The sequence below is a fragment of the Streptomyces viridiviolaceus genome (genome assembly GCF_014650995.1).
In the GTDB taxonomy this organism is placed as follows: Bacteria; Actinomycetota; Actinomycetes; order Streptomycetales; family Streptomycetaceae; genus Streptomyces; species Streptomyces viridiviolaceus.
Genome location: NZ_BMWA01000017.1, coordinates 1 through 57,191, shown reverse-complemented (window position 1 = coordinate 57,191; position 57,191 = coordinate 1). Strand labels below are relative to the sequence as shown.

The 57,191-nt window shown below is 71.5% G+C and carries 53 protein-coding genes and 1 tRNA gene (1 of these 54 running past the window's edge); 28 read left to right on the top strand and 26 right to left on the bottom strand.

Annotated features, from left to right (window positions below; genetic code table 11):
• On the top strand, window positions 1-570 hold the end of the coding sequence (locus IE260_RS24745; RefSeq protein ID WP_189875503.1) for a class I adenylate-forming enzyme family protein. 1,089 nt of this gene lie to the left of the window's left edge; 570 of the gene's 1,659 nt are visible here — the last part of the coding sequence; the start codon falls outside the window, past its left edge; the stop codon is at window positions 568-570.
• A gap of 28 nt (window positions 571-598) precedes the next feature.
• Window positions 599-1,192, top strand: a complete 594-nt coding sequence (locus IE260_RS24740) for a TetR/AcrR family transcriptional regulator (protein WP_189875501.1) — start codon at window positions 599-601, stop codon at window positions 1,190-1,192.
• Here the strand turns inward: IE260_RS24740 and IE260_RS24735 are convergent.
• The 8 genes from IE260_RS24735 to IE260_RS24700 all read right to left on the bottom strand — a co-directional run bounded on the left by IE260_RS24735 (window position 1,131) and on the right by IE260_RS24700 (window position 7,771).
• Window positions 1,131-2,051 carry a LysR family transcriptional regulator gene (locus tag IE260_RS24735; RefSeq protein WP_189875499.1) on the bottom strand — a complete coding sequence of 307 codons (921 nt, stop codon included), beginning with the start codon at window positions 2,049-2,051 and terminating at the stop codon, window positions 1,131-1,133. The genes IE260_RS24740 and IE260_RS24735 overlap by 62 nt on opposite strands.
• 162 nt (window positions 2,052-2,213) lie before the next feature.
• Window positions 2,214-3,428, bottom strand: coding sequence for an acyl-CoA dehydrogenase (locus tag IE260_RS24730; protein ID WP_189875497.1), 1,215 nt, complete (start codon window positions 3,426-3,428; stop codon window positions 2,214-2,216).
• Between the two features lie 6 nt (window positions 3,429-3,434).
• A complete protein-coding gene (locus IE260_RS24725; protein ID WP_189875495.1) occupies window positions 3,435-4,457 on the bottom strand; it encodes a phosphotransferase family protein in 1,023 nt (340 codons plus the stop codon).
• Window positions 4,458-4,650: 193 nt separating this feature from the next.
• Window positions 4,651-4,947 (bottom strand): hypothetical protein, encoded by a 297-nt coding sequence (locus IE260_RS24720; protein ID WP_189875493.1) that lies wholly within the window; start codon window positions 4,945-4,947, stop codon window positions 4,651-4,653.
• A 104-nt stretch (window positions 4,948-5,051) separates the two neighbouring features.
• Complete coding sequence (locus IE260_RS24715; RefSeq protein ID WP_189875491.1) at window positions 5,052-5,375, bottom strand: DUF202 domain-containing protein; 324 nt, start codon at window positions 5,373-5,375, stop codon at window positions 5,052-5,054.
• Window positions 5,372-5,764, bottom strand: a complete 393-nt coding sequence (locus IE260_RS24710) for a YidH family protein (protein WP_189875489.1) — start codon at window positions 5,762-5,764, stop codon at window positions 5,372-5,374. The genes IE260_RS24715 and IE260_RS24710 overlap by 4 nt, the downstream gene beginning before the upstream one ends.
• Before the next feature lie 584 nt (window positions 5,765-6,348).
• The gene (locus tag IE260_RS24705) at window positions 6,349-6,858 is read right to left on the bottom strand and encodes an NUDIX hydrolase (RefSeq protein ID WP_189875487.1); all 510 of its coding nucleotides are present in this window, start codon (window positions 6,856-6,858) and stop codon (window positions 6,349-6,351) included.
• A 19-nt stretch (window positions 6,859-6,877) separates the two neighbouring features.
• The gene (locus IE260_RS24700) at window positions 6,878-7,771 is read right to left on the bottom strand and encodes a DMT family transporter (RefSeq protein ID WP_189875485.1); all 894 of its coding nucleotides are present in this window, start codon (window positions 7,769-7,771) and stop codon (window positions 6,878-6,880) included.
• Window positions 7,772-8,045: 274 nt separating this feature from the next.
• On the opposite strand from IE260_RS24700, the gene IE260_RS24695 reads away from it, so the two are divergent.
• Together IE260_RS24695 and IE260_RS24690 are read left to right on the top strand one after the other, a co-directional pair.
• Entirely contained in the window at window positions 8,046-8,996 is a 951-nt protein-coding gene (locus IE260_RS24695) for a hypothetical protein (RefSeq protein WP_189875483.1), read from the top strand.
• A gap of 31 nt (window positions 8,997-9,027) precedes the next feature.
• A complete protein-coding gene (locus IE260_RS24690; RefSeq protein ID WP_189875481.1) occupies window positions 9,028-10,566 on the top strand; it encodes an APC family permease in 1,539 nt (512 codons plus the stop codon).
• Between the two features lie 3 nt (window positions 10,567-10,569).
• Here the strand turns inward: IE260_RS24690 and IE260_RS24685 are convergent, their stop codons facing one another.
• The 3 genes from IE260_RS24685 to IE260_RS24675 all read right to left on the bottom strand — a co-directional run bounded on the left by IE260_RS24685 (window position 10,570) and on the right by IE260_RS24675 (window position 13,835).
• A complete protein-coding gene (locus IE260_RS24685; RefSeq protein ID WP_189875478.1) occupies window positions 10,570-11,619 on the bottom strand; it encodes a hypothetical protein in 1,050 nt (349 codons plus the stop codon).
• Between the two features lie 197 nt (window positions 11,620-11,816).
• On the bottom strand, window positions 11,817-13,214 hold the full coding sequence (locus tag IE260_RS24680) for a GntP family permease (protein WP_189875476.1): 1,398 nt from the start codon (window positions 13,212-13,214) through the stop codon (window positions 11,817-11,819).
• A gap of 93 nt (window positions 13,215-13,307) precedes the next feature.
• Entirely contained in the window at window positions 13,308-13,835 is a 528-nt protein-coding gene (locus tag IE260_RS24675) for a gluconokinase (RefSeq protein WP_189875705.1), read from the bottom strand.
• A 137-nt stretch (window positions 13,836-13,972) separates the two neighbouring features.
• On the opposite strand from IE260_RS24675, the gene IE260_RS24670 reads away from it, so the two are divergent.
• Window positions 13,973-14,674, top strand: a complete 702-nt coding sequence (locus tag IE260_RS24670) for a FadR/GntR family transcriptional regulator (RefSeq protein ID WP_189875474.1) — start codon at window positions 13,973-13,975, stop codon at window positions 14,672-14,674.
• Between the two features lie 15 nt (window positions 14,675-14,689).
• On the opposite strand, the gene IE260_RS24665 is transcribed toward IE260_RS24670, so the two are convergent.
• Together IE260_RS24665 and IE260_RS24660 are read right to left on the bottom strand one after the other, a co-directional pair.
• Window positions 14,690-15,064 carry a YchJ family protein gene (locus IE260_RS24665; protein WP_189875472.1) on the bottom strand — a complete coding sequence of 125 codons (375 nt, stop codon included), beginning with the start codon at window positions 15,062-15,064 and terminating at the stop codon, window positions 14,690-14,692.
• A gap of 70 nt (window positions 15,065-15,134) precedes the next feature.
• Window positions 15,135-15,222, bottom strand: a tRNA-Leu gene (locus IE260_RS24660).
• 187 nt (window positions 15,223-15,409) lie between these two features.
• Between IE260_RS24660 and IE260_RS24655 the strand changes: the two genes are divergently transcribed.
• The 3 genes from IE260_RS24655 (at window position 15,410) to IE260_RS42830 (ending at window position 18,030) form a co-directional block, all read left to right on the top strand.
• On the top strand, window positions 15,410-16,735 hold the full coding sequence (locus IE260_RS24655) for a M20/M25/M40 family metallo-hydrolase (RefSeq protein WP_189875470.1): 1,326 nt from the start codon (window positions 15,410-15,412) through the stop codon (window positions 16,733-16,735).
• Between the two features lie 158 nt (window positions 16,736-16,893).
• Entirely contained in the window at window positions 16,894-17,127 is a 234-nt protein-coding gene (chpH, locus tag IE260_RS24650) for a chaplin ChpH (RefSeq protein WP_189875468.1), read from the top strand.
• Between the two features lie 159 nt (window positions 17,128-17,286).
• Entirely contained in the window at window positions 17,287-18,030 is a 744-nt protein-coding gene (locus IE260_RS42830; RefSeq protein WP_189875466.1) for a chaplin, read from the top strand.
• A gap of 83 nt (window positions 18,031-18,113) precedes the next feature.
• Here the strand turns inward: IE260_RS42830 and IE260_RS24640 are convergent, their stop codons facing one another.
• Window positions 18,114-18,302 (bottom strand): DUF5703 family protein, encoded by a 189-nt coding sequence (locus tag IE260_RS24640; protein ID WP_189875464.1) that lies wholly within the window; start codon window positions 18,300-18,302, stop codon window positions 18,114-18,116.
• Window positions 18,303-18,349: 47 nt separating this feature from the next.
• Here IE260_RS24640 and IE260_RS24635 point away from each other — a divergent pair, with 47 nt between their 5' ends.
• Window positions 18,350-19,084 carry a hypothetical protein gene (locus tag IE260_RS24635; protein WP_189875462.1) on the top strand — a complete coding sequence of 245 codons (735 nt, stop codon included), beginning with the start codon at window positions 18,350-18,352 and terminating at the stop codon, window positions 19,082-19,084.
• 89 nt (window positions 19,085-19,173) lie between these two features.
• Here IE260_RS24635 and IE260_RS24630 read toward each other — a convergent pair whose 3' ends face one another.
• Entirely contained in the window at window positions 19,174-21,432 is a 2,259-nt protein-coding gene (locus IE260_RS24630) for a helix-hairpin-helix domain-containing protein (RefSeq protein ID WP_189875460.1), read from the bottom strand.
• A complete protein-coding gene (locus IE260_RS24625) occupies window positions 21,429-22,415 on the bottom strand; it encodes an aldo/keto reductase (RefSeq protein ID WP_189875458.1) in 987 nt (328 codons plus the stop codon). Before IE260_RS24625 ends, IE260_RS24630 begins: the two co-directional genes overlap by 4 nt.
• 113 nt (window positions 22,416-22,528) lie before the next feature.
• Between IE260_RS24625 and IE260_RS24620 the strand changes: the two genes are divergently transcribed.
• Both IE260_RS24620 and IE260_RS24615 read left to right on the top strand, forming a co-directional pair.
• The gene (locus IE260_RS24620; RefSeq protein WP_189875456.1) at window positions 22,529-23,584 is read left to right on the top strand and encodes an LLM class F420-dependent oxidoreductase; all 1,056 of its coding nucleotides are present in this window, start codon (window positions 22,529-22,531) and stop codon (window positions 23,582-23,584) included.
• 207 nt (window positions 23,585-23,791) lie between these two features.
• Window positions 23,792-24,580, top strand: a complete 789-nt coding sequence (locus tag IE260_RS24615; RefSeq protein ID WP_189875454.1) for a ferritin-like domain-containing protein — start codon at window positions 23,792-23,794, stop codon at window positions 24,578-24,580.
• An 8-nt stretch (window positions 24,581-24,588) separates the two neighbouring features.
• Here the strand turns inward: IE260_RS24615 and corA are convergent, their stop codons facing one another.
• Window positions 24,589-25,584 (bottom strand): magnesium/cobalt transporter CorA, encoded by a 996-nt coding sequence (corA, locus tag IE260_RS24610; protein WP_189875452.1) that lies wholly within the window; start codon window positions 25,582-25,584, stop codon window positions 24,589-24,591.
• 61 nt (window positions 25,585-25,645) lie between these two features.
• Here corA and IE260_RS24605 point away from each other — a divergent pair, with 61 nt between their 5' ends.
• From IE260_RS24605 to IE260_RS24585, 5 genes are all read left to right on the top strand, one after another.
• The gene (locus IE260_RS24605) at window positions 25,646-26,332 is read left to right on the top strand and encodes a histidine phosphatase family protein (protein WP_189875450.1); all 687 of its coding nucleotides are present in this window, start codon (window positions 25,646-25,648) and stop codon (window positions 26,330-26,332) included.
• A 67-nt stretch (window positions 26,333-26,399) separates the two neighbouring features.
• Window positions 26,400-26,990, top strand: a complete 591-nt coding sequence (locus IE260_RS24600; protein ID WP_189875448.1) for a DUF3090 domain-containing protein — start codon at window positions 26,400-26,402, stop codon at window positions 26,988-26,990.
• The gene (locus IE260_RS24595) at window positions 26,954-27,784 is read left to right on the top strand and encodes an SCO1664 family protein (RefSeq protein ID WP_189875446.1); all 831 of its coding nucleotides are present in this window, start codon (window positions 26,954-26,956) and stop codon (window positions 27,782-27,784) included. The genes IE260_RS24600 and IE260_RS24595 overlap by 37 nt, the downstream gene beginning before the upstream one ends.
• A 730-nt stretch (window positions 27,785-28,514) precedes the next feature.
• The gene (mshC, locus tag IE260_RS24590; protein ID WP_189875444.1) at window positions 28,515-29,744 is read left to right on the top strand and encodes a cysteine--1-D-myo-inosityl 2-amino-2-deoxy-alpha-D-glucopyranoside ligase; all 1,230 of its coding nucleotides are present in this window, start codon (window positions 28,515-28,517) and stop codon (window positions 29,742-29,744) included.
• Between the two features lie 129 nt (window positions 29,745-29,873).
• Complete coding sequence (locus IE260_RS24585) at window positions 29,874-30,845, top strand: SMP-30/gluconolactonase/LRE family protein (RefSeq protein ID WP_189875442.1); 972 nt, start codon at window positions 29,874-29,876, stop codon at window positions 30,843-30,845.
• Window positions 30,846-30,881: 36 nt separating this feature from the next.
• On the opposite strand, the gene IE260_RS24580 is transcribed toward IE260_RS24585, so the two are convergent.
• From IE260_RS24580 to IE260_RS24555, 6 genes are all read right to left on the bottom strand, one after another.
• Complete coding sequence (locus IE260_RS24580) at window positions 30,882-31,865, bottom strand: PAC2 family protein (RefSeq protein WP_189875441.1); 984 nt, start codon at window positions 31,863-31,865, stop codon at window positions 30,882-30,884.
• 151 nt (window positions 31,866-32,016) lie between these two features.
• Window positions 32,017-32,688 (bottom strand): FadR/GntR family transcriptional regulator, encoded by a 672-nt coding sequence (locus IE260_RS24575; protein ID WP_189875439.1) that lies wholly within the window; start codon window positions 32,686-32,688, stop codon window positions 32,017-32,019.
• Window positions 32,689-32,823: 135 nt separating this feature from the next.
• Window positions 32,824-34,440, bottom strand: a complete 1,617-nt coding sequence (locus tag IE260_RS24570) for a glycerol-3-phosphate dehydrogenase/oxidase (protein WP_189875437.1) — start codon at window positions 34,438-34,440, stop codon at window positions 32,824-32,826.
• An 8-nt stretch (window positions 34,441-34,448) separates the two neighbouring features.
• A complete protein-coding gene (gene glpK, locus IE260_RS24565) occupies window positions 34,449-35,987 on the bottom strand; it encodes a glycerol kinase GlpK (RefSeq protein WP_189875435.1) in 1,539 nt (512 codons plus the stop codon).
• Between the two features lie 96 nt (window positions 35,988-36,083).
• Window positions 36,084-36,878, bottom strand: a complete 795-nt coding sequence (locus IE260_RS24560) for an MIP/aquaporin family protein (protein WP_189875433.1) — start codon at window positions 36,876-36,878, stop codon at window positions 36,084-36,086.
• Window positions 36,879-37,223: 345 nt separating this feature from the next.
• A complete protein-coding gene (locus IE260_RS24555) occupies window positions 37,224-37,988 on the bottom strand; it encodes an IclR family transcriptional regulator (RefSeq protein ID WP_189875431.1) in 765 nt (254 codons plus the stop codon).
• A gap of 343 nt (window positions 37,989-38,331) precedes the next feature.
• Between IE260_RS24555 and metH the strand changes: the two genes are divergently transcribed.
• The 3 genes from metH to IE260_RS24540 all read left to right on the top strand — a co-directional run bounded on the left by metH (window position 38,332) and on the right by IE260_RS24540 (window position 44,755).
• A complete protein-coding gene (gene metH / locus IE260_RS24550) occupies window positions 38,332-41,844 on the top strand; it encodes a methionine synthase (RefSeq protein WP_189875430.1) in 3,513 nt (1,170 codons plus the stop codon).
• A 161-nt stretch (window positions 41,845-42,005) separates the two neighbouring features.
• Window positions 42,006-42,707, top strand: coding sequence for an HAD family hydrolase (locus IE260_RS24545; RefSeq protein ID WP_189875428.1), 702 nt, complete (start codon window positions 42,006-42,008; stop codon window positions 42,705-42,707).
• Window positions 42,708-43,150: 443 nt separating this feature from the next.
• On the top strand, window positions 43,151-44,755 hold the full coding sequence (locus IE260_RS24540) for an ABC transporter substrate-binding protein (protein WP_189875426.1): 1,605 nt from the start codon (window positions 43,151-43,153) through the stop codon (window positions 44,753-44,755).
• Window positions 44,756-44,836: 81 nt separating this feature from the next.
• Here the strand turns inward: IE260_RS24540 and IE260_RS24535 are convergent, their stop codons facing one another.
• Window positions 44,837-45,508, bottom strand: a complete 672-nt coding sequence (locus tag IE260_RS24535; protein ID WP_187823384.1) for a response regulator — start codon at window positions 45,506-45,508, stop codon at window positions 44,837-44,839.
• Between the two features lie 70 nt (window positions 45,509-45,578).
• On the bottom strand, window positions 45,579-46,568 hold the full coding sequence (locus IE260_RS24530; RefSeq protein WP_189875424.1) for a RecB family exonuclease: 990 nt from the start codon (window positions 46,566-46,568) through the stop codon (window positions 45,579-45,581).
• A 173-nt stretch (window positions 46,569-46,741) separates the two neighbouring features.
• Here IE260_RS24530 and IE260_RS24525 point away from each other — a divergent pair, with 173 nt between their 5' ends.
• From IE260_RS24525 to IE260_RS24515, 3 genes are all read left to right on the top strand, one after another.
• Window positions 46,742-48,460 (top strand): site-2 protease family protein, encoded by a 1,719-nt coding sequence (locus tag IE260_RS24525; RefSeq protein WP_189875421.1) that lies wholly within the window; start codon window positions 46,742-46,744, stop codon window positions 48,458-48,460.
• Window positions 48,461-48,507: 47 nt separating this feature from the next.
• The gene (locus tag IE260_RS24520; protein WP_189875419.1) at window positions 48,508-49,410 is read left to right on the top strand and encodes a tRNA (adenine-N1)-methyltransferase; all 903 of its coding nucleotides are present in this window, start codon (window positions 48,508-48,510) and stop codon (window positions 49,408-49,410) included.
• Window positions 49,411-49,624: 214 nt separating this feature from the next.
• Window positions 49,625-50,203, top strand: coding sequence for a hypothetical protein (locus IE260_RS24515; RefSeq protein ID WP_189875418.1), 579 nt, complete (start codon window positions 49,625-49,627; stop codon window positions 50,201-50,203).
• A 73-nt stretch (window positions 50,204-50,276) separates the two neighbouring features.
• On the opposite strand, the gene IE260_RS24510 is transcribed toward IE260_RS24515, so the two are convergent.
• Window positions 50,277-50,582 (bottom strand): ferredoxin, encoded by a 306-nt coding sequence (locus IE260_RS24510; RefSeq protein WP_189875417.1) that lies wholly within the window; start codon window positions 50,580-50,582, stop codon window positions 50,277-50,279.
• Window positions 50,583-50,828: 246 nt separating this feature from the next.
• Between IE260_RS24510 and arc the strand changes: the two genes are divergently transcribed.
• The 6 genes from arc to prcA all read left to right on the top strand — a co-directional run bounded on the left by arc (window position 50,829) and on the right by prcA (window position 56,972).
• Window positions 50,829-52,595: a proteasome ATPase gene (gene arc / locus IE260_RS24505; RefSeq protein ID WP_189875415.1), complete on the top strand. Its 1,767-nt coding sequence runs from the start codon at window positions 50,829-50,831 to the stop codon at window positions 52,593-52,595.
• 235 nt (window positions 52,596-52,830) lie between these two features.
• Window positions 52,831-54,342, top strand: coding sequence for a depupylase/deamidase Dop (gene dop / locus IE260_RS24500; RefSeq protein ID WP_373303399.1), 1,512 nt, complete (start codon window positions 52,831-52,833; stop codon window positions 54,340-54,342).
• 168 nt (window positions 54,343-54,510) lie between these two features.
• Entirely contained in the window at window positions 54,511-54,729 is a 219-nt protein-coding gene (locus tag IE260_RS24495; RefSeq protein WP_030879180.1) for a ubiquitin-like protein Pup, read from the top strand.
• A gap of 59 nt (window positions 54,730-54,788) precedes the next feature.
• Window positions 54,789-55,364 carry an endonuclease VII domain-containing protein gene (locus tag IE260_RS24490; protein WP_189875701.1) on the top strand — a complete coding sequence of 192 codons (576 nt, stop codon included), beginning with the start codon at window positions 54,789-54,791 and terminating at the stop codon, window positions 55,362-55,364.
• Window positions 55,316-56,161, top strand: a complete 846-nt coding sequence (gene prcB, locus IE260_RS24485; RefSeq protein WP_189875413.1) for a proteasome subunit beta — start codon at window positions 55,316-55,318, stop codon at window positions 56,159-56,161. Before IE260_RS24490 ends, prcB begins: the two co-directional genes overlap by 49 nt.
• A 64-nt stretch (window positions 56,162-56,225) precedes the next feature.
• Window positions 56,226-56,972, top strand: a complete 747-nt coding sequence (gene prcA / locus IE260_RS24480; RefSeq protein ID WP_189875410.1) for a proteasome subunit alpha — start codon at window positions 56,226-56,228, stop codon at window positions 56,970-56,972.
• Window positions 56,973-57,191: the final 219 nt, after the last annotated feature.

The following is a 57,191-nucleotide window of genomic DNA, read 5'->3' as shown; positions in this document are numbered from 1 at the left end:
GCGCCGGTGGATCCGGTGTCCGGGACCCTGGCGGTCGGCCTGCCGGGCCCCGAGACCGTCGTACGCGTCGTCGACGACGAGGGGGCGGAGGTGCCCTTCGGGGAGCACGGCGAGATCGTCGTCAGCGGTCCCCAGGTCGTGCCCGGCTACTGGCGGCGCCCGGACGCCACGGCCGAGACCTTCCCCGGGGGCGAGCTGCGCACCGGCGACATCGGTTTCATGGATCCCCAGGGCTGGCTGTACGTCGTCGACCGCAAGAAGGACATGATCAACGCCGCCGGCTTCAAGGTCTGGCCGCGCGAGGTCGAGGACGTGCTCTACACCCACCCGGCGGTGCGCGAGGCCGCCGTCGTCGGGGTGCCCGACGGCTACCGGGGCGAGACCGTCAAGGCGTACATCAGCCTCCGCCCGGGCGCCGAGACGGAACCGGACGCGCTCGCCGCGTACTGCAAGGAGAGACTGGCGGCGTACAAGTATCCGCGGCAGGTGGAGATCCTGCCCGACTTGCCGAAAACGGCGAGTGGGAAGATCCTCCGTCGGGAACTGCGTTCCCGCGCGGACCACGACTAGCAGTGCAACGGAAAGGCAGGTGGCGGCAGTGCCCAGGACTTCGGACGGGGACGGCACTCCGGTGCCGCAGCGGCTCCTGGCCGCCGCCACCCGGCTCTTCGCGGAGCAGGGCTACGACCGCACCTCGGTGCAGGAGATCGTCGAGGCGGCAGGCGTCACCAAGGGGGCTCTGTACCACTACTTCGGCTCCAAGGACGACCTCCTGCACGAGGTGTACGCGCGCGTGCTGCGCCTCCAGCAGGAACGCCTGGACACCTTCGCGGACGCCGACGAACCGGTCGACAAGCGACTGCGCGACGCGGCGGCCGACGTCGTCGTCACGACGATCGAGAACCTCGACGACGCGTCCATCTTCTTCCGCTCGATGCACCACCTGAGCCCGGAGAAGAACAAGCAGGTGCGCGCCGAGCGCCGGCGCTACCACGAACGCTTCCGGGCGCTGATCGAGGAGGGCCAGCAGGCCGGCGTCTTCACCAAGGAGACCCCGGCCGACCTCGTGGTGGACTACCACTTCGGCTCCGTGCACCACCTGTCCACCTGGTACCGCCCCGACGGCCCGCTCAGCCCGCAGGAACTGGCCGACCACCTGGCCGACCTGCTGCTGAGGGCCCTGCGCCCGTGAGGTGATCGGCGAGGGCCGCCGCCGCGGGATTGCGCGGCCGCGCGCCACGCCCCGCCAGGACGACCGTGCGCCCGGGCTCCGGCTGCCGGATCTCCACGCACGGCAGCCCGGCCCGCTCGCCGATCCGCCGCGGCACGAACGCCACGCCGATCCCGGCGCGCACCAGATCGACCAGCAGCCCGATCTGGGTGACGTCACAGGTGATGCGGCGCTCCAGACCGCAGTGGGCGGCCAGGCGCCGCACCGCCGTCTCCAGGCCGGTGCCCGCGCGGAAGTCGACGAACGGCTCCTCGGCGAGGTCCCGGACGAGGGTCCGTCCGGCCTCGGCCAGCGGATGGCCCGGCGCGGTGATCAGCACCAGCTCCTCCTGCCAGGTGGCGTACGGAGTCAGCCCCTCCGGCAACTCCCGCGCGTCCGGCACGAGATACGCCAGGTCCAGCTCCCCCGCCCGCAGGGCCTCGGTCAGCTCACCGACGGGGGCGTCGCGCACGGACACCTGGACGCCCGGGAACCGCCGGTGGAAGGTGGCCAGCTCGGCGGGCAGGTCGATGCAGGTCAGCGTCTGGATCGTGCCGATCGACACCCGGCCGGCGGCCAGGCCGGCCACGGCGGCGACCGCCTGCCGCGCCTCCTCGGCGCCGGCCAGCAGGGCGCGGGCCTGCGGCAGGAGGGCGCGGCCCGCCTCCGTCAGGACGACCCGGCGGCCGGTGCGGTCGAACAGGTCGGCGCCCAGTTCGCGTTCCAGATTGCGGATCGACGTGCTGAGTGCCGACTGCACGATCAGCTCGGCGCGGGCGGCCGCGGTGAAGCCGCCCTCGGTGACGACCGCCATGAAGTGGCGGAGCTGCCGGATCTCCATCCATCTATTTTAAAGATGGCGTCCAGCGAAACCATCTGTTGGACCGGTGGGCGGCCCGCGCCGCACGCTGAGAGGCATGCGGCGCAGACTCGTCCTTCTCGACCGGTTCCTGTCCTTCGTCCGCGCGCTCGCCCGCGCGGACCATCACTACTCGGGGGGCTATTAGAGGTACTTCTTCAGCTCCCGGCGCGCCAGCGAACGCTGGTGCACCTCGTCCGGGCCGTCGGCGAGCATCAGCGTGCGCGCGCCGGCGTACAGCTCGGCCAGCGGGAAGTCCTGGCTGACACCGCCCGCGCCGTGCAACTGGATCGCCCGGTCGAGGATGCCGACCACCGCGCGGGGTGTGGCGATCTTGATGGCCTGGATCTCGGTGTGGGCGCCCCGGTTGCCGACGGTGTCCATCAGCCACGCGGTCTTGAGCACCAGCAGCCGCAGCTGCTCGACGGTGACCCGGGCGTCCGCGATCCAGTTCTGCACGACGCCCTGCTGGGCCAGGGCCTTGCCGAAGGCCGTGCGGGAGGTCGCCCGACGGCACATCAGCTCGATCGCCCGCTCGGCCATGCCGATGAGCCGCATGCAGTGGTGGATGCGGCCGGGGCCGAGGCGGGCCTGGGCGATGGCGAAGCCGCCGCCCTCCTCGCCGACGAGGTTGGACACCGGCACGCGCGCGTGGTCGAAGACCACCTCGGCGTGGCCGCCGTGGTAGTGGTCCTCGTAGCCGAAGACCTGCATGGCGCGCGTGACGGTGACGCCTGGGGTGTCGCGGGGCACCAGCACCATGGACTGCTGGCGGCGGATGTCCTCGCCGTCCGGGTCGGTCTTGCCCATCACGATGAAGATCTGGCAGTCCGGGTTCATCGCCCCGGAGATGTACCACTTGCGTCCGGTGATGACGTACTCGTCGCCGTCCCGCTCGATGTGCGTGGTGATGTTCGTCGCGTCCGAGGAGGCCACCTCCGGCTCGGTCATCGCGAACGCCGAGCGGATCTCACCGGCCAGCAGCGGCTGGAGCCACTGCTTCTTCTGCGCCTCGTCGCCGAACTGCGCCAGCACCTCCATGTTCCCGGTGTCGGGCGCCGCGCAGTTGGTGGCCGTCGGCGCCAGCTGCGGGCTGCGGCCGGTGATCTCGGCGAGCGGCGCGTACTGGAGGTTGGTCAGGCCGGCGCCGTACTCGGCGTCGGGCAGGAAGAGGTTCCACAGCCCCTGTCGGCGTGCCTCGGCCTTCAGGTCCTCCACGACCTGCGGGGTGTCCCAGGGGGAGGCCAGACGGGCGCGCTGCTCGTGGGCGACCTGCTCGGCGGGGTAGACGTGCTCGTCCATGAAGGCGAGCAGTTTGGCGCGGAGTTCCTCGGTGCGTGCGTCGAACGCGAAGTCCATGTCGGGTCAGCCCTTCTGAAGGGTGGTCAGGCCGTGCTCGATGAAGACGGGAACCAGCTCGCCGATGCGGTCGAAGCCGCGGCCGACCGTCTGGCCCAGCGTGTAGCGGTAGTGGATGCCCTCCAGGATCACGGCGAGCTTGAACCAGGCGAACGCCGTGTACCAGGCGACGGCGGAGACGTCGCGCCCCGAGCGCGCGGCGTACCGCTCGATCAGCTCGGACGGGGCGGGGTGTCCGGGGGCCTGTGCCGTGGTGGAGACGGGGGAGTCGGGCATGCCGAGGGGCTGGCTGTACATCACCAGCAGTCCGAGGTCGGTGAGGGGGTCACCGAGTGTGGACATCTCCCAGTCGAGGATCGCCCTGATCTCGTCGTCGCCGCCGATCAGCACGTTGTCGAGGCGGTAGTCGCCGTGCACGACGGTCGCGGCGGGGGAGCGGGGCAGCTCCCGGCCGAGCGTGGCGTGCAGCTCGTCGATGCCGGGCAGGTCGCGGTTGCGGGAGGCGTCGAGCTGCTTCGACCAGCGGCGCAGCTGGCGGTCGAGGAAGCCCTCGGGGCGGCCGAAGTCGCCGAGGCCCACCTCGGCGGGGTCCACCGCGTGCAGCTCGACGAGGGTGTCGACCAGGTTCAGCACCGCGGCGCGGGTGCGCTCGGGGCCGAGCGGGGCGAGCTGGTCGGCCGTGCGGTACGGCGTGCCGTCGACGAACTCCATGACGTAGAACGGCGCCCCGAGGACCTCCTCGTCCTCGCAGAGGAGGACGGGGCGGGGCACCGGCACGTTCGTCGGGTGCAGGGCGCTGATCACGCGGTGCTCGCGCTTCATGTCGTGCGCGGTGGCGAGGACGTGACCGAGCGGGGGGCGTCTGACGACCCACTTCGCGGTGCCGTCCGAGACCGCGTACGTGAGGTTCGACCGTCCGCCCTCGATCAGCCGGCCGGACAGCGGGCCGGTCACCAGGCCGGGTCGCTCGCGGTCGAGCAGGCCGCGCAGCCGGTCGAGATCGAGTCCGGGCGGGTGGTCGGGGCTCATCGTCGCTCCTACGGGAGGTGAACAATACCCGGTCCATCATGCTGACCGGTCGGTATGCCGTCCAGTGGCTGTCACGAACGTGATCGGCGCCACGATGGGCGACAGCTCCCCGCCTGGTTGGCGGGGAGCTGTCCGGGGGACCTTCTGCGGCTTTCGTGGCGCTGGGTGAGCGGGCGGTGGGACGGGGTGGTCGTCAGTGGTCGTCCCAGTGGCCTTCGTGGGCGGCGTGGCGGTGGCCGTCGTGGAGGTAGTCGACGTGGTCGCCGTGCTGCACGCGCGCGTGACCGCAGCCCTCGCTGTGCTGGTGGTCGTGGCTCTCGTGGGTCGTGTGGCCCGACGGCTCGCACTCGTCCCAGTGGCCGCCGTGTTCGCGGTGCAGATGGCCGTCGTGGGCGTAGTCGACGTGGTCGCCGTGGGGCACCTCGGGGTGCCCGCAGCCCGGGCCGTGGGCGTGTGCGTGGGAGGAGTGTTCCTGGTGCATGGTGGTCATGGTGCTCACCTTCGGGGTGCGGGGCGATGACGTCGGACAGGCTGCCACGCATACAGCGCATATCCGGTCATTCTGTGTACGTGCGTCCGGGTACCCCGGAGTGTCTAGAAGACGAGGACCGCTCCGCACACCGCCATCGCCACCGTGCACAGGGCCGCCGCCGTGGCGTACGGAGGGCCGAGGGACGAAGGCCGGTTCGTCGAGGCCAGGTGGCGGATCCGGCGGTGGGCGATGCGCAGGAAGCACAGCCAGAGGACGCAGCACAGGGCGCCGGCGGTGACCGCGGCGGGGGAGGCGCCGCCGTGCAGCGCGGTCTTCGCGGCGAGCACGGCGACGACCGTGCCCGACAGGGTCGTGCGGCGCCAGGCGAGGCGGGTGCGCTCGGGCTGGAGTCCGGGGTCGCGGTCGGCGGCGGGCTCGGGGGTCATCCCTCCCACCCGACGAGGACCACGACGACCATGGCCACGGCGACGACGGCGATGACGAGGCCGAGCAGCGCCGGGAAGCGGGACACGGGCAGGTCCTCGCCGCGGCGCATGGCCCGCTCGCAGCGCACCCAGTGGTTCACGGCGCGCAGGGCGCACAGTACGCCGGCGGCGAGCAGGGCGAGCGCGAGTCCGACGCGCCAGCCCCAGCGCAGGTCGGGGAGGAACTGGTCCACGGCGAAACCGCCGCCGATGAGCGCGAGGGCGGTGCGGAGCCAGGCCAGGAAGGTGCGCTCGTTGGCGAGCGAGAAGCGGTAGTCGGGGGTGCTGCCCTCCCGGCGGACCTCCTCCGGAGCGAACCACAGCCGGGCGTTGCGTGCGAATTCGATCACGCGGGGACCCTATCTGGTGGGTGTGCGGGGGTGATGCCTGCGGATGCCTGCGGATGCCTGCGGCGGCCTGCGCGGGTGGTCGGGGGTGCGCGTAGCGCGTTCAGTTGTGTGGTGGGTCGGGGCCGCGCCGGGGGGTGTCCGTCCTCGGAACGGCGCGGAATCGGTGGGTGACCAACTGACCGGCGTCGACGCGCCAACCGCTGCGGGCGGACACCCCCCGACACGTCCCCTTCTCGCCGTACGCGCCTGCGGGTCCGTCGCGGTGCCCGCGCGGAGCACCGCGTCACTGCGCGGTCGCGCCGCCGCCGTGCCGCGTAACCGCGGGCGGTCGTGCCGCCGCGCCGTCGTAACCGCGGGCAGTCGTGCCTCGCCCAGTGCCTGAACGGCCTGGGAGGTACCCCCAGGGGCGGCACGGGTGGGCGCGGCGGTGCCCCGCAAGCGCCGGGCCGCGCGACCCACCCCCGGCCCGCACCCACGTCGGGCAGCCGCCGAACGCAGTGCAACCGCACCCACGTCGGGCAACCGGCAAACGCCGTTCCGGCGCACCCACGCCGGGCGACGGCGCACGCCCGGTGCAGCCGACGTCACCCCCGCAGCGCCCGCAGCCGCGTGTACGCCGCCAGCCCGTCCGGTACCCACTCCCACTCGCCGAGCCGCCGTGCCACCTCCGCCTCCGTGAGGAACCCGTGCCACGCCACCTCCTCCACCTGCGGTCGTACAGGCGTCTCGCAGCGGACCTCGTACACCGCCGACCACCAGCTCCGCCCGGCCCCGTCGTCGTACAGGAACTTGAAGAGGAAATCCGGGCGCGGGAGCCCGGTCACCCCCAGTTCCTCCGACGCCTCCCGCAGGGCCGCGTCGTCGTAGGACTCACCGGCGCCGACCACCCCGCCGACGAACATGTCGTACAGCGAGGGGAAGACCAGCTTCGTCGGCGTGCGGCGGTGGACGAAGACACGTCCCTCCGCGTCCCGGGCCTGGACGAACACCGCGCGGTGGCGCAGCCCCTCGGCGTAGGCGTCGCCCCGCCGGGCCCGGCCGACCACGTGGTCGTTCTCGTCGACGATGTCGAGGATCTCGTCAGCAGCGCTCATGCGCCCATCCAACCAGCGGTCAGCGCGCCTGGAGATCCCGCGCGCGCCCGCTCCGCGCCGTGCCCCGTGGCATCGCCGGGTGCAGGCCGAGCAGGACGATGCCGGTCACCACCGCCGCGAGCCCGCACGCCTCCCACGTCAGCGCCCCGATGTCGGTGCGCAGCCGGTCGCCGAGGAAGCCGACCCCGCAGGCGATGCCGGCGAGCGGCTGGGCCGCGGTCAGCGCGGGCAGCGACATACGCAGCGGCGCGGTCCCGAACGCGCTCTGGACCAGGACCAGACCGGTGACGCCGAGCGCCACCACGGCGTACGGCTGCCAGCCGGTCAGCAGTTCCGTCGGGCCGCCCGAGGAGAGCAGCCGGCCGCTGACCCGGGTCAGCGCGTCCTGCACCCCGTAGAGCAGCCCGGCGGCCAGCGCCAGCAGCACCGGTCCCCGGCTGAGCCGGGAGCGCCGGGCACACGTGGTGAGCAGCACGGCGAGTCCGAGCATCAGGCCGATGACCAGCCAGTGGCGCAGCGGGTCGGTCACCGCGCTGCCGGCGCGCGGTTCGCCCGCCACGATGAACGCGGTGACCCCGCCCGCCAGCAGGACGAGGCCGGCCCAGCCCTGGCGGCCCAGCGGCTGCCGGGTCTGTCTGCGGGACAGGGCCAGGGCGAAGAGGAGGTTCGTCGCGAGCAGCGGCTCCACCAGGGACACCTCGCCCCTGCCCAGCGCCACCGCGCCCAGCGTCATGCCCGCCACCATCAGCCCCATGCCGGCGAGCCAGCGCGGCACCCGCACGAGGTCGAGCAGGAGCCGGGGGGACAGGAAGTCCCCCAGCGGGGCGCGTCGGGCCGCGTTCTGCTGCAGGACGAAACCGAAGCCGAGGCAGCACGCCGCGCTCACGGCGAGCACCAGAACCAGAACCGACACGCTGCGTACCTCGATCGTCAGGTCGGGCCACGGGGGCGTGAGGCCCGACTCTAGTGCCCCCCGGTGCGGAGTGCCGGGCGAGTGCGGCATACGGGTGGCGAGGCGCGGAGGGCGGACGCCGGTGCGCCAAGTTCCTCTGGAACAGGATGAGTTGACGCGTGTAACGCTCTTTCGGGCCTTGACGCCGAGCGTTGGCTGCCGCTTTGCTGTGCGTGATCAGTTCATGGCAAACCGGCTACCGACGACCGACCGCGTCGCGTGAGGAAGTTCCGCGGTGTCCCCACCTCCGCCTCCCCTCGGCCGCGGCCGCAGACGTGCGGCCCAGACCTTCGACGAGGCTCTCGACGACACCGAACTCATCGCAGCGCGCGCCGCGTTGGCGCAAGGACGGTGGCAGAGCGCCCGCTCCCTGCTCGTCCACACGGGCGACGACTGGGACCGCCGCGGACACCGGGTGACCGTCCTCGCCAAGGAGCCCTACACCGCCGCCTGGGCCCGCGAGTGGCTGCTCGCCGAGCCCGAGTCCGCCGACGCCCTCGTACTGCTCGCCCTGGCCCGCGTCCACCGCGCCCTGCGCGGCAAGGACAAGGCGGTCCCGGCCCGGGAGGCGTGCAGGCAGGCCGCCGTGCGGGCCCCCGCCGACCCCACCCCCTGGCTCGGCCTGCTGATACTGGAGCGCTCGTTCGGCGCCGAGGAGGAGGTGGTGCGGGCCTACGAGGAGGTCCGCGGACGACACGCCGACCACCACCACGCCCACCACCTGATGGTGGCCAGGCTCGCCGAACGCCGGGGCGACACGGGTCCCGACCCGCTGCACGAGGTCTACGACTTCGCCAACTGGGCCGCCGAGCAGGCCCCCGCCGACTCCCCGCTGGCCGTCCTGCCGGTGATCGCCCACGCCGAGCGCTACCGCGTACTGGCCGCCGCCGGACACGAGCCCGCCGACCCGGACGCCTCGGGCCACTGGACCGGCCGGCGCGCCCGGCTGGTGATGAAGGCCGCCTTCGACTGGTGGCTGGAGTGGGAGCAGGACGGCCACCCACGGCGTCTGATCGACCTCAACTTCCTCGCCCACGCCAAGTACTGCGAGGGCCGGGGCGCCGAGGCCGCCGCCCTCTTCCACCGCATCGGCGACCATGCGACACCCGCCCCGTGGTCGTACCCGGACCGCGATCCCCGCTCCGCCTTCCGTGCCGCCCGCGCCGACGCGCTCGGTACGGCCTGATGTTCCCGGATTCGACAGAAGGACGGTCTCGATGACCACGGGCAGTTCGAGCACGATCAGATCCGCGTCAGGCGGAGGCATCAGCACCTTCAAGGGGGAGGAACGGGCCCTGCGCGCCGACCGGCTGGGCACGGGCGGCCTGCTGCTCTCCGTCCTCGCCGCGACCGCCCCGCTCATGGTGGTCGCCGGAGTCATGCCCACCACCTTCGCGGTCATGGGCATCGTGGGCCAGCCGCTGCTCTTCGTGGTGCTGGGTGTGGTGCTGATCCTGTTCAGCGTCGGGTACGCCGAGATGAGCCGGCACGTCCACAACGCGGGTGCCTTCTACGCGTACATCTCCCGCGGGCTCGGCGGCACCGCCGGCGCCGGCGCCGCCCTGGTCGCGCTGGTCGCCTACAACGCCCTCCAGGTCGGCATCTACGGCATCTTCGGCTTCGAGGTCTCCGGGCTCCTGGCCACCTACGCCGACCTCGAGGTCGCCTGGTGGATACCCGCGCTGCTGGCGGTGCTCGCCGTCGGCACGCTGGGCTGGCTGAAGATCGACGTCAACGCGCGCGTCCTCGGCGTCCTGCTGCTCATCGAGGTCGTGCTCGTGGTCGTGTTCGACATCGCGGCCGTCGCCGACCCCGGTGCGCAGGGCCTGTCGCTGCACGCCTTCGACCCGGACACCCTGACCGGGGCCGGGGTCGGGACCGCGTTGTGCTTCTGCATCGCCGCCTTCCTCGGCTTCGAACAGGCGCCCGTGTACGCCGAGGAGACCAGCCGGCCGCACGTCCTGGTGCCGCGCGTGATGTTCCTCGCGGTCGGGGGAGTCGCCGTCTTCTTCGCGCTCAGCAGCTGGGCGCTGACCGTGGCCACCGGACCCGCGCAGATCGTGGGCACCGCCCGGGAGCAGAGCGCCGGACTGCTGTTCTTCCTCACCGAGTCGCGGCTCGGCGGCACCTTCACCGACATCCTGCACGTGCTGTTCGTGACCGGCATGTTCGCCGCCCTGCTCAGCTTCCACAACGTCGTCGCCCGGTACGCCTTCGCGATGGGCCGCGAGGGCCTGCTGCCCGCCGCCTTCGGACGCACCAGCGGCACCAGCGGCGCGCCCGGCACCGGCTCGCTGCTCCAGACCGCCGTGTCCGCGGTCGTCGTCATCGGCTTCGCGATCGCCGACGACAAACCGACGGGGGACCCGACCGAACCCGTTCTGCATCTGTTCACCTGGGGCGGCAACATCGGTGCCCTCGGCGTGATCGTGCTGATGGCCGCGGCCTCGTTCTCGGTGGTCGCCTTCTTCGTCCGGCGCGGCGCCGCCGCTGCCCAGGGCGTGCGCCTGGCGACCTCCGCGGTGGCGGGCGTCGCCCTGCTGGTGATCGCCAGCTACACGGTGAGGGACTTCGACGTCCTCGTCGGCGCCGGCCCCGACTCCTCGCTGAGCTGGGTGCTGCCCGGCATCATCGGCCTCGCCGCCGTCGGCGGCGTGGTACAGGGACTGCTCCTGCGTTCCCGCGCACCCGAGCAACACGCCCGCATCGGCCAGGGCAACGAGGCGTTCCAGCTGGACAAGGCGGCCTCCTCGTGACCCTCACGGCGTGACCGAGGGCGTGACCGGGTCCGGCGCGGCGATCGTGAAGGCGTCCTCCAGGGCCGCCTCCGTGCCGCCGTGCCGGACCCGTACGTCCACCGGCGTCCCCGGGGCCGCCGGCACGGCCGGGACCACGACCGAGAGGACCAGCCGGTCGCCGGTCCCCGCCGGCGCGGTGAGCGGGCCCGCCACGCTCACCCCGCCGACGGACACGCTGCCGTCGCGCAGCAGCTCCGGGGGGTCGAAGTGGACGCCGCGCAACTCGACCGCGATCAGGTCCCCGGGCCGGGCGGCGCCGTCGCCGCCGACGTCCACCGCGGCGATGCCGTAGACGCAGGCCGGGTCGCCGCCCGGCGCGCCCACGAGCCGCACGGTGACACCGGGATGCCGCCGGTGGAACTCCAGCAGACCGCCCAGCACCTCGTACACCGCGCGGCCCTTGCAGCCGGCCGGCCCGCCCGCCGCCTCCGCGTGGGCCCGGGCAGCCGTCTCCCAGCTGCCGCCCCGGCCCTGTACGGCCAGGCAGCCGTGGGCCAGCCCCCGCAGCAGTCGCCGCTCCTCGCTCGGCGGCACCGACGCGAGCACCCGGAGGACCTCCCCGCACCGGTCGGGGGAGCGCAGCAGGTCGTACAGGCTCCGCGGGTCGGCGACGGCGTCCGTGTCGGGGGAGTCGGGGCCCGGCGGGAGCCAGGCGGGGACGGTGAGCGGCCGTGTGCCGCGGTCGCGGCCGGGCGGGGCCGAGCGGGGCGAGTCCGAGGCGGCAGGGGCGGGAGTGCTCGGGACGACGGGCACGTGCGCGGAGCCGACGGGCCCCGGTTCGCCCACCGAACCGCCGCTGCCGTCCGGTCGCCAGGAGGGAGCGGCCGCGGGGGACTTCGCCACGGGGCCGGGAGCACCGTCAGGGCCTCCGTTCGACAGCCCGCCCGCCACACTCACGCCCCCGCCGCCGCTCGGTGGTCCGGCCTCGCCCGCGGCGCAGGAGGCCGCGACCACCGCCACCGCGCCGGCGAGGCACAGCCCCGCGACCCGCATCCCGAGCGAAACCCCCATGACGCCCCCCGACGTGATCACCCCCGGACGCGCGCCGGGGCCTCTCATCATCCGGTCGCACGCCCCGCGGCGGAAGTGGCGCACGCGCGAGCGGCCCGGACGAGGCGGCTGCCGGGACGTCCGTTCGGGACGAACCGGCAGCCGGCCTCGGCCGGGCCGCGCGAGGGCGAGGACGGGGTGACCGTCGTCGCGTACCCCTATATGACCAGTGAGAGGAGGAGCACCAGGGCGCCGGCGACCACCGAGATGATCGTCTCCATGACGGACCAGGTCTTGATCGTCTGGCCGACGTTCAGACCGAAGTACTCCTTCACCAGCCAGAAGCCGGCGTCGTTGACATGGCTGAAGAACAGCGAGCCGGCGCCGATGGCCAGGACCAGCAGGGCCGCGTGCGTGGTCGACATGTCGGCCGCCAGCGGGGCGACCAGACCGGCCGCCGAGACCGTCGCCACCGTCGCCGAACCGGTCGCCAGCCGGATGGCCACCGCGATCAGCCAGGCAAGCAGCAGCGCCGGGATCGACCAGTTCTCGGAGATCTCCAGGACCATCTGGCCCACGCCGGAGTCGATCAGCGTCTGCTTGAAGCCGCCGCCCGCGCCGACGATCAGCAGGATGCCCGCGATCGGCGCGAGCCCCTTCTCGACCAGGCCCGACACACGGCCCTTGCCGAACCCGGCCGGCCGCAGCAGCGTGAAGATGCCCACGATCACGGCGGCGAGCAGGGCGATCAGCGGGTTGCCGATGACGTCGAAGGTGCGCTGCACCAGGTTCTCGGGGTCGTCGATGATGATGTCGACGAGCGCCTTGGCCAGCATCAGCACGACCGGCAGCAGGATCGTGGCCAGGGTGGCGCCGAAGCCGGGACGCTTCTGCAGGTCCTCGGACGCGCGCTGCGGGATCATCCGCTCGGGGGCCGGGACGTCCACCCAGCGGGCCGCGTACTTGGAGAACACCGGACCGGCGATGATCACCGTCGGGATGGCGATCAGGACGCCCAGCGCCAGCGTCACGCCGAGGTTGGCGCCGAGCGCGTCGATCGCGACGAGCGGGCCGGGGTGCGGCGGGACCAGGCCGTGCATCACGGACAGGCCGGCCAGGGCCGGGATGCCGATGCGCATCAGCGAGTAGTTGCCGCGCTTGGCGACCATCAGCACGACCGGGATCAGCAGGACGATGCCGACCTCGAAGAACAGCGGCAGACCGATGACGGAGGCGATCAGCACCATCGTCCACGGCATCGAACGGGCGCTCGCCTTGCCGAGGATGGTGTCCACGATCTGGTCCGCGCCGCCGGAGTCGGCGAGCATCTTGCCGAGGATCGCACCGAGTGCGATCAGCACGCCGACGCCCGCGACGGTGGAGCCGAGCCCGGCGGTGAAGCTGGTGATGACCTTGTCCAGCGGCGCCCCGGCGAACGCGCCGAGTGCCAGCGACCCGATGGTCAGCGCCAGAAAGGCGTGCAGCTTGAACTTGGTGATGAGCAGGACGATGACGGCGATGCCCAACAGCACGGCGATGCCCAGCTGGGCATGACCGGCCGAGGTGATCGGCGCGACGGTGTCCGCTGCCAGCATCTCGACGCTGAGTCTGGTCACGGTGATTCCCTTGCGGTGATGGGGATTCGGGGGGGCAGGGCCGTGGGCACCCGCAGGTGCGCACGGCCCCGGGGGGAGGGGTGTGGGGAGTGGTTACTGGACCGGCTCGGGGAGCGCCTTCAGGGCGTTCATCGCCCGCTCGGTGATCTCCTCGGGACTGCCGGCGACATCCACCGCGACTCCCGCCTCGTCCGGCTCGAGCGGCTGGAGCGTGGCGAACTGGGAGTCGAGCAGGGCCGTCGGCATGAAGTGCCCCTGCCGGTGCGACATACGGTCCTCGATCAGCTCACGGCTGCCCGTGAGATGGACGAAGACGACACCGGGAGCGGCGGCGCGCAGCCGGTCGCGGTACGACCGCTTCAGTGCCGAGCTGCTCACCACCCCACCGAGCCCCGCCCGCCCGTGCGCCCAGCCGCCGATGGCGTCCAGCCAGGGCCAGCGGTCCTCGTCGGTGAGCGGGGTGCCGGCCGTCATCTTGGCGATGTTGGCCGCCGGGTGGAAGTCGTCGCCCTCGGCGTACGGAACGCCGAGCCGGGCCGCGAGCAGGGGGCCGATCGTGGTCTTTCCGGTGCCCGCTACGCCCATGACCACGACGACATGGGGGGTGTGCAGTTGCTGCATCGTGCTCTCGCTGTCTGCTGTCTTCGTCGACACGTGATGTCGACGTAACTGAAACCCATTAGGTACGACGAATTCAAGAGCTTGTGACAAATAAATCTGACTTTTTGTTCCCGTGACACGCCACGTACTCTGAGTGCATGAGCACACGGGGCCGGGGGCTGCACGGCCATGTACTGGACACCCTCGGCCCCGAGATCACCGCGGGCGGGTACCCTCCGGGCAGCGTCCTCCGCACCGACGAACTGGCCCAGCGTTTCGAGGTGTCACGCTCCGTGATGCGGGAGGCCGTCCGGGTGCTGGAGTCCATGCACCTCGTCGAGTCGCGCCGCCGCGTGGGCGTGACCGTCCTGCCCGAGTGCGAGTGGAACGTCTACGACCCACAGGTCATCCGCTGGCGGCTGGCCGGCGCCGACCGGCCGCGCCAGCTGCGCTCGCTCACCGTGCTGCGCTCGGCGGTCGAGCCGGTGGCGGCGGGACTGGCGGCGACGCACGCCACGTCGGAGCAGTGCGCCGAACTGACCGAGTGCGCGCTCGGCATGGTCGCCAACTCACGCGGTCACAAGCTGGAGGGCTACCTCTTCCACGACGTGGCGTTCCACCGGGTGATCCTGGCCGCCTCGGGCAACGAGATGTTCGCCCGCCTCGGCGACGTCGTCGCCGAGGTCCTGGCCGGCCGTACGCACCACGACGTGATGTTCGAGGACCCCGACCCGGCCGCCGTCACCCTGCACGTCCAGGTCGCCGAGGCGGTCCGGGAACGCGACGCCGAGCGCGCCGAGCGGCTCACCCGGGAGATCACGGTGGGGGCGCTGCAGGAGCTGGACATCCTGGCGCCGTAGCGTGGCCGGACAGCCCTAGTCCAGGAACTCCCCGTCGACGTACACCCACGCGCCGTCCACCCGTTCGAACCGGCTCCGCTCGTGCAGCGAGCCGCCGTGGTAGGACGCCCGGAACGTCACGGTGCCGGTGGTGTGGAAGGCGCTCCCGTCGGCCGTGTCCAGGATCTCCAGCCCGGTCCACCGCATCCGTGGGTCGAGGTCCAGGCGCTCCGGCCGCGTCCTCGGGTGCCACGTCCGCAGCAGGTAGCCCGCGTCACCCCGCACGAAGGCGCTGTAGCGCGAGCGCATGAGGGCCTCGGCGGTCGGCGCGGAGGCCGCACCCGTGTGGAATCGGCCGCAGCACTTCTCGTACGGCTCGGGCAGCCCGCACGGGCAGGAACGCGTGGTCATGGCCGCCATTGTGCCCCGTCGCGGGCCTGGCCGGAAAAGCAGAAGACCCCTGCTGGGCAGGGGTCTCATCTGGTGTCCGAGGGGGGACTTGAACCCCCACGCCCGATAAAGGGCACTAGCACCTCAAGCTAGCGCGTCTGCCATTCCGCCACCCGGACAAGGTGTCTGTCGTCCGGGGCGCTGCCCCGCGGCGACGACGTAAACATTACCAGGCTTTCCGGGGTGGCCGATCACCCCCCGCCTCGGCGTGAACGGCGTGTGACGGGCCGGGACCGGTCTTGGGTCCGCGGCGGCGGAGGGGGAGGATGAGAGGGACCCACCAGCAGTGACAGCGGGAGGAAGCACGTGAGCGAGACGGGCACGGCCAGGAGCGTCACCGGCGAGGACGAGGTCGTGGACCTCTGCCGCGAGCTGATCCGGATCGACACCAGCAACTACGGCGACCACTCGGGTCCGGGCGAGCGCAAGGCGGCCGAGTACGTCGCCGAGAAGCTCGCCGAGGTGGGACTCGAGCCGAAGATCTTCGAGTCCCACCCGGGGCGCGCCTCCACGGTGGCCCGGATCGAGGGCGAGGACCCGTCCCGGCCCGCGCTGTTGATCCACGGCCACACCGACGTCGTCCCGGCCAACGCGGACGACTGGACCCACCACCCGTTCTCCGGAGAGATCGCGGACGGGTGCGTGTGGGGGCGCGGCGCGGTCGACATGAAGGACATGGACGCGATGACCCTCGCGGTCGTCCGGGACCGGCTGCGCAGCGGACGCAGGCCGCCCCGGGACATCGTGCTGGCGTTCCTCGCGGACGAGGAGGCCGGCGGGACCTACGGCGCCCGCTACCTGGTCGACAACCACCCGGACCTCTTCGAGGGCGTGACCGAGGCGATCAGCGAGGTGGGCGGCTTCTCCTTCACCGTCAGCGAGCAGCGCCGGCTCTACCTGATCCAGACGGCCGAGAAGGGCATGCACTGGATGAAGCTGACCGTGGCCGGCACCGCCGGGCACGGCTCGATGATCCACCGCGACAACGCCATCACCGAGCTGTCGGAGGCCGTCGCGCGCCTCGGTCGGCACACCTTCCCCGTCCGTGTCACCAAGACCACCCGGGCCTTCCTCGACGAACTGGGCGACGCCCTGGGCACCGAGCTCGACCCGGAGAACATGGAGGGGACGCTCGCCAAGCTCGGCGGTATCGCCAAGCTCATCGGCGCGACCCTGAGCAACACCGCCAACCCCACGCAGCTGGGAGCGGGCTACAAGGTCAACGTCATCCCGGGCGAGGCGACCGCGCACGTCGACGGACGGTTCCTGCCCGGACACGAGGAGGAGTTCCTCGCCGACCTCGACCGGATCCTCGGGCCGAAGGTGCGGCGCGAGGACGTGCACTCCGACAAGGCCGTCGAGACCACCTTCGACGGAGCCCTCGTGGACGCCATGCAGTCCGCGCTGGTGGCGGAGGACCCGGCCGCGAAGGCGATCCCGTACATGCTCTCCGGCGGGACGGACGCCAAGTCCTTCGACGACCTCGGCATCCGGGGCTTCGGCTTCGCGCCGCTGAAGCTGCCGCCGGAGCTGGACTTCGCGGGCATGTTCCACGGGGTCGACGAGCGAGTGCCGGTGGAGGGACTGCAGTTCGGCGTGCGGGTGCTCGACCGGTTCATCGACGCGTCCTGATTTCGCCCGCAGAAACGCGACTTCAGGATTCGTCCGCGCGTGCGGTGATCGACCGGGAAGGGTGAATGCGCTCATAGGCTCGTAGCCTCATTACTCCCTCCTCGTTACAGGTGATGCGATCAGCAAGCTGGGATCGCGTTTGTCAACTAGGAGGAATAATGCTCAAGAAGGTCGTCGCCGCCGCGGCTGCCACTGGTGGTCTGGTTCTCGCGGGCGCGGGCATGGCCGTCGCCGACTCCGGTGCCCAGGGTGCCGCCGTGCACTCGCCGGGCGTCCTTTCCGGCAACGTCGTCCAGGCGCCCATCCACGTCCCGGTGAACGTCTGCGGCAACACGATCTCCGTGATCGGCCTGCTGAACCCCACCTTCGGCAACGTCTGCATCAACAAGTGACGTTGTGTTTCGCCCCATGAGGGGCTGAGTCCGTCGGCCCCGGCGCGCGTTCTGCGCTCCGGGGCCGACCGGTCTTCTGATGAACGCCGGAGACGCCGGAAACGACGTCGACGGTGGCAGGACGGAATTCGGGACAAGGGCAAGGCAGGGATTCATCACATGCGACAGGTCACACGCAAGGGCCTGATGACGATGGCGGCCGCCACCGGCGTGATCGCCGCCGTGGGCGGCTCCGCCCACGCCGACTCCGGCGCGCACGGATCGGCCACGGGTTCGCCCGGCGTGCTGTCCGGCAACACGGTGCAGGTACCGGTGCACGCGCCGGTCAACGTCTGCGGCAACACGGTCGACGTCGTCGGCATCCTCAACCCGGCGACGGGCAACACGTGCGCCAACCAGGGCGGCGGTTCCTCCGGGGGGCACGGCGACGGTTACGGCGACTCGGGCGAACAGGGTGGTCAGGGCGGTTCGCACGCCGGTGGCGGGTCCGCCGACTCACCCGGCGTCGGCTCCGGCAATCACGTCCAGGCGCCGGTCCACGTGCCGGTGAACGTGTGCGGCAACAGCGTCGACGTCGTCGGCGTGCTCAACCCGGCGAGGGGCAACGACTGCGCCAACGAGGACGGCGGGGACCACTCGACCCCGCCGGGCGGCGGCCAGGAGACGCCCGGGGTGCCGGGCGAGCCCGGCACCCCGGAGACCCCTGACGGCCCGGGCGGCGAGACGCCCGGCGGCTCCACGGGCCCCAACGAGCCCGGCACCCGGACCGTCACCCAGCCCCAGGCCCCCGCACAGCTCGCGGAGACCGGCAGCGAGCTGCCGCTCGGCCTCGCCCTGCCGGTCGGCGCGGGAGCGCTGCTGGCGGGCACGGTGCTCTACCGCAAGGCGCGCGCCTCGGCGTGACGCGCGGCACGGCACGACGGAGCGGGCCCCGCACCCGCGGGGCCCGCTCCGTCTTCCGGTTCTCCCGCGCCCGGTCCCGGCTCTCACCAGGTGACGCGCACCTGGCGGATGATCCGCCGGCGCAGCCGCACCCTGCGGCTGCCGTCGCGCAGCAGGCTCAGGCGGTACAACTCCCAGTGTCCGTACTCGGCATGGTCCGTCAGCAGACGTGTGGTCTCCTTGCGGGAGACCCCGCGAGGCAGGTACACGTCGACAAATTCGTATTCCGGCATCGCATCTATTGTGCGGGCTGGGGCCCGGTACGGATAGCGTCTGCACTATGTCTGATGCTGCGCAGCCCACCGCTGCCGAGGTACGCGCCGCCGCCGAGGCGGTCAAGACGGCGCTCGATCGCCACCTGGCCGCGGTCGAACGCCGGTCGGGGGAGGACGACCCGGCCGTCTACGAGGCGTTCAACCAGCTGGCCGCGGCCGCGGAGACGTACGACGAACTGCTCTACGACCGCTACGACGAGGTCACTCCCTTCGAGATCCCCGGCGCGGACGAGACGCTGCCGCCGTACACGGGCCCCGAGGAACCGAACGCGCTGAGCGTGCTGATCCGCCGCGACTACGCCGTGGTGGAGCCGCAGCGCCTGATGGCGCAGGCCCGGCGCGTCGAGGCGGCGGACGACGAGGTGAGCGCGGACGCGGACGTCTCGGGCACGGTGCACGGGGCGCTCCGCATCCTCTTCGGCGAGTTCGAACCGGACGAGATCGCCTCACGGCACAAGGAGTTCGGCCTGGAGGAGGGCGACTCCACACTCTGGGTGACGGCCGCGGACGAACCCGCCGAGCCCGGCGAGTGGCTGGAGGCACCCTTCGAGCAGGTCGAGCCACAGCGCGTGGTCTGCCGTTTCGACGTCAGCGCGGTGTTCGACGACGAACTCGAGGACGACGAGGACGACGAGGACGACGAGGAGGTGGAGGATCTGGAAGACGATCTCGACGCGGATCCGGACGAGGTCGAGGTCGTGGACGAGGATCTGGAGCCGCTGGACGTGGAACGTCGCTGAGCGGCGCGCGGCACGGCCGGCAGGCACGACGGCGGCGGTCACGGGGTCTGCCCGGTGACCGCCGCCGTCCTCGCCGGGGCGGGACGGGCTCAGCCGGCCGCCGGAACCTGCGGGGCGAGGAGCACCGGCAGCCGGGTCGTACGCGGCTTGGCCGGGATCTCGGCCACGGCCCGGGGCAGCGCCTGTTCCACGCCGTGCACCACGGACAGATGGCGGTCGGCCCGCCCGAACGCCGTGTACACCCAGGGCCGGCTGAGGGCCTGCGCGGCGTCGCCGGGGAGGACGACGACCACCGCGGGCCACCGGCCGCCCACCGCCTGGTGCGCGGTCAGCGCCCACCCGTGCCGCACGGACTGCTCCACCCGCTCCTTCGGCACGACGACGGCCTCACCTGCACACGACAGGTGCAGACCGTCGGCGTCGGCCTTCACCACACGGCCCGGCAGCGTACGGCCCGGTACCGGGGAGTAGGCGACGCGGTCGCCGGGGTCGAAGCCGCCGAACCGGCCGGGGCCCGGGTTCAGCCGCTCCTTCAGCGCCGCGTTCAGCGCCCGCGTGCCCGCCGCGCCGCCGTGGCCCGGCGTGATCACCTGGGTCTCCTCGGCGGGCACGCCGATCGCACGCGGCACCGAGTCCGCGACGAGCTGCACGGTCCGGTGCACGGCCTCGCCGGCGTCCCGCACCGGCACGATCACGACCTCCTTGCCGGGCGCCTCGACCTGGCCGAGCTCACCGACGCCGATGCCGGAGACCAGCTCGCCGAGGGGCCCGGGGTCCGGCCGCCGCGAGGCGACCTGGGGGCAGATCCGCGCCGCCAGCAGGTCGGCGAAGACCCGCCCGGGCCCCACGGACCACAGCACCGCCGGGTCCCCGGCCAGCACCAGCCGCGCCCCGTCCGGCAGGGACTCCGCCAGCAGGGCCGCGGTCTCGACGTCCAGCTGCGGTGCGTCGAGCACGACCAGCAGGTCGAGATCCAGCGCACCGTCGGCGTCCCGGCCGGGTCCTTCGGTTCCCGCCAGCAGCCCCGCCACCGTGGCGACGGGCGGACCGTCCGGGCCGTCCGGCGCCGGGGAGTCCGGGGAAGCGCCGGACGACGGCCCTCCCAGCAGCCGTGCGAAGCGGTTGCGGCCGAGGGGGCCGTGCGCGGCGGCCCAGGCGCGCAGACCGAGACCGTGCGCCGCCTGCAGCAGTGCGGCCGGTTCGGCCAGGGACGACTCCCCGCCGGTGTGCAGGACCAGTCCGTGACCCGCGACCGCGCGGATCAGCTCGGCGGCGGAACCCTGAGCCGAGGCGGCGGCCCGCTCCCAGTCCTCCGCGGCACCGTCCTGCTTCGGCACCGAGTTCACCAGCCGGGCCAGAGCGTCCGCCAGGCTCTCCTCCGCGAGCGCGTACCGCTCCAGTCCGACCAGGACCCGGACCGGACGCTGCTCGTCGTCCTCCTCCGCCTCCTCGCCGTGCTCCTCGCCCTCGCGTACCGCGCCCTCGCGCCGCCTCGGTGCGCCGGGCTCCTCCAGGGCGTCCTGGAAGGCGAGGGCCTCGCCCTCGGCCAGCGTGCTCTGCACGGCGGCATCGGGATCCGGCACACCCCGCTGGGTCAGCGCGGCCGTGAGCCGGGGCAGCTCCAGGGCCGTGTGCCCGCTCAGGGCCGCCTGTTCCAGGAGCCAGACGGTGACCGCACGTCCGCGCCGCTCGTCGTCCGGGCCGCACTCCGCGCCGAGGAGCGCCCGTGCGAATCCGTCGGCCTGTTCGGGCCGCACCCCGGTGACCCGCAGCAACTGCCAGGGATCCGCGCGCAGCGCCTCGTCGGCCCCCTCGCCGAGCAGCGCGGCGGCCTGTGGCGCGAGAGTCTCGGGGGCGCCGCCCTCGGCCAGCACGCGCCGCACCGCCTGCACGGTCTCCGGCGCCGGGCCGGCGGGCGCACCGGCCGGCTGGGCGGGCACCGGCTGCGGCCGTCGTACCGGCTCCGGGGCCGGGCGGCGCGGTGCGGGGCCGGACTCGCCGAAGACCGCGGCCACCGGCTTCTCGCCGCTCTCCACGGCCCGGACGGCGGCGAGCAGGTCGGCCGCCGTGCCGCTCAGCTTCGCCCCGCTGGCGATCGGTCCCTGCTTCTCGGCCTTCCGCCGCTCGATCCGCTCCCGCTCGACGCGCTGTGCGGCCAGCTCGGCCTCGGCCTCCGACACCTGTCCGCCCGTGTCCTCGCCGCCGGGCTCGTCGGTCTCCCCGGCAGGCGTGGCCGCGCCGGCGTCGTCCGCCTCGGCCTCCTGTGCCCGAGCCGTGGCGCCCGGCGTCCCCGGCTCGGCGTCCACGGCGTCCGCGGTGTCCTCACGGGGTTCGGGCTCCGTGCTCACAGCGTGCTCCAGTCGTGATCGGGATAGCGGTGCACGGGCGCCGACACGTCGTCGAGAGCCCGGCAGATCTCGTCAGGAAGACTAAGGGTCTCCACTGACAACGCCGCCGTGAGCTGCTGCGCGTTGCGCGCGCCGACGACCGGCGCGACCACGCCGGGCCGGTCGCGGACCCAGGCGAGGGCCACCTGGAGCGGGGTCACCGCCAGCCCGTCCGCCGCCGTCGCGACGGCGTCCACGATGTGCCCGGCCGTGTCGTCGAGGTACGGCGCCACGAACGGGGCCAGGTGCTCCGAGGCGCCCCGCGAGTCCGGCGGCGTCGCGTCCTTGCGGTACTTGCCCGTCAGCACCCCGCGGCCGAGCGGCGACGAGGGCAGCAGCCCGATGCCCAGGTCCAGGGCGGCGGGCAGCACCTCGCGCTCGACGCCGCGCTGGAGCAGCGAATACTCCATCTGCGTACTGGCCAGCCGGCTCCGGGCGCCCGGAGCCGCCAGCTGCCACGTCGCCGCCTTGGCCAGCTGCCAGCCGCAGAAGTTGGACACCCCGGCGTAACGCGCGCGGCCGCTGCTGACCGCCAGGTCCAGGGCGTGGAGCGTCTCCTCCAGCGGCGTGTACGGGTCGAAGGCGTGCAGGTGCCAGACGTCGACGTGGTCCGTGCCGAGGCGTGCCAGGGAGGCGTCCAGCGCGGAGAGCAGATGCCCGCGCGAGCCGTCGAAGCGGCGGTCCGGGTCCGGGATGCTGCCCGCCTTGGTCGAGATCACCAGGTCCCGGCGCGGCACCAGGCCCTCCATGAGCCTTCCGAGCAGATACTCGGCCTCACCGTCGCCGTACACGTCCGCGGTGTCGACGAGGCTGCCGCCCGCTTCCCAGAACGTCTTCAAGAGGTCCGCGGCGTCGTGCTCGTCGGTGTCCCGGCCCCAGGTCAGGGTGCCGAGACCGATGCGGGACACGCGCAGGCCGGTGCGGCCGAGATGCCTCTGCTCCATGAACGCCGACATTACTGGCCACGGCTTGCGCTGTGGGGGCCTGTGGACAACCGAATCCCGCACGCTAAGGTCTGGGCACAACGGACGTTACTGATCGGTAAGGGGAATCGGCCATGCAGCTCGGGATCAACCTCGGCTACTGGGGTGCCGGAATGGACGCGGACAACCTGGCCGTCGCCCAGGAGGCCGACCGGCTCGGCTACGCCGTCTGCTGGGCCGCCGAGGCCTACGGCTCCGACGCGGCCACCGTGCTCACCTGGGTCGCGGCGCAGACCGAGCGCATCGACGTCGGCTCGGCCATCTTCCAAATCCCGGCCCGTCAGCCCGCGATGACCGCGATGACCGCCGCCACCCTCGACTCCCTCTCCGGCGGCCGCTTCCGCCTCGGCCTCGGAGTCTCGGGCCCGCAGGTCTCCGAGGGCTGGTACGGAGTGAAGTTCGACAAGCCGCTCGCCCGCACCCGCGAGTACGTCGAGATCGTCCGGAAGGCGATGACGCGCGAGCGGCTGTCGTACGAGGGCGAGCACTGGACGCTGCCGCTGCCCGGCGGCCCGGGCAAGCCCATCAAGCTGACCGTGCACCCCCAGCGCGAGCACATCCCGCTCTACATCGCCGCGATCGGCCCGAAGAACCTGGAGCAGACCGGCGAGATCGCCGACGGCGCCCTGCTCATCTTCCCCTCCGCCGACCACCTGGAGGAGACCGCGATCCGGCACCTGCGCGCCGGGCGGGAGAAGGCCGGCAAGACCCTCGACGGCTTCGACGTCTGCCCGACCCTGCCGCTCGCCCTCGGCGACGACAAGGACGTCGCCGCGCTCGCCGACACCTTCCGGCCCTACACCGCGCTGTACGTCGGCGGCATGGGCAGCCGCAAGCAGAACTTCTACAACCAGCTCGCCCAGCGCATGGGGTACGAGCGGGAGGCCGCCGAGATCCAGGACAAGTACCTGTCGGGCGACAAGCAGGGCGCCGCGGCCGCCGTACCGCACGACCTGATCGACAAGACCACGCTGCTGGGCTCCGTCGACCGGATCGCGGACCGGATGAAGGCCTACGCCGCGGCCGGGGTCACCACCCTGACCCTCGCTCCCGCGGGCTTCACCCTGGACGAGCGGATCGCCGCGCTGCGCGCCGGCACCGAGGCGCTGGAGCGCTCCGGGCTCGCCTAGGTTTCTGCGGCCGTGGTGGGGGCTCGGGGGTCTTCCCCGCCACGGCCGTCACGGGGAACAACGCGGTCGCGCCCCCGCGGTTACGCCCTCTCACGGCCTTCGTCGTCCTTCTTTTGGCGGAGTTGTCCGGCAGAGGTGTTGCCGTGCCCGTCCGCCGGCACTTGACTCGTTCTTTGCGGAACCCTGCAGCGGCAGAGAGGTGCACCGATGCTTTCGGCCAAGAGTCTGTTCCAGGAGATCCTCGACCACGACGAGTCATTCCGTCTCTTCTGCTCCATCGCGGCCAGCGGCGAGTCGCAGGGCGGGTGGGAGAACGCGCGCATCGCGGCGCTGGTCCCCAGGAGCGAGCTGGCCCTCGCCCCCAAGATCACCCGGCACGGGGCGGACGAGGACAAGCACGGGCGGATCTTCAACGCCCTGATGAAGAAGCGCGGCCTGGAACCCGTCGAGGTGCCGCCCGAGACCGACTACACGATGCTCCTGGAGCGGCACGGCATCGGCCTCGCCCACGAGAAGCTCAAGGCGGAGCAGCCGCTGACGGTGCCGGACATCATCACCTACCTCGCGCACAGCAGGGTCACCGAACAGCGCGCGGCCGAGCAGATGCAGATGCTCCGGAAGTACTTCGCGGATCATCCCGACGTCGGCAGGGCCGTCCGCATGATCTCGAGCGACGAGGACAACCACCTCGCCTACGCCCACGAGGAGCTGCTTCGCTTCGCCCGCGCCGGGCACGGCCGGCTGATCCAGCGGACGCTGCGCGAGTGCGCGCTCGCCGAGATCCGCGTCTACCGGGACGTCAGCCTCGCCGTCATGGCCCACATGGGGCGCGTCCTCGGCTGGTCGCGGGCCAAGTCCGCGGCACTCGCGGCGGGCATCCACGCGGTGTACCTCTACGAGCGGCTGGGCGGCTGGCGCCGCATGGTCGGCCTCAGGATGCCCGAGCGGCGCGACGCGCTCGGCGGACCGGCGTCCGCGGCCCCCGAGTTCGCCTGAGGGGACCGCTACAGCCAGCCCCTGTGCTTGAACAGCCGGAACAGCAGTACCTCCAAGGCGGCCATCAGGGCGATCACCGAGGGATAGGACCACACCCAGCGCAGCTCCGGCATGTGGTCGAAGTTCATGCCGTAGACCCCCGCGATCATCGTGGGGACCGCGGCCATGGCCGCCCATGCGGAGATCTTCCGCATGTCGTCGTTCTGGCGGACGCTCATCTGCGCCAGATGCGCCGCCAGGATGTCCGAGACCAGCCGGTCCAGGTTCTCCACCGACTCGTTCACGCGCGTGAGGTGATCGCTGACGTCCCGGAAGAACGGCCGTGCCTTGTCGTTCACGAACGGGACTCCGGGGCCGAACGCCCCGTTCCCGGTCAGGCGGGCCAGCGGCGGCGCCAGTGGACCCGTCGCCCGGCGGAACTCCAGGATCTGCCGTTTGAAGTTGTAGATCCGCGACGCGGTGTGCCGCGAGCCGCCGCGGTCCGGTGAGAAGACCTCGGCCTCCAGCTCCTCCAGGTCGTTCTGCAGCTCGACCGCCACGTCCAGATAGTGGTCGACGATGGCGTCGGCTATCGCGTACAGCACCGAGGTGGGGCCCTTGCCGAGCAGCTCGGGTTCCTGCTCCAGACGCCGGCGCACGGTCTTCAGCGGGGATCCGTCGCCGTGCCGGACGACCACCACGAACGCGTCCCCGAGGAAGATCATGACCTCGCCGGTGGAGACGGCGTCGCTCTCCGGCTCGTACGCCACCGGCTTGAGGACGGCGAAGAGCGAGTCCTCGTACACCTCCAGCTTGGGCCGCTGGTGCGCCTTCAGGGCGTCCTCCACGGCCAGCGGGTGCAGTCCGAACTCCTGGCTGACCAGGTCGAACTCGTGCTCCGTCGGCTCATGCAGACCGATCCAGACGAAGCCGCCCGCGGCCCGTGCATCGCCCAGCGCGTCGGAGAAGTCCTCGGGACCGTCCGTGCGGTGCCCGTCCCGGTAGATGGCACAGTCGACGATCACCGAACGCATTCTCCTCTCACCCCGGCGCCGTGGCGCCGTGTCTACGCCTACTCTGGGCCGCATGCCCACGCTGATCCTGGTTAGGCACGGACGTTCCACCGCCAACACCGAGGGGGTACTGGCCGGCTGGACGCCCGGTGTCGCCCTCGACGAGCGCGGCGCCGCGCAGGCCGCCGCCCTGCCCGGGCGGCTCGCCGCGCTGCCGCTCTCCGAGATCGTCACCAGCCCGCTGCAGCGCTGCCGGGAGACGATCCGGCCGCTGCTCGACGCCCGCCCCGGGCTGCGGGCCCACACCGACGAGCGGATCGGCGAGTGCCACTACGGCGACTGGTCGGGCCGCAAGCTCGCCGAACTCAAGGACGAACCCCTGATGGAGGTGGTGCAGTCGCACCCCTCGGCGGCGGCGTTCCCGGGCGGCGAGTCGATGCGGGCGATGCAGACCCGCGCCGCCGAGGCGGTGCGCGAGTGGAACGCGCGCGTGGAGCGCGACCACGGCGCCGACGCCGTCTACCTCATGTGCTCCCACGGTGACATCATCAAGTCCCTCGTCGCGGACGCGCTCGGCCTGCATCTCGACCTCTTCCAGCGGGTATCGGTCGAACCGTGCTCCGTCACGGCGATCCGTTACACCCGTCTGCGGCCGTATCTCGTCCGCCTCGGCGACACCGGTGACTTCGCCTCCCTGGCACCGCGCGAGGAGCCGCCGGGCGACGACGCCCCGGTCGGTGGCGGTGCGGGCGCACCGTGATCGTCGGCCGCAGTAGGGTGAAGCGGTCGCAGCAGTGCCTTCCCCCGACTTCCCATGGAGACAGGACGTGTCCCGTCAGGTGTTCCTCTACGACCAACCGGAACGTTTCGTGGCCGGCACGGTCGGACTGCCCGGGCGCCGTACGTTCTTCCTCCAGGCCTCCGCCGGCTCCCGCGTGACCAGCGTGGCCCTGGAGAAGACCCAGGTCGCCGCGCTCGCCGAACGCATGGACGAGCTCCTCGACGAGGTCGTACGGCGCAGCGGCGGCAGCACCCCCGTTCCCGCCGTGGCCCCCACCGAGAACGCCGACACGGCTCCGCTGGACACCCCGGTGGAGGAGGAGTTCCGGGTCGGCACCATGGCGCTGGCCTGGGACGGCGAGGACCAGCGCATGATCGTCGAGGCGCAGGCCCTCGTGGAGATCGACGCCGAATCCGAGGAGGACCTGGCGGAGGCGGAGGAGCGGTTGCTCCAGGACGAGGAGAACGGCCCGCCCATGCTCCGGGTCCGCCTCACCGGCGCGCAGGCCAGGGCCTTCGCCAAGCGCGCCCTCGACGTCGTCAACGCCGGGCGGCCGCCGTGCCCGCTGTGCAGCCTCCCGCTCGACCCGGAAGGACACGTATGTCCGCGCCAGAACGGATACCGCCGCGGAGCGTGACCACGGACGCGGCGGCCGCCGAGTTGCTCGCGCTGGGCGAGCTGACGGTGCGCGGACGCATCCGTGACGCGTCCAACGCGGCGCTGTACTGCACGGTGACGTACCAAGGACGCGAGGCGGCCTGCATCTACAAGCCGGTGGCCGGGGAGCGGCCGCTGTGGGACTTCCCCGACGGCACGCTCGCCCAGCGCGAGGTCGCCGCCTACGAGGTCTCCGAGGCGACCGGCTGGGGGCTCGTGCCGCCCACGGTGCTGCGGGACGGGCCGTACGGCGAGGGCATGTGCCAGCTGTGGATAGAGGCGGTGCCGGACGGGGAGCTGCTCGCCCTGGTGGAGGACGAGGAGGCCGGCCCCGGCTGGAAGCCGATCGCGTTCGCCGAGGTCGACGAGGGGCGTACCGCGCTGCTCGTGCACGCCGACGACGAGCGGCTGCGGCGGCTCGCCGTGCTGGACGCCGTGATCAACAACGCCGACCGCAAGGGCGGGCACCTGCTGCCCGCCGAGGGGGAACGGCTGTACGGGATCGACCACGGGGTGACCTTCCACGCCGAGAACAAGCTCCGCACGCTGCTGTGGGGCTGGGCCGGGGACCCGCTGACCGGTGAGGCCCTGGCGGTGCTCGACGCCCTGGCGGAGGCGCTGAAGGACGGCGGCACCCTGGCGACCCGGCTCGCCGAGCTGATCACCCCGGCGGAACTCGAAGCCACGCGCGCGCGTGTCGGCGCGCTGCTGGCCTCGGGCAGGCACCCGGAGCCGAACGGGCAGTGGCCGGCGATCCCCTGGCCACCGGTGTAGCCCGGCCGGCGGTACACCGAGCGACGACCTCAGGGCCCCGCCCGCGGGCGGTCGGCCCGTGGCGCCCCGAGCCGACCGGCCGCCGTGACCGCCGCCCGCCGACGGAGGCGTTCACGGCCGGCCCCGATACAGGCCGCGAAGCCACCCGACACCGCGGGGCGGGTCGCCGGTGTTGTCGGCCCGGCGTTCTGCCCGGTTCCGGGCTCGGGTGTCGGGTGCGGTGCCGGCTGGTTCTTGTTGCCGGGTGGCCGGGGGAGGGCGTCCGCCGTCGAGGCGCGGGGCGCCTGCGTTGTCGGCCCGGCGTTCCGGCCCGCCCCGGGACTCCGGGTGTCGTGGCCGCCCTGCCGCTGCCGGGTGCGGAGGGACGCGCTACTGCGAGGGTCGCCGAGCCGACGCCCCGCCGCGCCGCGGGCACCGTCCCGGACCATCGTCCCGCCGTCCCGCCGGCCCGCCTCGCTGTCGTGGTGGCCGGGCGCCCCGCCCGCCCCGCCCAGCCCGCCGCCCCGCCTCGCTGTCGTGGTGGCCGTGCGTCCCGCCGTCCGGGCGCCCCGCCTGCCCCGCCCGGTCCGCCGCGCGGACGTCGCTGCCGGCGTTCACCCGCCGCCTTCCTGGGGAGGCCGATCCGCGCCCACTCGCAGCACAGCGGGCCGTCCCGGCGCAAGAGGGCCTCGTCGGCCAACCGGCTCGGTCCGGTTCGTGTGCGCAACAGCCGTCCGGTTAGGCTCATGACATGCATGCCTGGCCCGCTTCCGAGGTCCCCGCCCTGCCTGGTCAGGGCCGCGACCTGAGGATCCACGACACCGCGACCGGCGGTCTGGTCACCCTCGACCCCGGTCCTGTCGCCCGTATCTACGTCTGCGGCATCACGCCGTACGACGCGACCCACATGGGTCACGCGGCGACCTACAACGCGTTCGACCTCGTTCAGCGCGTGTGGCTCGACACCAAGCGGCAGGTTCACTACGTCCAGAACGTCACCGACGTCGACGACCCGCTGCTGGAGCGGGCCGAGCGGGACGGCGTCGACTGGACCGCCCTCGCCGAGAAGGAGACCGCGCTCTTCCGCGAGGACATGACGGCGCTGCGGATGCTCCCGCCGCAGCACTACATAGGCGCCGTGGAGGCCATACCCGGGATCGTCCCGCTCGTGGAGCGGCTGCGCGACGCCGGCGCCGCCTACGAGCTCGAAGGGGACATCTACTTCTCCGTCGAGTCCGACCCCCACTTCGGCCAGGTCTCCCACCTCGACGCCGCCGCGATGCGGCTGCTGTCCGCGGAGCGGGGCGGCGACCCCGACCGGCCCGGCAAGAAGAACCCGCTCGACCCGATGCTGTGGATGGCGGCCCGCGAGGGCGAGCCCAGCTGGGACGGCGCCACGCTCGGCCGGGGACGGCCCGGCTGGCACATCGAGTGCGTGGCCATCGCGCTGGACCACCTCGGCATGGGCTTCGACGTCCAGGGCGGCGGCTCCGACCTCGTCTTCCCGCACCACGAGATGGGCGCCTCGCACGCCCAGGTGCTCACCGGCGAGTTCCCCATGGCCAAGGCGTACGTCCACGCCGGCATGGTCGCCCTCGACGGCGAGAAGATGTCCAAGTCCAAGGGCAACCTGGTCTTCGTGTCGCGGCTGCGCCGTGACGGCGTCGACCCCGCGGCCATCCGGCTCACACTCCTCGCGCACCACTACCGCTCCGACTGGGAGTGGACCGACCAGGTGCTGCGGGACGCCGTCGCGCGGCTCGGCCGCTGGCGTGCCGCCGTGTCCCGGCCCGACGGCCCGTCCGCCGAGGTGCTCGTCGAGGAGATCCGCGAGGCCCTCGCGAACGACCTGGACTCCCCGGCCGCGCTCGCCGCGGTCGACCGCTGGGTGGAGCGCCAGCGAGCCGACGGCGGTACGGACACGGGCGCGCCCGGTGTCGTCTCCCGCGCCGTGGACGCGCTGCTGGGCGTGGCCCTGTAGGCCCGGAAAGAGGTAAGGGGGCTTCCGCTGCCAACGCCTGCGGAGGCTCCTGCTCCTGTGGTGGGGTGTTCACCGTCTGTTGACCGATCGGCCGGCCCCGAGGGCCGGCCCTTTGCGGAAGGACGCACCGTGGCACCCACCGACCGTTCCTTCGCACGACTCGCACGACGAGGTTTCCTCACCGGCACCGCCGCCCTGACCGGAGCGGCGCTGCTCGGCGGCACCGCCCGCGCGACAGGGCAGGACCCCGCCCACGCCGCGTGGCCCAGGCGGTTCTCCCTCCCCGACGGCTTCCGGCCCGAGGGCATCACCATCGGCAAGGCCCCGTTCGCGTACTTCGGCTCCCTCGCGAACGGCGACATCTACCGGGCCGCCCTGGCCACCGGACGCGGTGCGGTCGTCGCCGAGGGCCTCGGCGCCGGCCACCCCGCCGTGGGCCTGCGGATCGACCGGGGCGGCAGACTCTTCGTCAGCGGCGGGGACAGCGGTGAGATCCGCACCGTCGACGCCCGAACGGGCGGGACCGAGAAGGTGTACGACGTCGAGGGCACGTTCGTGAACGACGTGATCCTCACCCCGGGCGCGGCCTGGTTCACCGACTCCTTCAGGCCGGTGCTCTACAAGCTGGTCCTCGACCGGCACGGCCGGCCCGGGGCCGTGGAGACCGTACCCCTGAGCGGTGACTGGGAGCAGGGCCCGGACTTCACCGCCAACGGCATCGAGCGCACCCCCGACGGCAGCGCGCTGCTCGTCGTCAACGCCTTCGCGAACGGCGGCGGCCTCATGCGGGTCGACCCGCGCACCGGGACCGCCCGCGCCGTCGACCTCGGTCCGGCCCGGCTCCCCAACGGGGACGGCCTGCTGCTGCTCGGCCGTACCCTCTACGCCGTCCAGCAATGGCAGAACGCGATCGACGTGTTCCGGCTGGACGCGGCCGGTACCAAGGGCACCGTGATCGCCCGCATCACCGACCCGCGCTTCCGCATCCCGACGACGGTCGCGGCGTGGGGCGACCGCCTGTATCTGCCCAACGCCCGCTTCGACGTCGATCCGCCGCAGCCCGACACCGAGTTCGACGCGGTGGCGGTGGACCGGCTCTGAGCCCGGAAGGGGTGGGGCACACACGCCCCACCCCTTTCACTCCTCCGACGATTCCTCGTCGTCCCCGCCGGTCTTCGGCGGCTTCGGCGGGCGGGGACGGCCGCCGGGACTGTCCCGGAAATACGGAGTTCCCGACGGGCCGTCGCCGCCGTCCGCCGTGGCGTGGCCGCCCGGGCCGGCCCCGTCCCGGCGCCGCAGATAGCGCTCGAACTCGCGGGCGATCGCCTCGCCCGACGCCTCCGGCAGCTCCGCGGTGTCCCGGGCCTCCTCCAGCGTCTGGACGTACTCGGCGACCTCGCTGTCCTCCGCGGCCAGCTGGTCCACGCCCACCTGCCAGGCGCGCGCGTCCTCGGGCAGTTCGCCCAGCGGGATGCGCACGTCGATCAGGTCCTCCAGCCGGTTCAGGAGCGCCAGCGTGGCCTTCGGGTTCGGCGGCTGCGACACGTAGTGCGGCACCGCGGCCCACAGCGACACGGCCGGCACGCCGGCGTGCGTGCAGGCTTCCTGGAGGATGCCGACGATGCCCGTGGGCCCCTCGTACTTGGTCTCCTCCAGGTCCATGCGGCGGGCCAGGTCGGCGTCCGACGTGGTCCCGCTGATCGGAACCGGGCGGGTGTGCGGGGTGTCACCGAGCAGGGCGCCCAGGATGACGACCAGCTCGACGCCCAGCTCGTGGGCGAAGCCGAGCAGTTCGTTGCAGAACGAGCGCCACCGCATGGACGGCTCGATGCCCCGGACGAGTACGAGGTCTCGCGGCTTGTCACCACCGACCCGGACCACCGACAGCCGTGTCGTCGGCCACGTGATCTTGCGGACGCCGGCCTCCATGAACACCGTGGGCCGGTTCACCTGGAAGTCGTAGTAGTCCTCGGCGTCCAGCGCCGCGAACACCTCGCCCTTCCACTCCCTGTCCAGATGCGCGACCGCGGTGGAAGCGGCGTCGCCGGCATCGTTCCAGCCCTCGAACGCGGCCACCATGACCGGGTCGATCAGCTCGGGAACCCCCTCGAGCTCGATCACCCAGCGCCTCCTTCCGACGTGCCCTCGCGTACGCACCAACCTTACGGCGTGCGGCGGGGGAGCCCGCAGCCCCCTTGCACGGGGGAGTGAACGGATCACTGCCCCGTTCGCCGCGGCCGGACACCCGCGGGGGCCGCGGGAGGCGGAGGCTTCAGAGGGCGGAGCGCAGCCACTGCTCCACGGACGCGATGTGCACCGTCGCCCAGGAGCGGGCCGCCTCCGCGTCCCGGTCGCGCAGCGCGCCGAGGATCGCGCGGTGCTCGTGCAGGGTGCGGCTGACCGCGTCCTGCTGAGTCAGCCCGCGCCACACACGGGCCCTGGTGGTGGGCCCGGACAGGCCGTCGAGCAGGGAGCAGAGCACCGAGTTGCCGGAGCTCTGCACGATCCCCCGGTGGAACTCCAGGTCCGAGGCGACCAGCTCCTCCACCGACGGCTCGTCGCCGAGCGCGTCCAACCGGGCGCTCAGCGCGTCCAGTTGCCGCTCGGTGATGACCGAGGCCGCCATCGCGGTCGCGGCCGGCTCCAGGATGCGGCGTACGGCCAGGAACTCCAGCACCGTGTCGTCCCGGTGGAAGTCGACGACGAAGCTGAGCGCCTCCAGCAGGAGTTGCGGGTCCAGACTGGTGACGTACGTGCCGTCGCCCTGTCGCACGTCCAGGATCCGCATCAGTGAAAGGGCGCGCACGGCCTCCCGCAGGGAGTTGCGTGACAGTCCCAGGTCGGCGGCGAGTTCGCTCTCCTTGGGCAGCCGGTCGCCGGGCCGCAGCGCGCCGGAGACGATCATGCCCTTGATCTTCTCGATCGCCTCGTCGGTGACTGCCACGGCCGGCCTCCCTGTGTAGCACTGATGTCGCCCAGACATCCGATGTCTCAGGCCATTATGGGGTGCCGGACGGTACCCGGACGTGGCAGGTGGCGGCCCCGTCGGCGCGGGGCCGCCACCTGCCGGTACCCGGGCCTACTTCTTGTCGAGCAGGTCCTGGACCTTGGCGCGGACCTCGTCCGTGGCCAGGCCGCGGATCGTCAGCGTGGTCCGGCGGCGCAGCACGTCGTCCGGCGTCTCGGCCCACTCGTGGTCGCGGGCCCACACGACCTGCGCCCAGATCTCCGGAGCGTCGGGGTGGACGCGCTCGGCGAGCTCCGGGCTCTCGTTGGCGAGGCGGGCGATGTCGAAGGCCAGCGAACCGTAGTGCGTGGCCAGGTGCCGGGCGGTGTCGGCGGCCATGCGCGGGCCGGGCGCCGGGCGGTCCACCAGGAGCCGGTGGGCGACCGCGCGCGGGTTGGCGACGCCGGGCAGCGGCAGCTTCTTCGGCAGCGAGCTGATCGGCTCGAAGTCGTCGCCCAGCGGGTGGCCCGGCAGCGCCTCCAGCTTCTTCATGACCGTACGGCCTATGTGGCGGAAGGTGGTCCACTTGCCGCCCGCGACGGACAGCATGCCGCCACGGCCCTCGGTGACGACCGTCTCGCGCTTGGCCTTCGCCGTGTCCCCGGGGCCGCCCGGCAGTACGCGCAGACCCGCGAAGGAGTACGTGATCAGATCCCGGTCGAGCTGCTGGTCGCGGATGGAGAAGGCGGCCTCGTCGAGGATCTGGGTTATGTCCTTGTCGTTGACCGCGACGTCCGCCGGGTCGCCCTCGTACTCCTCGTCGGTCGTGCCGAGCAGCAGCATGTCCTCCCAGGGGAGGGCGAAGGTGATGCGGTACTTGTCGATGGGGGTGGCCAGCGCGGCCTTCCAGGGGGCGGTGCGCTTGAGGACCAGGTGCGCGCCCTTGGACAGGCGGATGGACGGGGCCGCGCCCGGGTCCTCCATCCGGCGCAGGTGGTCGACCCACGGACCGGTGGCGTTGAGCACCAGGCGGGCGTTCACGCCGAACTCGTCGCCGGTCAGCCGGTCCTTCAGCTCGGCGCCCGTCACCCGGCCCTTGGTGAAGCGCAGACCGGTGACCTCGGCGTGATTGAGGACGACCGCGCCGGACTCGACGGCGGCACGCACGGTCATCAGGGCCATGCGGGCGTCGTTCATCTGGTCGTCGCCGTACACGGCCACGGCCTTCAGGTTGTCGGTGCGCAGCTCCGGCACGTCCTGCGCGGCCTTCGCCGGGGAGAGCAGGTGGCCGACGCCGTCGCCGAAGGCCGACAGCGCCGAGTACGCGAAGACACCGGCTCCCAGCTTCGCCGCGCCGTGCGGCCCGCCCTTGTACACGGGGAGGTAGAACGTGAGCGGGTTCGCCAGGTGGGGGGCCACCTGGCGGGAGACCGCACGGCGCTCGAAGTGGTTCTCCGCGACCAGCTTCACCGCGCCGGTCTGCAGGTAGCGCAGTCCGCCGTGGAGCAGCTTGGAGGAGGCGGAGGAGGTGGCGCCGGCGAAGTCGCCGGCGTCGACCACGGCCACCCTGAGGCCGGACTGCGCGGCGTGCCAGGCGGTGGAGATGCCCAGGATGCCGCCGCCGATCACGAGAAGGTCGTACGACGCCTTGGAGAGCTGCTCCCGGGTCTCGGCCCGGCTCGGGTTCGAGCCGGAGGCCGGGTGCGTCCCCAGGGCAGGCACGGACTGCAGGGTGGACTGAGTGGTCATTGCGGTTCTTACTCCTCGTCCTCGAGCCAGCCCATGGTCCGCTCGACGGCCTTGAGCCAGCTCTTGTACTCACGGTCGCGGGTCTCCGCGTCCATGCGGGGGGTCCACTCGGCGGCCCGGCGCCAGTTGGCGCGCAGGTCGTCGGTGCTGTTCCAGAAGCCGACGGCGAGACCGGCGGCGTAGGCGGCGCCGAGGCAGGTGGTCTCGGCGACCATCGGGCGCACCACCGGAGCGTCCAGGAAGTCGGCGAGGGTCTGCATCAGCAGGTTGTTGGAGGTCATGCCGCCGTCGACCTTGAGGGCGGCCAGCTCCACGCCGGAGTCCTTCGTCATGGCGTCGGCGATCTCCCGCGTCTGCCAGGCCGTGGCCTCCAGGACGGCGCGCGCGAGGTGCGCCTTGGTCACGTACCGGGTCAGGCCGGCGATCACACCGCGGGCGTCGGAGCGCCAGTACGGGGCGAACAGGCCGGAGAAGGCCGGGACGAAGTAGGCGCCGCCGTTGTCCTCGACCGACAGGGCGAGGGTCTCGATCTCGGCGGCGGTCGAGATCAGGCCCATCTGGTCGCGCATCCACTGCACCAGCGAACCGGTGACGGCGATCGAGCCCTCCAGGGCGTAGACCGGCTTCTGGTCGCCGATCCGGTAGCCGACGGTGGTCAGCAGGCCGCTGTAGGAGTTGATGATCTTGTCGCCGGTGTTCATCACCATGAAGGTGCCGGTGCCGTACGTCGACTTGGTCTCGCCCTCGGCGAAACACGTCTGGCCGAACAGGGCGGCCTGCTGGTCGCCGAGGGCGGAGGCGACCGGGATGCCGCCGAGCAGCTCGCCCAGCTTGCCGCCCTTGATCTCGCCGTAGACCTCGGCGGAGGAGCGGATCTCGGGCAGCATCTGCATCGGCACGCCGATCGACTCGCAGATGCGCTCGTCCCACTCCATGGTGTGCAGGTTCATCAGCAGCGTGCGGGAGGCGTTGGTGACGTCGGTGACGTGCTTGCCGCCGTCCGTGCCGCCGGTCAGGTTCCAGATGACCCAGGTGTCCATGGTGCCGAACAGCAGGTCGCCGGCCTCGGCGCGCTCACGCAGGCCGTCCACGTTGTCGAGCAGCCAGCGGGCCTTGGGACCGGCGAAGTAGGAGGCGAGGGGAAGGCCGGTCTCGCGGCGGAAGCGGTCCTGGCCGACGTTGCGGCCGAGCTCCCGGCACAGGGCGTCGGTGCGGGTGTCCTGCCAGACGATGGCGTTGTGGACGGGCTCACCGGTGTTCCTGTCCCAGACGAGGGTGGTCTCGCGCTGGTTGGTGATGCCGATGGCCTTGATGTCGTCGCGGGTGATGCCGGCCTTCTCGACGGCTCCGGCGACGACCTCCTGGACGTTGGTCCAGATCTCCGTGGCGTTGTGCTCGACCCAGCCCGGCTTGGGGAAGATCTGCTCGTGCTCCTTCTGGTCGACGGAGACGATGCGGCCGTCGCGGTCGAAGACGATGCAGCGGGAAGAGGTCGTGCCCTGGTCGATGGCGGCGATGAAGGGTCCGGCGGTGTGGGCGTCGGTCACTGTGTGCTCCTGGGGTTCCGTGTGGTGGGGGCCGGGGCGTACGGCGCGTGCTGTGCGGCTCGGGGCTCCGTGCTTCGGTGGGTGAGGCGTGAGCTCCTAGGCGAAGGCGACGTTGTAGACGCCGGCGGCGAGCGCACCGCCGATCAGCGGACCGACGATCGGGACCCAGGCGTAGCTCCAGTCGGAGCCGCCCTTGTTGGGCAGGGGCAGGAGGGCGTGCACGATGCGCGGGCCGAGGTCACGGGCCGGGTTGATCGCGTAGCCGGTCGGGCCGCCGAGGGACAGGCCGATCGAGACCACCACGAAGGAGGTGATCAGGGCGCCCAGGACGCCGAGGCCGTTGCCCTCGTCGTTCAGACCCTGGGTGAGGATGGCGAGCAGCAGGACGAAGGTGCCGATGATCTCCGTGGCGACGTTCTGGACCGCGTTCCGGATCTCCGGGCCGGTGGAGAAGATGCCGAGGACGGGGCCCGCACCCTTCTCCTGCGCCTCGACGGACTTGGCCGCCGTGTCCTGTGCGCCCGGACCGCCGACGATCTCCCGGTCGGTGAGGTGGGCCTGGAACTGCCCGTAGTAGGTGACCCAGACCAGGGCCGCGCCGATCATGGCGCCGAGGATCTGGCCGGCGAAGTAGGTCGGGACGTTGCTCCAGTCCCCGTCCTTGATCGCGATGCCGACGGTGACGGCCGGGTTGAGGTGCGCGCCGGAGAGCGGAGCCGAGATGTACGCGGCCGTCATGACGGCGAAGCCCCACCCGAAGGCGATGGCGACCCAGCCGGCGTTGCGGGCCTTGGAGGCCTTCAGGGTCACGGCGGCGCAGACACCGCCGCCGAGCAGGATGAGTATGGCGGTACCGATGGTCTCGCCGATGAAGATGTCGGAGCTGGACACCCGCGACTCCTTTGTCCTTCGTCCAGGGGAAGCCGAACTCCCGGGTCCCTCCGGGTGTTCCGGCGCCCTCGGTGTGAGAGCGATGGCGGCCCTTGGCGTTGTCACACTCTAACGCGTATTGCCGGTAGGTGTTCGACAATGCCGACCGATGGACGGGAGTCTTGCTCTGGCGTCACACGTGCGTCAAGAGCTCTGTTATCGAAAGCACGATCGTTATTGATCGTCGCGGGTTATCGATCTTCGGGGGCGGTTCGCCGAAGCTTTCGTGGTGTTATGTCCGCTTCAGGGTATGCCGAGGGCCGGAACGACGTCCGTCGTCCCGGCCCTCGTCCGTCTGTCCGCGCCTCAGAACCGCCCGGCGCCCAGGTCCCGCGACACCGCGCGGGCGCAGTCCCGTACCGCCGCGACCAGTTCGGGACGCAGCTCGCCCTCCCGGCGCAGCCGTTCCACCGCGCCGGTGATGCCGACCGCGCCGACCGGCATGCGGCGCCGGTCGTGGATGGGGGCGGCGATGGACGCGACGCCCTCCCAGGTCTCCTCGACGTCCGCCGCGTACCCCCGCGCGCGCGTGATGTCGAGGAGGTGCTCGAAAGCGTCCAGCTCGCAGACCGTGCGGTCCGTGAACGCCTTGCGGTCGGCCTCCAGCGCCTCGCTCCGGGCCACCGGGTCGTAGGCCGACAGCACCTTGCCCAGCGCCGTGGAGTGCAGTGGCTGCATGGCCCCGATCTCCAGCACCTGCCGGCTGTCGTCGGGCCGGAAGACGTGGTGCACGATCAGTACGCCCTGCTGGTGGAGCACGCCGAGGTACACGCTCTCGCCGCTGGAGCGGGCCAGGTCGTCCGTCCAGACCAGGGCGCGGGCGCGCAGTTCGTGGACGTCGAGGTACGTCGTGCCCAGGCGCAGCAGCTCGGCGCCCAGCTGGTAGCGCCCGGAGGCGTCGTCCTGCTCGACGAAGCCCTCCTGCTGGAGGGTGCGCAGGATGCCGTGGGCGGTGCCCTTGGCGAGGCCCAGCGACGAGGCGATGTCCGACAGGCCGAGCCGCCGCTCGCCGCCCGCGAGCAGGCGCAGCATCGCGGCCGCCCGTTCGAGCGACTGGATGTTCCGTGCCATCGCCGTACTGCCTCCGTCCCCTTCGACTGCCGACTCCCGACGCGTTGCAACGTCGTTCGGCAATGTCGAACACTACCGGTCGATCCCGACCTCCCGCTAATGGTCGGTGGGCAACTGTTGCACTCGCACTGTCTTTCGGGCGGGCCGGGCCGCCTCGGCACCCGAATGCGGAGCCTGCCCGAGGGTCGTCCGGCCCGTCGTCCTCGTCCGCCCCGTGGACGCCCTGACCATCCGATGCCGGTCCCGGCTACCCTGGCGGCGTGCGTCCTCCCCGGGGACGTTCCGTGCGAACGTTCCGGGGCAGCGCAAAGCCGACAGCCGTCGCATCCAAGGGAGCCCCTTCATGGCCTCGTCGCCGTCCACCCCGTCCGCCGACACCCGGACCCGTGTGTCCGCCCTTCGCGAGGCACTCGCCACCCGTGTGGTGGTCGCCGACGGGGCGATGGGCACGATGCTTCAGGCCCAGAACCCCTCGCTGGACGACTTCCAGCAGCTGGAGGGGTGCAACGAGGTCCTGAACCTGACCCGGCCCGACATCGTCCGCTCGGTGCACGAGGCGTACTTCGCCGTCGGCGTCGACTGCGTGGAGACCAACACCTTCGGCGCCAACCACTCCGCCCTCGGCGAGTACGACATCCCCGAGCGCGTCCACGAGCTGTCCGAGGCCGGCGCCCGGGTGGCCCGCGAGGTGGCCGACGAGTTCGCCGCCAAGGACGGCCGGCAGCGCTGGGTCCTGGGATCCATGGGCCCCGGCACGAAGCTGCCCACCCTCGGCCACGCCCCGTACACCACCCTGCGCGACGCCTATCAGCGCAACGCCGAGGGCCTGGTCGCGGGCGGCGCCGACGCGCTGCTGGTGGAGACCACCCAGGACCTGCTGCAGACCAAGGCGGCCGTGCTCGGCGCCCGGCGCGGCCTGGAGGCCCTGGGCCTCGACCTGCCGGTGATCGTGTCGGTGACGGTCGAGACGACCGGCACCATGCTGCTCGGCTCGGAGATCGGCGCGGCGCTGACCGCCCTGGAGCCGCTCGGCATCGACATGATCGGCCTGAACTGCGCCACAGGCCCGGCCGAGATGAGCGAGCACCTGCGCTACCTGGCCCGCCACTCCCGCGTCCCGCTGTCCTGCATGCCCAACGCCGGCCTGCCCGTCCTCGGCAAGGACGGCGCCCACTACCCGCTGACGGCGCCGGAGCTGGCGGACGCGCAGGAGACCTTCGTCCGCGAGTACGGCCTGTCCCTGGTGGGCGGCTGCTGCGGCACCACCCCCGAGCACCTGCGCCAGGTCGTGGAGCGGGTCCGGGACACCACCCCGACCGAGCGGGACCCGCGGCCGGAGCCGGGCGCCGCCTCGCTGTACCAGACCGTGCCGTTCCGCCAGGACACCTCGTACCTCGCGATCGGCGAGCGCACCAACGCCAACGGGTCCAAGAAGTTCCGCGAGGCCATGCTGGCCGGCCGCTGGGACGACTGCGTGGAGATGGCCCGGGACCAGATCCGCGAGGGCGCGCACATGCTCGACCTGTGCGTCGACTACGTCGGCCGCGACGGCGTCGCCGACATGGAGGAGCTGGCCGGCCGCTTCGCCACCGCCTCCACCCTGCCGATCGTGCTGGACTCCACCGAGGTCGACGTCATCCGGGCCGGGCTGGAGAAGCTCGGCGGCCGGGCGGTCATCAACTCGGTGAACTACGAGGACGGCGACGGCCCCGAGTCGAGGTTCGCGAAGGTCACGAAGCTGGCGCGGGAGCACGGCGCCGCGCTGATCGCCCTGACCATCGACGAGGAGGGGCAGGCCCGCACCGCCGAGAAGAAGGTGGAGATCGCCGAGCGGCTGATCGACGACCTCACCGGCAACTGGGGCATCCACGAGGAGGACATCCTCATCGACTGCCTGACCTTCACCATCTGCACCGGGCAGGAGGAGTCCCGCAAGGACGGCATCGCCACCATCGAGGGCATCCGCGAGCTGAAGAAGCGGCACCCGAAGGTCCAGACCACGCTGGGTCTGTCGAACATCTCCTTCGGCCTCAACCCGGCCGCCCGGATCCTGCTCAACTCCGTCTTCCTGGACGAGTGCGTCAAGGCCGGCCTGGACTCGGCGATCGTGCACGCCTCGAAGATCCTGCCGATCGCCCGCTTCGACGAGGAGCAGGTGCAGACCGCCCTCGACCTCATCCACGACCGCCGCCGCGAGGGCTACGACCCCCTCCAGAAGCTGATGGCGCTGTTCGAGGGCGCCACCGCCAAGTCGCTGCGGGCGTCCAAGGCCGAGGAACTGGCGGCGCTCCCGCTGGACGAGCGCCTCAAGCGCCGCATCATCGACGGCGAGCGCAACGGCCTGGAAGCCGACCTGGACGAGGCCCTCACGCAGCGCCCCGCCCTGGAGATCGTCAACGAGACCCTCCTGGACGGCATGAAGGTGGTCGGCGAGCTGTTCGGCTCGGGCCAGATGCAGCTGCCGTTCGTGCTCCAGTCCGCCGAGGTCATGAAGGCGGCCGTGGCCTACCTGGAGCCGCACATGGAGAAGACGGACGAGGCCGGAAAGGGCACGATCGTGCTGGCCACCGTCCGCGGCGACGTGCACGACATCGGCAAGAACCTCGTCGACATCATCCTGTCCAACAACGGCTACAACGTCGTCAACCTCGGCATCAAGCAGCCCGTCTCCGCGATCCTGGAGGCCGCCGAGGAGCACCGGGCCGACGTCATCGGCATGTCCGGGCTCCTGGTGAAGTCCACGGTGATCATGAAGGAGAACCTGGAGGAGCTCAACCAGCGCGGCCTGGCGGCGAACTACCCCGTCATCCTCGGCGGCGCCGCGCTCACCCGCGCCTACGTCGAGCAGGACCTGCACGAGATCTACGAGGGCGAGGTCCGCTACGCCCGGGACGCCTTCGAGGGTCTGCGCCTGATGGACGCCCTGATCGGCATCAAGCGGGGCGTGCCCGGCGTCCAGCTGCCCGAGCTGCGGCAGCGCCGGGTGCGGGCGGCCACCGTGGAGATCGAGGAACGGCCGGAGGAGGGGCACGTCCGCTCCGACGTCGCCACCGACAACCCGGTCCCGGAGCCCCCCTTCTGGGGCACCCGCGTCGTCAAGGGCATCCAGCTCAAGGAGTACGCGTCCTGGCTCGACGAGGGCGCCCTGTTCAAGGGCCAGTGGGGCCTGAAGCAGGCCCGCACCGGCGAAGGACCCACCTACGAGGAACTGGTCGAGACCGAGGGCCGGCCGCGGCTGCGCGGCCTGCTGGACCGGCTCCAGACGGAGAACCTGCTGGAGGCGGCCGTCGTCTACGGCTACTTCCCGTGCGTCTCCAAGGACGACGACCTGATCCTCCTGGACGAACAGGGCAACGAGCGCACCCGCTTCACCTTCCCGCGCCAGCGGCGCGGCCGGCGCCTGTGCCTGGCGGACTTCTTCCGCCCGGAGGAGTCCGGCGAGCGGGACGTCGTCGGCCTCCAGGTCGTCACCGTCGGCTCCCGCATCGGCGAGGAAACCGCCAGGATGTTCGAGGCCAACGCCTACCGCGACTACCTCGAACTGCATGGCCTGTCCGTGCAGCTGGCCGAGGCCCTCGCCGAGTACTGGCACGCGCGCGTGCGCTCCGAACTGGGCTTCGCCGGGGAGGACCCGGCCGCGATGGAGGACATGTTCGCCCTGAAGTACCGGGGCGCCCGCTTCTCCCTCGGTTACGGCGCCTGCCCCGACCTGGAGGACCGCGCCAAGATCGCCGACCTGCTCCGGCCCGAGCGCATCGGGGTCCACCTGTCCGAGGAGTTCCAGCTGCACCCCGAGCAGTCCACGGACGCCATCGTGATCCACCACCCGGAGGCGAAGTACTTCAACGCGCGCTGACCCACCCGTCGGCCCGCATCCCACCGGTTCGACCGGTGTGCCCCGGGGCACACCGGTCGAATCAGGCGCTTCGGCCCCGCACGTCGTACACTGGTCGATCCACCGCAGGCCGGTTCCCCTCGTGGGAACCGGCCTGATCGTCCCTTCAAGGAGGTACGTGGATGACCAGTACGGTCCCCGCGCTCGGAACCCGTACGGCCGAGGGCTCCGCCCTGCAGGCCGTGCTCCTGGACATGGACGGCACCCTGGTGGACACCGAGGGCTTCTGGTGGGACGTCGAGGTCGAGGTCTTCGCCGGCCTCGGCCACACCCTCGACGAGTCCTGGCGGCAGGTCGTCGTCGGCGGGCCGATGAGCCGCAGCGGTCGCTTCCTGATCGAGGCCACCGGCGCCGACATCGCGCTGGCCGAGCTCACCGTGCTGCTCAACGACGGGTTCGAGCGCCGTATCGGCCGCGCCCTGCCGCTGATGCCGGGAGCCGGCCGTCTGCTGGCGGAACTCACCGCGCACGAGATCCCCACGGCCCTGGTCTCCGCCTCGCACCGGCGCATCATCGACCTCGTGCTCAGCTCCTTGGGCCCCCAGCACTTCTCCCTGTCCGTGGCCGGTGACGAGGTACCGCGCACCAAGCCCCACCCCGAGCCCTACCTGGCCGCCGCCGCCGGACTCGGTGTGGATCCGGCCAGGTGCGCCGTCATCGAGGACACCGCGACCGGAGTCGCCTCCGCCGAGGCCGCGGGCTGCCACGTCGTGGCGGTGCCCTCCGTCGCCCCCATCACTCCCGCCGCCCGGCGCACCGTCGTGTCCTCCCTGGAAGAGGTCGACCTGACATTTCTGCGCGGCCTGATGACGCAAATGCGCTAGGCGTTCACCCAGCGTGCAGCCCCGATAGCGCGGGAATTCCGGGAAGTGGTGCGCCACAAGGCGAGAACGCCCGCGGAGTAATTCCCGGCGCTTCGGATGGCTGAATAGCGGCAGTCACGAGGACACCATCAACATGTGACGTTCACCACGTCGCACGGGGTCGACAGTGAGGCGCAGGTGTGCTGCGCCCCTCACTGCGAACGTTGTCGGCGCGCCCATGTGTCCCGATTGGTGGAACGCTGCACTAATCCTTCCGCTGTCGGGTTTTCGGTGTGTCCACGCCCGGTTTCGCTGCGTGATGAGAACTCAACTCCGGTGGCTGCGAACCCCCGTGCGTGCGCGGACTAATCTCGTCGCGAGAACCTCAGCCCTTACCCCCGTGTTCCGCCGCGACACCCCTGCATGCCGGATACACGGACCGACAGCTCTGGAGAAACTCGAGCATGAACCGCAAGACTTTGGTGCTGCCGGCCGTCGTCGGCCTGCTCGCGCCGGTGCTCGCCGCCTGTGGCGGGTCCGACGGTGGCAGCGGCGGATCGGACGCGATCGTCGTCGGCACCACGGACCGGTTCAGCGTCTCGGAGGACGCGCCCGCGCCTCTCGACCCGGCATATGCCTACGACGTGGGCCTGTGGAACGTGCTGCGTCAGACCACGCAGACCCTCATGGTGCAGCCTCGCGGTGACGGCGAACCCGTGCCCGAGGCCGCCGAGAAGTGCGGGTTCACCGACACCGGCAACGAGCGGTACGCGTGCACCCTGCGGGACGGTCTGACGTTCGCCAACGGCGACCCGATCACCGCGGAGGACGTGAAGTACTCCATCGAGCGCGCGCTGTCCATCAAGGACGAGAACGGTGTGTTCGCGCTGCTGTCGACCGTGGACACCATCGAGACGCAGGGCGACCGCGAGGTCATCTTCCACCTCAAGACGGCTGACGCCACCTTCCCGTTCAAGCTGTCCACGCCGGTCGCGGGCATCGTCAACCCGGACCAGTACCCCAAGGACAAACTGCGCGAAGGCTTCGAACTGGACGGCTCCGGCCCGTACACCATGAAGGCCGAGGTCAAGGACAACGAGCTCACCAAGGCCGTGTTCACCAAGAACCCCAACTACAAGGGGAGTCTGAAGGTGAACAACGACAAGGTCGAGATGGTCTTCTTCGACGATGCCGAGGCCATGGGCAAGGCGCTCGAAAAGGGCGACATCGACCTGATGACCCGTGCCATGACGCCGGAGCAGATCAAGAACCTCACCAACGCCACGGACGGCGACGTCGAGCTGGTCGAGGTGGCCGGCCTCGAGATCCGTTACCTCGGCTTCAACACCGACGCGCCGACCGTGAAGAACAAGGCCGTCCGCCAGGCGATGGCCCAGCTCATCAACCGCAGCGAGCTGGTGTCCGAGGTCTACGGCTCCCAGGCGGAGCCGCTGTACTCGATGGTCCCGGCCAGCATCACCGGCCACTCCAACTCGTTCTTCAACAAGTACGGCGACCCGAGCGTGAGCAAGGCCAAGTCGCTGCTGGAGGACGCGGGGGTCTCCACCCCGGTGAAGCTGACGCTGCACTACACCACCGACCACTACGGTGCCGCCACCAAGACGGAGTTCGAGCAGCTGCAGAAGCAGCTCAACGACAGCGGTCTCTTCGACGTCGACATCGACGGCAAGCCCTGGGACAAGTTCCGCCCCGCGGAACTGAAGGGCGAGTACGACGTCTTCGGCATGGGATGGTTCCCCGACTTCCCGGACGCCGACAGCTTCCTGGCGCCGTTCCTCGACAAGGACAACACCCTCAACTCGCCGTACGCCAACAGCGAGGTCATCAACACCCTGATCCCGGAGTCCCGGCGCGAGGCAGACCGGCTGTCCGCCGCCGACAGCCTGACCAGGATCCAGGACGTCATCGCGTCCGACGTGCCACTGCTGCCGCTGTGGCAGGGCAAGCAGTACGTCGCCGCCCGCGACGACATCACGGGCACCGCCTACGCCCTCAACTCCTCCTCCACGCTGCAGGTGTGGGAGCTGAGCCGTGGCGTGAGCGACTGACGCCCCGACAGCGCCGAACGAAAGGGCGCCCTCTCCTTCACGAAGGAGAGGGCGCCCTTTCGCGCCGAGATGCGACGACCGCTACTGCGCGCCGGGACGCACCAGCCCGCTCTCGTACGCGTACACCGCGGCCTGCACCCGGTCGCGCAGTCCCAGTTTGGTCAGCACATGACCCACATGCGTCTTCACGGTGGTCTCGCTGACGAACAGGTCGGCCGCGATCTCCGCGTTGGACAGACCGCGCGCCACCAGCTTCAGCACCTCCACCTCACGTTCGGTGAGGGTGTGCAGGGTGTCCGGCACCGGCTCGTCACCGGAGGGCAGATGCGTGGCGTACTTGTCGAGCAGCCGCCTGGTGATGCTCGGCGCGAGCATCGCCTCACCCGCGGCCACCACCCGGATCGCCTGCACCAGTTCGTTGGCCGGGGCGTCCTTCAGCAGGAAGCCGCTGGCGCCCGCCTTGAGCGCCTCCACCACGTACTCGTCGAGATCGAACGTGGTCAGCACCAGCACCTTCGCCGGGCCGTCCCGCTCGGGACCGGTGATCTGCCGGGTCGCCTCCACCCCGTCCATCCGCGGCATGCGGATGTCCATCAGCACCACATCGGGCTGCAGCGCCCGCACCTGGTCGAGGGCCTGGAGGCCGTCCCCGGCCTCGCCGACGACCGCGATGTCCTGCTCCGCCTCCAGAATCATCCGGAAGCCCGTACGCAGCAGCGGCTGGTCGTCGACCAGTAGGACGCGGATGGCCACGTAAGTCTCCTTCGCTAGACCGGCCCCAATTCTGCCCTGCGCCGGTGCCGCCGCCCGCCTCCGGGGCGCCTCAGCCGGAGGCGGCAGGCCGCACCGGCAGCGGATAGGGCGGGGGAGTGCCGCCGAACTCCGGGCAGTGCGCCCGGTGGTCGCACCAGCCGCACAGCTTGGTGGGGCGCGGCCGCCAGTCACCCGTCTCGGTCGCCAGCCGGATGGCGTCCCACAGAGCCAGCAGCTTGCGCTCGACGCGCTCCAGATCGGCGACGACCGGGTCGTACGTCAGCACGTCACCGCTGCCGAGATAGACGAGCTGCAGCCGCCGCGGGACGACCTGCTTCAGCCGCCACACCACCAGGGCGTAGAACTTCATCTGGAACAGCGCACCCTCGGCGTACTCCGGCCGGGGCGCCTTGCCCGTCTTGTAGTCGACGATCCGCACCTCGCCCGTGGGCGCCACGTCGACCCGGTCGATGATGCCGCGCAGCCGCAGTCCGGACTCCAGCTCGGCCTCGACGAACAGCTCCCGCTCGGCCGGCTCCAGCCGGCTCGGGTCCTCCAGGGTGAACCAGCGCTCGACGAGCCGCTCGGCGTCGCCGAGCCAGCCCGCCAGCCGCTCGCCGTCCGGGTCGTCCGCGAACAGCTCCCCGACCTCCGGGCGGGTCTCCTTCAGCCGGTCCCACTGGCCCGGGATCAGCGCCTTCGCCCGAGGCGCCGTGCGCTCGGCCGCGGGGGCGTCGAAGAGGCGCTCGAGCACCGCGTGCACCAGGGTGCCCCTGGTCGCCGCCTCGCTCGGCTTCTCCGGAAGCCGGTCGATGACACGGAACCGGTACAGCAGCGGGCACTGCATGAAGTCGCCGGCCCGTGAGGGCGAGAGGGAGGCGGGCACCTGGGCGACGGGCACGGGCGGCTCGGCCGGGTCCCCCGCACCTGCCGGGTCCCCCGCACCTGCCGGGTCCGCCACCGTCGCCGGTCCGGCCGCGGCCGGCGACTCGACCGGCGGCTCGGCCGGCGGCGCGCCGCCGCCCGTGTCCCGCGCGACATCCTCGATGCTCGTCTCCATGCCCACAGACCTTACGGCCCGCCACTGACAGTGACCCAGCCGCGCTCGTGACGGGTGTGACGGAGGGTAAGCAGAGGGGTGCCGGGGCGGAAGGGCGCACGACGGCCGCATACCATCGAGTCGAGACCCTTCCGCCCGGCAGGCGCGGGAGACGCTTCGAACGAGGGGACACCGTGGACGTGAGCGGCGGGAGCGGGCAGCCGCGGTCCGGCAACGACGAGACGGCCGAGCACCACGCAGGGCCTGTGGCCCCGGCCGCCGGCTCCGCACACCCGGAACCCACGGCTTCCCGCACCTCCGGGGAGCCGCCCGCGGACGAGAACGCGCAGGACGGCCCCGCACACCCCTCCCCGGCTTCCGGAAGCCCGGCCGCCGATGGCCCGGCACGACAGCCGGAGTCCCGGGGCGACGGTACGGCGGGTCCGTCTCCGGCTCCCGAGGGCGGGCGGCCGGCTCACCCGTCGCCGGTTTCCGGTGGTGCGTCGCGTCAGCCGGCGTCCCGGGGCGACGGTACGGCGGGTCCGTCTCCGGCTCCCGAGGGCGGGCGGCCGGCTCACCCGTCGCCGGTTTCCGGTGGTGCGTCGCGTCAGCCGGAGTCCCGGGGCGACGGCACGGCAGGTCCCTCACCGGCCCTGGATGGTGACCGGCCCGCCGCCCACCCCGCGCCCGGCACCGACGGTCCCCCAGGTGACCGTGCCCGCGCCGGGAGCGGTCCCGGGCGCCCGCCGCAGCGCCCCCCGGAGCCCGGTGGCGGCCTGCTGATGGGGCGGCCGTTCGGTGTGCCGGTGTACGTCGCGCCCAGCTGGTTCCTGGTCGCCGCCCTGATCACCTGGGTGTTCGGCGGACAGCTCGACCGCGTGCTGCCCGAGCTCGGCGCCGCCCGCTACCTCGTCTCCCTCTTCTTTGCGGTCGCCTTCTACGCCTCCGTCCTCGTCCACGAACTGGCCCACACCGTCGCCGCCCTCCGCTTCAAGCTCCCGGTCCGCCGGATCCAGCTGCAGTTCTTCGGCGGGGTCTCCGAGATCGAGAAGGAGGCCGAGACCCCCGGCCGCGAGTTCGTCCTGGCCTTCGTCGGCCCGCTGCTCTCCCTCGTCCTCGCCGCCGTCTTCTACGTCGCCCTGCTCCCCGTCGAGCCCGGCAGCGTCCCCGGTGTCCTGCTGGCCGGCCTGATGATCTCCAACCTCATCGTGGCCGTCTTCAACCTGCTGCCCGGCCTGCCCCTCGACGGCGGCCGGATGCTGCGCGCCGTCGTCTGGAAAATCACCGGCAAGCCGATGAGCGGCACGATCGCCGCCGCCTGGGTCGGCCGGGCCCTCGCCGTCTCCGTCCTGATCGGCCTGCCGCTGCTCACCCAGTCCGGAGCCCTCGGCTCCGCCGCCGAGGACAGCATCGGCATGGACACCGTCATGGACGCCCTGCTCGCCGCCATCCTCGCCGCGATCATCTGGACCGGCGCCGGGAACAGCCTGCGCATGGCCCGCCTGCGCGAACACCTCCCGGAACTGCGCGCCCGCACCCTCACCCGGCGCGCGGTCCCCGTCCCCGCCGACACCCCGCTCTCCGAGGCCCTGCGCCGCGCCAACGCCTCCGGGGCCCGCGCCCTGGTCGTCGTCGACGGCGAGGGCACCCCCGTCTCCCTCGTCCGCGAGGCGGCCATCGTCGGCGTCCCCGAGCACCGCCGCCCCTGGGTCCCGGTCAGCGGCCTCGCCCAGGACCTCACCGAGGGCATGCGCGTCTCGGCCGAGCTGTCGGGGGAGGAACTCCTGGACGCCCTGCGCGCGACCCCGGCGACCGAGTACCTGGTGGTCGAGGAGACCGGCGAGATCTACGGCGTGCTCTCCGCGGCCGACGTCGAGCGCGCCTTCGTCAAGGCCATGGCCCGGCCCTCCTGACCGCCCACGTGGTCGGCGGCCCCGTCCGGGACCGGTAGGCTGGTCACATGTCCGAACCGACCGGTGCCGCCCGCAGGCGCGGGCCCTTCAAGGTCGGGGACCAGGTACAGCTGACCGACCCCAAGGGCCGCCACTACACGTTCACGCTCGAGGCCGGGAAGAACTTCCACACCCACAAGGGTTCCTTCCCGCACGACGAACTGATCGGTGCTCCCGAGGGCAGCGTTGTCCGCACCACCGGTAACGTCGCCTACCTCGCGCTGCGCCCCCTGCTCCCCGACTACGTCCTGTCCATGCCCCGCGGGGCAGCCGTCGTCTACCCCAAGGACGCGGGGCAGATCCTCGCCTTCGCCGACATCTTCCCCGGCGCACGCGTCGTCGAGGCCGGCGTCGGCTCCGGCTCGCTCAGCAGCTTCCTGCTGCGCGCCATCGGCGACCAGGGCATGCTGCACTCCTACGAGCGACGCGAGGACTTCGCCGAGATCGCGCAGGCGAACGTCGAGCGCTACTTCGGCGGCCCGCACCCCGCCTGGCAGCTCACCGTCGGCGACCTCCAGGACAACCTGTCCGACACCGACGTCGACCGGGTCATCCTCGACATGCTCGCCCCCTGGGAGTGCCTGGAGGCCGTCTCCAAGGCGCTCGTGCCCGGCGGCATCCTGTGCTGCTACGTCGCCACCACCACCCAGCTCGCCCGGACCGTCGAGTCCATCCGCGAGATCGGCTGCTTCAACGAGCCGACCGCCTGGGAGACGATGATCCGCAACTGGCACATCGAGGGCCTGGCCGTCCGCCCGGACCACCGCATGATCGGCCACACCGGCTTCCTGCTCACCGCCCGCCGCCTGGCCGACGGCGTCGAGCCCCCCATGCGCCGCCGCCGCCCCGCCAAGGGCGCCTACGGCGAGGACTACGCCGGCCCCAACGCCGACGGAGGCTCCGGCCGCTGAGGCGGCCGCAGTGCCGCAGCCAACGCACAGCCGCCGTGGCCGAGTTCCCGAGGACGTTCGGGAACTCGGCCACGGCGCCGTCGTATTGGCACGGCACCGCGGCGGCGGACGTCACGGCGCGGCCGAGTACCCACCCCACCGTTCCCCCGCACTGTGACGTGTGGCACGATGCTGGGCACCCCCACCGGCACAGCCCTCACAGGAGACACTCCTCGTGCAGCACCCCGCCGTTCCGGACCTGTCGCACACGCACACCCGACCGATCCACTGGGTCGCCACCGCCACGGCTCTCGCCGGTGTCGTGGCCCTGTCCTCGGTCCTGCAGCCCGATGCCGCGACGGCCGCGCAGACCGCCGCTCCCGAGACGCAGAGCGCCCCGGCGCTCATGGCGCCGCCCGACCCCTCGGCCGTCGTCTTCCCGCTGGAGTGCGGCCCGGTCAAGGCGCTGGTGCAGAAGAAGGCTTCCGGCGACCTCGACGGCGACGGCCGTCCCGAGACGGTGGCCGTCGTGCACTGCGACGCCCCCATGGGCACCCCGCCCGACGGGGTGTACGTCCTCACCCGGGACGCCGACGGCGGCAAGCCCCGTGTGGTGGCCACCCTGGTGGATCCCGGGGAGCGGCGGACGGTCACGGAGCTCTCGGTGAGCGGCGGCGTGGTCAACGCCACGCTCCTCGGCTACTCGTCGGCCGAGGTGCCCAGTTGCTGCCCCGACGTCACGGACGACGTGAAATGGCGGTGGAAGAACGGCGCGTTCGTCCGTGACACGCCGTCCCAGGCCCGGGCCGTCTGAGCGAGGACCCGGTGCCCGGAGTGTGACACGTCAGACAGCGGTCACACTGCGTGCGCGACGAGTCACAGTTGAGTCACTCTGCGTCCGGCCCGTACACCTCGGCCTTGTCCGAAACCCGACGCACGTGGATGCACTCGCCGGGACACTCCTTCGCGGAGTCGACCACGTCCGCGAGAAGCGGCAACGGCACGGGCGTTGTCGCCCCCTTGTCCTGCAGGAGCTCGTCGTCCGTGCCCTTGACGTAGGCCAGACCGTCGATGTCCAGCTCGAACACCTCGGGCGCGTACTGGGCGCAGATGCCGTCGCCGGTACACAGGTCCTGGTCGATCCAGACCTCCAGCGCCTCGCCGTCGACTCCGGCCTCCTGCTGCACGGTCATCTCTCCTGCCGTTTCCTGCGTCGAACCTGGTCGGGAATCCGGCCAGCTCTGACGGGTGTTGAACACTTCGACCCTACCTCCGCCTGGGTTCCACTCACGTTCCGTGGGTATTCCCCTGGCGTGAGGGAGAGCGCAAGGGTGAAGATCGGACACACCCCGACAGTCTTTGTGATCTAGGGGTTTCAATCGACACCCACCCAGGTAGGGTCTGGAAGCGTCCAGCTCCCCTTGGAGGAGGTGAGGACCGTGGCAGCCCACGACGACGACATGAACCGCGGCATCCGCCCGGGACGCGGGTCCGAAGACCCGGCCGGGCAGGTGGCCTACCTTGAGCAGGAGATCGCCGTCCTGCGACGCAAGCTCGCCGACTCTCCGCGGCACACGAGAATTCTCGAAGAGCGGATCGTCGAGCTGCAGACCAACCTGGCCGGCGTGTCCGCCCAGAACGAGCGACTCGCCAACACGCTCCGTGAGGCCCGCGACCAGATCGTGGCCCTCAAGGAAGAGGTCGACCGGCTGGCCCAGCCGCCGGCGGGCTTCGGCGTCTTCCTGCAGGCGAACGAGGACGGAACGGCCGACATCTTCACCGGCGGCCGCAAGCTCCGGGTGAACGTCAGCCCGAGCGTCGAGCTCGACGAGCTCAGGCGCGGCCAGGAAGTGATGCTCAACGAAGCGCTCAACGTGGTCGAGGCCATGCGGTTCGAGAGCGTCGGCGACATCGTCACCCTCAAGGAGATCCTGGAGGACGGCGAGCGCGCCCTGGTGCTGGGGCACACCGACGAGGAACGGGTGGTACGGCTCGCCGAGCCGCTGCTGGACGTGACCATCCGCCCCGGCGACGCCCTGCTGCTCGAACCCCGCTCCGGCTACGTCTACGAGGTCGTCCCCAAGAGCGAGGTCGAGGAACTCGTCCTCGAAGAGGTCCCGGACATCGGATACGAGCAGATCGGCGGCCTGGGCAACCAGATCGAGATGATCCGCGACGCGGTCGAGCTGCCCTATCTCTACCCGGACCTGTTCAAGGAGCACGAGCTGCGTCCGCCGAAGGGCGTCCTGCTCTACGGGCCCCCCGGCTGCGGCAAGACGCTGATCGCCAAGGCGGTCGCCAATTCGCTCGCCAAGAAGGTCGCCGAGGTGACGGGCCAGGCGGCCGGCAAGAGCTTCTTCCTGAACATCAAGGGCCCTGAGCTGCTCAACAAGTACGTCGGTGAGACCGAGCGGCAGATCCGCCTGGTCTTCCAGCGGGCCCGGGAGAAGGCCAGCGAGGGCACCCCCGTCATCGTCTTCTTCGACGAGATGGAGTCCCTCTTCCGCACCCGAGGCTCCGGCGTCAGCTCGGACGTGGAGAACACCATCGTCCCGCAGCTCCTCGCCGAGATCGACGGTGTGGAGGGCCTGCAGAACGTGGTCGTGATCGGCGCCTCCAACCGCGAGGACATGATCGACCCCGCCATCCTGCGGCCCGGCCGGCTCGACGTGAAGATCAAGATCGAGCGTCCGGACGCCGAGGCGGCCAAGGACATCTTCGGCAAGTACCTCACCGAGCGCCTGCCGCTGCACGTGGACGACCTCGCGGAGCACGACAAGGACAAGGCCGCCACCGTCCAGAGCATGATCCAGACGGCGGTCGAGCAGATGTACGCCGAATCCGAGGAGAACCGCTTCCTGGAAGTCACCTACGCCAATGGCGACAAGGAAGTCCTCTACTTCAAGGACTTCAATTCCGGCGCCATGATCGAGAACATCGTGGGCCGCGCCAAGAAAATGGCGATCAAGGACTTCCTCGAAAAGAATCAGAAGGGCCTTCGCGTCTCCCACCTCCTCCAGGCCTGTGTGGACGAGTTCAAGGAGAACGAGGACCTGCCCAACACCACCAACCCGGACGACTGGGCCCGGATCTCCGGCAAGAAGGGCGAGCGGATCGTGTACATCCGTACGCTCGTCACCGGAAAGCAGGGCGCGGACACCGGACGCTCCATCGACACGGTGGCAAACACCGGTCAGTACCTGTAAAAGGCGGGGCGGCTGCGGGTGCCCTCAGCGGGTACCCGCAGCCGACTGTTTTCCGGAGCCCCGGCTGGAGCAAGGCAATGACGCAAATGATCTCCCCACCAGCGCAAAGGCGTTCTAGGCTCTTCGGTACCGCCGAGTCGCGCAGTGCGGGGACGGGCACCGCACACGCACGGGAGCGCCAGCGGTACTTGAGCGGCGCCCACGACCGAGGGCGCCGCCGGGCAAGGAGGGCCGCATGACCGTACGGCGAGTAATGGGCATCGAGACGGAGTACGGGATCTCCGTCCCCGGTCACCCCAACGCCAATGCCATGCTCACCTCGTCCCAGATCGTCAACGCCTACGCGGCGGCGATGCACCGGGCCCGCCGGGCCCGCTGGGACTTCGAGGAGGAGAACCCGCTGCGCGACGCGCGAGGCTTCGACCTCGCCCGTGAGGCCGCCGACGCCAGCCAGCTCACCGACGAGGACATCGGCCTGGCCAACGTGATCCTCACCAACGGCGCACGGCTCTACGTCGACCACGCGCACCCCGAGTACAGCGCTCCGGAGGTCACCAACCCGCGGGACGCCGTGCTGTGGGACAAGGCCGGCGAACGCATCATGGCGGAGGCCGCCGAGCGGGCCGCCCAGCTGCCCGGTGCCCAGCCGATCCACCTCTACAAGAACAACACCGACAACAAGGGCGCCTCCTACGGCACGCACGAGAACTACCTGATGAAGCGGGAGACCGCCTTCTCGGACATCGTGCGCCACCTGACCCCGTTCTTCGTCTCCCGCCAGGTCTTCGCGGGCGCGGGCCGCGTCGGCATCGGCCAGGACGGGCACGAACACGGGTTCCAGCTCAGCCAGCGTGCGGACTACTTCGAGGTCGAGGTGGGTCTGGAGACGACGCTGAAGCGCCCCATCATCAACACGCGCGACGAACCCCACGCGGACGCGGAGAAGTACCGGCGACTGCACGTGATCATCGGCGACGCGAACCTCTCGGAGATCTCGACCTACCTGAAACTGGGCACGACGGCCCTGGTCCTGTCGATGATCGAGGACGGCTTCATCGCCGTGGACCTGGCGGTCGACCAGCCCGTACGGACACTGCACCAGGTCTCGCACGATCCGACCTTGCAGCGCCTGGTCACCCTGCGCAGCGGACGCACGCTGACCGCGGTGCAGCTCCAGATGGAGTACTACGAGCTCTCCCGCAAGTACGTGGAGGAACGCTACGGCGCGGACGCCGACGAGCAGACCAAGGACGTCCTCTCCCGCTGGGAGGACACCCTCAACCGCCTGGAGAACGACCCGATGAGCCTGGCCGGCGAGCTGGACTGGGTCGCCAAGCGGGAGCTCATGGAGGGCTACCGGCGCAGGGACGGCGTCGACTGGGACGCGGCCCGCCTGCACCTGGTGGACCTCCAGTACGCCGACGTACGGCCCGACAAGGGCCTGTACAACCGTCTCGCGGCCCGCGGGCGCATCAAGCGGCTGCTGGACGAGACGGAGGTCGAGAGGGCCCGTACGAAGCCGCCTGAGGACACCAGGGCGTACTTCCGCGGGCGCTGCCTGGAGCAGTACGCGGACGACGTCGCGGCGGCCTCCTGGGACTCGGTGATCTTCGATCTCCCGGGCCGGGACTCCCTGCAGCGCGTCCCAACCCTGGAACCGCTTCGCGGAACGCGTAATCACGTGAAGGAGCTCCTGGACCGCTGTCGTACGGCCGAGGACCTGGTCAAGGTCCTGTCCGGCGGCTGAGCGGCGTCCAGGAGAAGTCGGCCGGACAGGGTGGAAAACCCAGGGTCCGGGAATCATCGAGGTGGTCCCCGTACGTTGGAGCAACTGCGGGGCCATTGTCAGACCCGGCGAGTAGGGTCTGATCTTGACCGAGCAACTGTGTCGGGCGAACCGAGCGGGGTGAGGGTTATGGCGACCAAGGACACCGGCGGCGGGCAGCAGAAGGCCACGCGTTCCACCGAGGAGGTCGAGGAGCAGGCGCAGGACGCGCAGGCCGCGGAGGACCTCAAGGAGCGCCAGGAGAAGCTGAGCGACGACGTGGACTCCGTGCTGGACGAGATCGACGACGTACTCGAAGAGAACGCCGAGGATTTCGTGAGGTCCTTCGTTCAAAAGGGTGGAGAGTGATTTCTCCTTCGATTTGAAGGTGATGTCGGGGGATCTCCGGGGTGATCGAAGAGTCTGGGATGAGGCGCTGTTCACGGTGCAAGCAACACCTGCCCCGGACGGCCTTCGCCAGCCATAGGTCCGTGCCCGACGGCCTCCAGGCGTACTGTCGGCAGTGCTCCGCCGAGTACTACCGGCAGCGCCAGGAGGCCAAGGGGAAGAAGGTGCGGGAGAAAGTTGCCGTTCCCCCAGGGCATAAGCGGTGCCCGCAGTGCGGGAACGTGAAGCCGCACTCCGAGTGGGAGCGGAACAAGTCGTCCTCTGACGGGTGGGCCAGCTACTGCCGTGGGTGCCGTGCGGAGCGGAACAGGGCCAGCTACTTCAAGCGCAAGTACGGCCTCACCGAAGCGGAGCGCGACGAGTTGATCGCTGCGCAGCACGGTGTCTGCTGTATATGTCTGTCGGCTCCACCGGAGCATGTGGATCACTGCCATGAGACGGGTAGGGTCCGTGGCGTACTGTGCTTCAGCTGCAACGCAGCCCTGGGGCAGTTCAAGGATCGGCCCGATGCCATAAGGCGGGCTGCCGCTTACGTGGAGGGAATCGCGTGGAAGCCAACACTCGTAGCACCGGGCGTCTACCAGCTGCCTTCCTGACGCCTGGGTCCTCTTCGTTCATGGACTTCCTCGGTGAGCACCAGCCGGAGCTGCTCCCGGGCAACCGGCAGCTGCCGCCGGTGCAGGGCGTGATCGAGGCGCCGCACGGCACGACCATCGTGGCCGTGACCTTCCCCGGCGGTGTCGTGCTGGCCGGTGACCGCCGGGCGACCATGGGCAACGTCATCGCGCAGCGGGACATCGAGAAGGTCTTCCCGGCCGACGAGTACTCGGCCGTCGGCATCGCCGGTACGGCGGGGCTGGCCGTGGAGATGGTGAAGCTGTTCCAGCTGGAGCTGGAGCACTTCGAGAAGGTCGAGGGCGCGCAGCTGTCGTTGGAGGGCAAGGCGAACCGGCTGTCCACGATGATCCGGTCGAACCTCGGCATGGCGATGCAGGGTCTGGCCGTGGTGCCGCTGTTCGCCGGATACGACCTGGACCGTGGTGACGGCCGGATCTTCTCCTACGACGTGACGGGCGGGCGGTCGGAGGAGCAGGGCTACGCGGCCACGGGCTCCGGGTCGATCTTCGCGCGCGGTGCGATGAAGAAGCTCTTCCGGAAGGACCTGACGGAGGCCGAGGCCACGACGCTGGTGGTGCAGGCCCTGTACGACGCGGCTGACGACGACTCGGCGACCGGTGGTCCCGATGTCGCCCGCCGGATCTACCCGATCATCACCGTGATCACCGAGGACGGCTTCCGCCGGCTGACCGAGGACGAGTGCTCGGAGCTCGCGCGCGCTGTGCTGGAGCGGCGTCTGGAGCAGCCGGACGGGCCGCGGGCCGCGCTGCTGTAGCGGGCGGCGGTTGCTTGTGTTGTCAGGTGGTCCAGTGACTTCGACAGAAAGGGACGGATAACCGGTGTCGACGCCGTTCTATGTCTCACCCCAGCAGGCCATGGCCGACCGGGCCGAGTACGCCCGCAAGGGCATCGCCCGTGGCCGCAGCCTGGTCGTGCTGCAGTACGCCGACGGCATCGTGTTCGTCGGTGAGAACCCGTCCCGTGCGCTGCACAAGTTCAGCGAGATCTACGACCGGATCGGTTTCGCGGCCGCCGGCAAGTACAACGAGTACGAGAACCTGCGGATCGGCGGGGTGCGCTACGCCGACCTGCGCGGGTACACCTACGACCGTGACGACGTGACGGCCCGGGGTCTGGCGAACGTGTACGCCCAGACGCTGGGCACGATCTTCTCCAGTGCGGCCGAGAAGCCGTACGAGGTGGAGCTGGTCGTCGCCGAGGTCGGCGAGACGCCCGAGGGCGACCAGATCTACCGGCTGCCGCACGACGGCTCGATCGTGGACGAGCACGGCTCGGTCGCGGTCGGGGGCAATGCCGAGCAGATCAGCAGCTACCTGGACCAGCGGCACCGGGACGGTATGACGCTGGCCGAGGCGCTGAAGCTGGCGGTGCAGGCGCTGTCCCGGGACACCAACGGCAGTGAGCGGGAGATTCCCGCGGAGCGGCTCGAGGTCGCGGTGCTGGACCGTACGCGGCCGCAGAAGCGGAAGTTCAAGCGCATCGTGGGCGGCCAGTTGTCGCGGCTGCTGGGTGCGGGGGCGGCGGGCTCGGGTGCGGCGGAGGCTGCGCCGGAGGGCGAGGAGTAGGTTCGGAGAGCGCGGCGGCGGCCTGCGGGGGCCTGCGGCGCTCGGGCGGGTGCCGGTGGGTGTCTGTGGGTGGCTGTTGGTGCCTGCGGGTGCCTGCGGCGCTTGGGCCGGGGTGCCTGCGGCGGCCTGTGCGGGTGCGGGGGGTGCCTGCGGCGGCCTGTGCGGGTGGTCGGGGGTGCGGGTAGCGCTTTCGGTTGTGTGGTGGGTCGGGGCCGTGCC

Coding starts and splice junctions, on each gene's coding strand:
- IE260_RS24635 (WP_189875462.1), top strand. CDS start 18,350: ATGTCTGATGCTGCGCAGCCCACCGCTGCCGAGGTACGCGCCGCCGCC.
- IE260_RS24725 (WP_189875495.1), bottom strand. CDS start 4,457: ATGAGCCCCGACCACCCGCCCGGACTCGATCTCGACCGGCTGCGCGGC.
- IE260_RS42830 (WP_189875466.1), top strand. CDS start 17,287: ATGCGACAGGTCACACGCAAGGGCCTGATGACGATGGCGGCCGCCACC.
- IE260_RS24620 (WP_189875456.1), top strand. CDS start 22,529: ATGCAGCTCGGGATCAACCTCGGCTACTGGGGTGCCGGAATGGACGCG.
- mshC (WP_189875444.1), top strand. CDS start 28,515: ATGCATGCCTGGCCCGCTTCCGAGGTCCCCGCCCTGCCTGGTCAGGGC.
- IE260_RS24730 (WP_189875497.1), bottom strand. CDS start 3,428: ATGGACTTCGCGTTCGACGCACGCACCGAGGAACTCCGCGCCAAACTG.
- IE260_RS24595 (WP_189875446.1), top strand. CDS start 26,954: ATGTCCGCGCCAGAACGGATACCGCCGCGGAGCGTGACCACGGACGCG.
- IE260_RS24605 (WP_189875450.1), top strand. CDS start 25,646: ATGCCCACGCTGATCCTGGTTAGGCACGGACGTTCCACCGCCAACACC.
- IE260_RS24570 (WP_189875437.1), bottom strand. CDS start 34,440: ATGACCACTCAGTCCACCCTGCAGTCCGTGCCTGCCCTGGGGACGCAC.
- IE260_RS24665 (WP_189875472.1), bottom strand. CDS start 15,064: ATGACCACGCGTTCCTGCCCGTGCGGGCTGCCCGAGCCGTACGAGAAG.
- IE260_RS24625 (WP_189875458.1), bottom strand. CDS start 22,415: ATGGAGCAGAGGCATCTCGGCCGCACCGGCCTGCGCGTGTCCCGCATC.
- IE260_RS24495 (WP_030879180.1), top strand. CDS start 54,511: ATGGCGACCAAGGACACCGGCGGCGGGCAGCAGAAGGCCACGCGTTCC.
- IE260_RS24685 (WP_189875478.1), bottom strand. CDS start 11,619: ATGGGGGTTTCGCTCGGGATGCGGGTCGCGGGGCTGTGCCTCGCCGGC.
- IE260_RS24615 (WP_189875454.1), top strand. CDS start 23,792: ATGCTTTCGGCCAAGAGTCTGTTCCAGGAGATCCTCGACCACGACGAG.
- metH (WP_189875430.1), top strand. CDS start 38,332: ATGGCCTCGTCGCCGTCCACCCCGTCCGCCGACACCCGGACCCGTGTG.
- IE260_RS24545 (WP_189875428.1), top strand. CDS start 42,006: ATGACCAGTACGGTCCCCGCGCTCGGAACCCGTACGGCCGAGGGCTCC.
- IE260_RS24720 (WP_189875493.1), bottom strand. CDS start 4,947: ATGACCACCATGCACCAGGAACACTCCTCCCACGCACACGCCCACGGC.
- IE260_RS24640 (WP_189875464.1), bottom strand. CDS start 18,302: ATGCCGGAATACGAATTTGTCGACGTGTACCTGCCTCGCGGGGTCTCC.
- IE260_RS24490 (WP_189875701.1), top strand. CDS start 54,789: ATGAGGCGCTGTTCACGGTGCAAGCAACACCTGCCCCGGACGGCCTTC.
- IE260_RS24735 (WP_189875499.1), bottom strand. CDS start 2,051: ATGGAGATCCGGCAGCTCCGCCACTTCATGGCGGTCGTCACCGAGGGC.
- IE260_RS24520 (WP_189875419.1), top strand. CDS start 48,508: ATGTCCGAACCGACCGGTGCCGCCCGCAGGCGCGGGCCCTTCAAGGTC.
- IE260_RS24555 (WP_189875431.1), bottom strand. CDS start 37,988: ATGGCACGGAACATCCAGTCGCTCGAACGGGCGGCCGCGATGCTGCGC.
- IE260_RS24670 (WP_189875474.1), top strand. CDS start 13,973: ATGAGCACACGGGGCCGGGGGCTGCACGGCCATGTACTGGACACCCTC.
- IE260_RS24510 (WP_189875417.1), bottom strand. CDS start 50,582: ATGACCGTGCAGCAGGAGGCCGGAGTCGACGGCGAGGCGCTGGAGGTC.
- IE260_RS24540 (WP_189875426.1), top strand. CDS start 43,151: ATGAACCGCAAGACTTTGGTGCTGCCGGCCGTCGTCGGCCTGCTCGCG.
- IE260_RS24715 (WP_189875491.1), bottom strand. CDS start 5,375: ATGACCCCCGAGCCCGCCGCCGACCGCGACCCCGGACTCCAGCCCGAG.
- IE260_RS24690 (WP_189875481.1), top strand. CDS start 9,028: ATGACCACGGGCAGTTCGAGCACGATCAGATCCGCGTCAGGCGGAGGC.
- dop (WP_373303399.1), top strand. CDS start 52,831: ATGACCGTACGGCGAGTAATGGGCATCGAGACGGAGTACGGGATCTCC.
- IE260_RS24675 (WP_189875705.1), bottom strand. CDS start 13,835: ATGCAGCAACTGCACACCCCCCATGTCGTCGTGGTCATGGGCGTAGCG.
- chpH (WP_189875468.1), top strand. CDS start 16,894: ATGCTCAAGAAGGTCGTCGCCGCCGCGGCTGCCACTGGTGGTCTGGTT.
- IE260_RS24530 (WP_189875424.1), bottom strand. CDS start 46,568: ATGGAGACGAGCATCGAGGATGTCGCGCGGGACACGGGCGGCGGCGCG.
- IE260_RS24705 (WP_189875487.1), bottom strand. CDS start 6,858: ATGAGCGCTGCTGACGAGATCCTCGACATCGTCGACGAGAACGACCAC.